General features: G+C 56.3%; 59 protein-coding genes and 2 tRNA genes. 26 read left to right on the forward strand and 35 right to left on the reverse strand.

Going from position 1 to position 57671, the window contains the following annotated elements:
• Positions 1–208 (forward strand): hypothetical protein (locus tag KP705_RS13055; RefSeq protein WP_215764610.1); only part of this gene is annotated, 208 nt, incomplete at its 5' end.
• A gap of 3 nt (positions 209–211) precedes the next feature.
• Here the strand turns inward: KP705_RS13055 and KP705_RS13060 are convergent.
• Genes KP705_RS13060 through KP705_RS13070 form a run of 3 tightly spaced genes read right to left on the reverse strand, consistent with a single transcriptional unit; the run spans position 212 to position 2330 of the window.
• Positions 212–1189, reverse strand: a complete 978-nt coding sequence (locus KP705_RS13060; RefSeq protein ID WP_215764611.1) for an NAD-dependent epimerase/dehydratase family protein — start codon at positions 1187–1189, stop codon at positions 212–214.
• A 3-nt stretch (positions 1190–1192) separates the two neighbouring features.
• On the reverse strand, positions 1193–1684 hold the full coding sequence (locus KP705_RS13065) for a DUF192 domain-containing protein (RefSeq protein ID WP_046900316.1): 492 nt from the start codon (positions 1682–1684) through the stop codon (positions 1193–1195).
• Positions 1685–1703: 19 nt separating this feature from the next.
• Positions 1704–2330, reverse strand: coding sequence for an MBL fold metallo-hydrolase (locus KP705_RS13070; RefSeq protein ID WP_046900940.1), 627 nt, complete (start codon positions 2328–2330; stop codon positions 1704–1706).
• A 177-nt stretch (positions 2331–2507) separates the two neighbouring features.
• Between KP705_RS13070 and KP705_RS13075 the strand changes: the two genes are divergently transcribed.
• Together KP705_RS13075 and KP705_RS13080 are read left to right on the forward strand one after the other, a co-directional pair.
• Complete coding sequence (locus KP705_RS13075; protein ID WP_046900317.1) at positions 2508–2858, forward strand: RidA family protein; 351 nt, start codon at positions 2508–2510, stop codon at positions 2856–2858.
• 171 nt (positions 2859–3029) lie between these two features.
• A complete protein-coding gene (locus KP705_RS13080; RefSeq protein ID WP_046900318.1) occupies positions 3030–3755 on the forward strand; it encodes a CHAP domain-containing protein in 726 nt (241 codons plus the stop codon).
• A gap of 69 nt (positions 3756–3824) precedes the next feature.
• Here the strand turns inward: KP705_RS13080 and KP705_RS13085 are convergent, their stop codons facing one another.
• The 7 genes from KP705_RS13085 to KP705_RS13115 form a co-directional block, all read right to left on the reverse strand.
• Entirely contained in the window at positions 3825–4283 is a 459-nt protein-coding gene (locus KP705_RS13085; RefSeq protein WP_046900319.1) for a 23S rRNA (pseudouridine(1915)-N(3))-methyltransferase RlmH, read from the reverse strand.
• The gene (rsfS, locus tag KP705_RS13090) at positions 4284–4736 is read right to left on the reverse strand and encodes a ribosome silencing factor (RefSeq protein WP_046900941.1); all 453 of its coding nucleotides are present in this window, start codon (positions 4734–4736) and stop codon (positions 4284–4286) included. It abuts the gene before it with no gap.
• Between the two features lie 95 nt (positions 4737–4831).
• The gene (locus KP705_RS13095; RefSeq protein ID WP_232309335.1) at positions 4832–5419 is read right to left on the reverse strand and encodes a nicotinate-nucleotide adenylyltransferase; all 588 of its coding nucleotides are present in this window, start codon (positions 5417–5419) and stop codon (positions 4832–4834) included.
• A gap of 32 nt (positions 5420–5451) precedes the next feature.
• Entirely contained in the window at positions 5452–6708 is a 1257-nt protein-coding gene (locus KP705_RS13100; protein ID WP_046900320.1) for a glutamate-5-semialdehyde dehydrogenase, read from the reverse strand.
• A complete protein-coding gene (gene ychF, locus KP705_RS13105) occupies positions 6701–7795 on the reverse strand; it encodes a redox-regulated ATPase YchF (protein ID WP_215764612.1) in 1095 nt (364 codons plus the stop codon). Before ychF ends, KP705_RS13100 begins: the two co-directional genes overlap by 8 nt.
• A 215-nt stretch (positions 7796–8010) precedes the next feature.
• Complete coding sequence (gene pth, locus KP705_RS13110) at positions 8011–8580, reverse strand: aminoacyl-tRNA hydrolase (RefSeq protein ID WP_046900322.1); 570 nt, start codon at positions 8578–8580, stop codon at positions 8011–8013.
• Between the two features lie 3 nt (positions 8581–8583).
• A complete protein-coding gene (locus KP705_RS13115; RefSeq protein WP_064275524.1) occupies positions 8584–9240 on the reverse strand; it encodes a 50S ribosomal protein L25/general stress protein Ctc in 657 nt (218 codons plus the stop codon).
• Between the two features lie 209 nt (positions 9241–9449).
• Here KP705_RS13115 and KP705_RS13120 point away from each other — a divergent pair, with 209 nt between their 5' ends.
• Positions 9450–10763, forward strand: coding sequence for an MFS transporter (locus tag KP705_RS13120; protein WP_215764613.1), 1314 nt, complete (start codon positions 9450–9452; stop codon positions 10761–10763).
• A gap of 33 nt (positions 10764–10796) precedes the next feature.
• Here the strand turns inward: KP705_RS13120 and KP705_RS13125 are convergent, their stop codons facing one another.
• On the reverse strand, positions 10797–11672 hold the full coding sequence (locus KP705_RS13125) for an SDR family oxidoreductase (RefSeq protein WP_064275522.1): 876 nt from the start codon (positions 11670–11672) through the stop codon (positions 10797–10799).
• Positions 11673–11899: 227 nt separating this feature from the next.
• Between KP705_RS13125 and KP705_RS13130 the strand changes: the two genes are divergently transcribed.
• The gene (locus tag KP705_RS13130) at positions 11900–14008 is read left to right on the forward strand and encodes a catalase (protein WP_046900326.1); all 2109 of its coding nucleotides are present in this window, start codon (positions 11900–11902) and stop codon (positions 14006–14008) included.
• A gap of 36 nt (positions 14009–14044) precedes the next feature.
• Here the strand turns inward: KP705_RS13130 and KP705_RS13135 are convergent, their stop codons facing one another.
• The 4 genes from KP705_RS13135 to rfaD are packed head-to-tail and all read right to left on the reverse strand — an operon-like array spanning position 14045 to position 18065.
• Positions 14045–15445 carry an amidohydrolase family protein gene (locus KP705_RS13135; protein WP_046900327.1) on the reverse strand — a complete coding sequence of 467 codons (1401 nt, stop codon included), beginning with the start codon at positions 15443–15445 and terminating at the stop codon, positions 14045–14047.
• A 55-nt stretch (positions 15446–15500) separates the two neighbouring features.
• On the reverse strand, positions 15501–16274 hold the full coding sequence (gene pgeF / locus KP705_RS13140; protein WP_046900328.1) for a peptidoglycan editing factor PgeF: 774 nt from the start codon (positions 16272–16274) through the stop codon (positions 15501–15503).
• On the reverse strand, positions 16267–17073 hold the full coding sequence (lgt, locus tag KP705_RS13145; RefSeq protein ID WP_046900329.1) for a prolipoprotein diacylglyceryl transferase: 807 nt from the start codon (positions 17071–17073) through the stop codon (positions 16267–16269). Before lgt ends, pgeF begins: the two co-directional genes overlap by 8 nt.
• A gap of 11 nt (positions 17074–17084) precedes the next feature.
• Entirely contained in the window at positions 17085–18065 is a 981-nt protein-coding gene (rfaD, locus tag KP705_RS13150; protein ID WP_046900330.1) for an ADP-glyceromanno-heptose 6-epimerase, read from the reverse strand.
• An 82-nt stretch (positions 18066–18147) separates the two neighbouring features.
• Between rfaD and KP705_RS13155 the strand changes: the two genes are divergently transcribed.
• The 5 genes from KP705_RS13155 (at position 18148) to KP705_RS13175 (ending at position 20884) form a co-directional block, all read left to right on the forward strand.
• Positions 18148–18438 (forward strand): accessory factor UbiK family protein, encoded by a 291-nt coding sequence (locus KP705_RS13155; protein WP_046900331.1) that lies wholly within the window; start codon positions 18148–18150, stop codon positions 18436–18438.
• 201 nt (positions 18439–18639) lie between these two features.
• The gene (locus KP705_RS13160) at positions 18640–19146 is read left to right on the forward strand and encodes a YbjN domain-containing protein (protein ID WP_064275533.1); all 507 of its coding nucleotides are present in this window, start codon (positions 18640–18642) and stop codon (positions 19144–19146) included.
• Positions 19147–19148: 2 nt separating this feature from the next.
• Entirely contained in the window at positions 19149–19970 is an 822-nt protein-coding gene (gene proC / locus KP705_RS13165; protein ID WP_046900942.1) for a pyrroline-5-carboxylate reductase, read from the forward strand.
• Positions 19971–20050: 80 nt separating this feature from the next.
• The gene (locus tag KP705_RS13170) at positions 20051–20740 is read left to right on the forward strand and encodes a hypothetical protein (RefSeq protein WP_046900333.1); all 690 of its coding nucleotides are present in this window, start codon (positions 20051–20053) and stop codon (positions 20738–20740) included.
• Between the two features lie 69 nt (positions 20741–20809).
• A tRNA-Gln gene (locus tag KP705_RS13175) sits at positions 20810–20884 on the forward strand.
• 5 nt (positions 20885–20889) lie between these two features.
• Here the strand turns inward: KP705_RS13175 and KP705_RS13180 are convergent.
• Complete coding sequence (locus KP705_RS13180) at positions 20890–21159, reverse strand: HU family DNA-binding protein (protein WP_046900345.1); 270 nt, start codon at positions 21157–21159, stop codon at positions 20890–20892.
• 162 nt (positions 21160–21321) lie between these two features.
• On the opposite strand from KP705_RS13180, the gene KP705_RS13185 reads away from it, so the two are divergent.
• Entirely contained in the window at positions 21322–22221 is a 900-nt protein-coding gene (locus KP705_RS13185) for a rhamnan synthesis F family protein (protein ID WP_215764614.1), read from the forward strand.
• On the opposite strand, the gene KP705_RS13190 is transcribed toward KP705_RS13185, so the two are convergent.
• Both KP705_RS13190 and KP705_RS13195 read right to left on the reverse strand, forming a co-directional pair.
• Positions 22207–24972 carry a glycosyltransferase gene (locus KP705_RS13190; RefSeq protein ID WP_046900944.1) on the reverse strand — a complete coding sequence of 922 codons (2766 nt, stop codon included), beginning with the start codon at positions 24970–24972 and terminating at the stop codon, positions 22207–22209. The two genes, KP705_RS13185 and KP705_RS13190, sit on opposite strands and share 15 nt — an antisense overlap.
• Positions 24973–25080: 108 nt before the next feature.
• Positions 25081–26436 (reverse strand): calcium-binding protein, encoded by a 1356-nt coding sequence (locus KP705_RS13195; protein ID WP_046900347.1) that lies wholly within the window; start codon positions 26434–26436, stop codon positions 25081–25083.
• A 401-nt stretch (positions 26437–26837) separates the two neighbouring features.
• On the opposite strand from KP705_RS13195, the gene KP705_RS13200 reads away from it, so the two are divergent.
• Positions 26838–29825 carry a glycosyltransferase gene (locus KP705_RS13200; RefSeq protein WP_235271738.1) on the forward strand — a complete coding sequence of 996 codons (2988 nt, stop codon included), beginning with the start codon at positions 26838–26840 and terminating at the stop codon, positions 29823–29825.
• Positions 29826–29925: 100 nt separating this feature from the next.
• Here the strand turns inward: KP705_RS13200 and KP705_RS13205 are convergent, their stop codons facing one another.
• Together KP705_RS13205 and KP705_RS13210 are read right to left on the reverse strand one after the other, a co-directional pair.
• Positions 29926–31317, reverse strand: coding sequence for an NAD-dependent succinate-semialdehyde dehydrogenase (locus KP705_RS13205; protein WP_046900348.1), 1392 nt, complete (start codon positions 31315–31317; stop codon positions 29926–29928).
• Between the two features lie 91 nt (positions 31318–31408).
• Entirely contained in the window at positions 31409–33427 is a 2019-nt protein-coding gene (locus KP705_RS13210; protein ID WP_215764615.1) for an NAD(+) synthase, read from the reverse strand.
• A 163-nt stretch (positions 33428–33590) separates the two neighbouring features.
• Here KP705_RS13210 and KP705_RS13215 point away from each other — a divergent pair, with 163 nt between their 5' ends.
• Complete coding sequence (locus KP705_RS13215) at positions 33591–33764, forward strand: DUF1328 domain-containing protein (protein ID WP_046900350.1); 174 nt, start codon at positions 33591–33593, stop codon at positions 33762–33764.
• Positions 33765–33770: 6 nt separating this feature from the next.
• On the opposite strand, the gene KP705_RS13220 is transcribed toward KP705_RS13215, so the two are convergent.
• The 6 genes from KP705_RS13220 to mlaD are packed head-to-tail and all read right to left on the reverse strand — an operon-like array spanning position 33771 to position 37806.
• The gene (locus KP705_RS13220) at positions 33771–34286 is read right to left on the reverse strand and encodes a disulfide bond formation protein B (RefSeq protein ID WP_046900351.1); all 516 of its coding nucleotides are present in this window, start codon (positions 34284–34286) and stop codon (positions 33771–33773) included.
• Positions 34283–35620 carry a trehalose-6-phosphate synthase gene (locus tag KP705_RS13225; RefSeq protein ID WP_064275514.1) on the reverse strand — a complete coding sequence of 446 codons (1338 nt, stop codon included), beginning with the start codon at positions 35618–35620 and terminating at the stop codon, positions 34283–34285. Before KP705_RS13225 ends, KP705_RS13220 begins: the two co-directional genes overlap by 4 nt.
• Complete coding sequence (otsB, locus tag KP705_RS13230; protein ID WP_046900353.1) at positions 35608–36330, reverse strand: trehalose-phosphatase; 723 nt, start codon at positions 36328–36330, stop codon at positions 35608–35610. The genes KP705_RS13225 and otsB overlap by 13 nt, the downstream gene beginning before the upstream one ends.
• A 50-nt stretch (positions 36331–36380) precedes the next feature.
• Positions 36381–37052 (reverse strand): DUF2155 domain-containing protein, encoded by a 672-nt coding sequence (locus tag KP705_RS13235; protein ID WP_046900354.1) that lies wholly within the window; start codon positions 37050–37052, stop codon positions 36381–36383.
• A gap of 2 nt (positions 37053–37054) precedes the next feature.
• On the reverse strand, positions 37055–37276 hold the full coding sequence (locus KP705_RS13240; protein WP_046900355.1) for a hypothetical protein: 222 nt from the start codon (positions 37274–37276) through the stop codon (positions 37055–37057).
• Positions 37273–37806 (reverse strand): outer membrane lipid asymmetry maintenance protein MlaD, encoded by a 534-nt coding sequence (gene mlaD / locus KP705_RS13245; protein WP_207204216.1) that lies wholly within the window; start codon positions 37804–37806, stop codon positions 37273–37275. The genes KP705_RS13240 and mlaD overlap by 4 nt, the downstream gene beginning before the upstream one ends.
• A 194-nt stretch (positions 37807–38000) precedes the next feature.
• Between mlaD and KP705_RS13250 the strand changes: the two genes are divergently transcribed.
• From KP705_RS13250 to KP705_RS13285, 8 genes are all read left to right on the forward strand, one after another.
• Positions 38001–39515, forward strand: a complete 1515-nt coding sequence (locus KP705_RS13250; protein ID WP_215764616.1) for a vitamin B12-dependent ribonucleotide reductase — start codon at positions 38001–38003, stop codon at positions 39513–39515.
• Between the two features lie 145 nt (positions 39516–39660).
• Positions 39661–40029 (forward strand): AtpZ/AtpI family protein, encoded by a 369-nt coding sequence (locus tag KP705_RS13255; protein WP_046900358.1) that lies wholly within the window; start codon positions 39661–39663, stop codon positions 40027–40029.
• Positions 40007–40756, forward strand: a complete 750-nt coding sequence (locus KP705_RS13260) for a F0F1 ATP synthase subunit A (protein WP_046900946.1) — start codon at positions 40007–40009, stop codon at positions 40754–40756. Before KP705_RS13255 ends, KP705_RS13260 begins: the two co-directional genes overlap by 23 nt.
• A 46-nt stretch (positions 40757–40802) precedes the next feature.
• Positions 40803–41027: an ATP synthase subunit C family protein gene (locus KP705_RS13265; protein ID WP_007284348.1), complete on the forward strand. Its 225-nt coding sequence runs from the start codon at positions 40803–40805 to the stop codon at positions 41025–41027.
• 8 nt (positions 41028–41035) lie between these two features.
• Positions 41036–41596: an ATP synthase F0 subunit B' gene (locus tag KP705_RS13270; RefSeq protein WP_046900359.1), complete on the forward strand. Its 561-nt coding sequence runs from the start codon at positions 41036–41038 to the stop codon at positions 41594–41596.
• 10 nt (positions 41597–41606) lie between these two features.
• Positions 41607–42107 carry an ATP synthase subunit B gene (locus KP705_RS13275; RefSeq protein ID WP_046900360.1) on the forward strand — a complete coding sequence of 167 codons (501 nt, stop codon included), beginning with the start codon at positions 41607–41609 and terminating at the stop codon, positions 42105–42107.
• A 4-nt stretch (positions 42108–42111) separates the two neighbouring features.
• Complete coding sequence (locus KP705_RS13280; RefSeq protein ID WP_046900361.1) at positions 42112–42864, forward strand: glycosyltransferase family 2 protein; 753 nt, start codon at positions 42112–42114, stop codon at positions 42862–42864.
• A 76-nt stretch (positions 42865–42940) separates the two neighbouring features.
• A complete protein-coding gene (locus KP705_RS13285) occupies positions 42941–44593 on the forward strand; it encodes a glycosyltransferase family 39 protein (RefSeq protein WP_046900362.1) in 1653 nt (550 codons plus the stop codon).
• Positions 44594–44610: 17 nt separating this feature from the next.
• Here KP705_RS13285 and KP705_RS13290 read toward each other — a convergent pair.
• A tRNA-Ala gene (locus tag KP705_RS13290) sits at positions 44611–44686 on the reverse strand.
• A gap of 143 nt (positions 44687–44829) precedes the next feature.
• On the opposite strand from KP705_RS13290, the gene KP705_RS13295 reads away from it, so the two are divergent.
• The gene (locus KP705_RS13295; RefSeq protein ID WP_046900947.1) at positions 44830–45135 is read left to right on the forward strand and encodes a YggT family protein; all 306 of its coding nucleotides are present in this window, start codon (positions 44830–44832) and stop codon (positions 45133–45135) included.
• A 3-nt stretch (positions 45136–45138) separates the two neighbouring features.
• Here KP705_RS13295 and KP705_RS13300 read toward each other — a convergent pair whose 3' ends face one another.
• The 3 genes from KP705_RS13300 to KP705_RS13310 all read right to left on the reverse strand — a co-directional run bounded on the left by KP705_RS13300 (position 45139) and on the right by KP705_RS13310 (position 48246).
• Positions 45139–45351, reverse strand: coding sequence for a hypothetical protein (locus tag KP705_RS13300; RefSeq protein WP_046900363.1), 213 nt, complete (start codon positions 45349–45351; stop codon positions 45139–45141).
• 191 nt (positions 45352–45542) lie between these two features.
• Positions 45543–47006, reverse strand: a complete 1464-nt coding sequence (tldD, locus tag KP705_RS13305) for a metalloprotease TldD (RefSeq protein ID WP_046900364.1) — start codon at positions 47004–47006, stop codon at positions 45543–45545.
• A gap of 76 nt (positions 47007–47082) precedes the next feature.
• On the reverse strand, positions 47083–48246 hold the full coding sequence (locus tag KP705_RS13310) for an aminotransferase (protein WP_046900365.1): 1164 nt from the start codon (positions 48244–48246) through the stop codon (positions 47083–47085).
• Between the two features lie 529 nt (positions 48247–48775).
• Here KP705_RS13310 and glnA point away from each other — a divergent pair.
• From glnA to KP705_RS13325, 3 genes are all read left to right on the forward strand, one after another.
• The gene (glnA, locus tag KP705_RS13315; protein WP_046900948.1) at positions 48776–50158 is read left to right on the forward strand and encodes a type I glutamate--ammonia ligase; all 1383 of its coding nucleotides are present in this window, start codon (positions 48776–48778) and stop codon (positions 50156–50158) included.
• An 84-nt stretch (positions 50159–50242) separates the two neighbouring features.
• Positions 50243–50872: a trimeric intracellular cation channel family protein gene (locus KP705_RS13320; RefSeq protein ID WP_064275503.1), complete on the forward strand. Its 630-nt coding sequence runs from the start codon at positions 50243–50245 to the stop codon at positions 50870–50872.
• A gap of 29 nt (positions 50873–50901) precedes the next feature.
• Positions 50902–51885 carry an MBL fold metallo-hydrolase gene (locus tag KP705_RS13325; protein WP_215764617.1) on the forward strand — a complete coding sequence of 328 codons (984 nt, stop codon included), beginning with the start codon at positions 50902–50904 and terminating at the stop codon, positions 51883–51885.
• A gap of 21 nt (positions 51886–51906) precedes the next feature.
• Here the strand turns inward: KP705_RS13325 and KP705_RS13330 are convergent, their stop codons facing one another.
• Complete coding sequence (locus KP705_RS13330) at positions 51907–52119, reverse strand: heavy-metal-associated domain-containing protein (RefSeq protein ID WP_046900368.1); 213 nt, start codon at positions 52117–52119, stop codon at positions 51907–51909.
• 84 nt (positions 52120–52203) lie between these two features.
• Positions 52204–52515: a putative quinol monooxygenase gene (locus KP705_RS13335; protein ID WP_235271740.1), complete on the reverse strand. Its 312-nt coding sequence runs from the start codon at positions 52513–52515 to the stop codon at positions 52204–52206.
• A 157-nt stretch (positions 52516–52672) separates the two neighbouring features.
• Between KP705_RS13335 and KP705_RS13340 the strand changes: the two genes are divergently transcribed.
• Positions 52673–53143: a YbaK/EbsC family protein gene (locus KP705_RS13340; RefSeq protein WP_215764618.1), complete on the forward strand. Its 471-nt coding sequence runs from the start codon at positions 52673–52675 to the stop codon at positions 53141–53143.
• A 63-nt stretch (positions 53144–53206) separates the two neighbouring features.
• On the opposite strand, the gene gcvP is transcribed toward KP705_RS13340, so the two are convergent.
• From gcvP to gcvT, 3 genes are all read right to left on the reverse strand, one after another.
• Positions 53207–56044, reverse strand: coding sequence for an aminomethyl-transferring glycine dehydrogenase (gene gcvP, locus KP705_RS13345; protein ID WP_215764619.1), 2838 nt, complete (start codon positions 56042–56044; stop codon positions 53207–53209).
• A 76-nt stretch (positions 56045–56120) separates the two neighbouring features.
• Positions 56121–56480, reverse strand: a complete 360-nt coding sequence (gene gcvH, locus KP705_RS13350; protein WP_064275498.1) for a glycine cleavage system protein GcvH — start codon at positions 56478–56480, stop codon at positions 56121–56123.
• Between the two features lie 17 nt (positions 56481–56497).
• Positions 56498–57631 (reverse strand): glycine cleavage system aminomethyltransferase GcvT, encoded by a 1134-nt coding sequence (gcvT, locus tag KP705_RS13355; protein ID WP_215764620.1) that lies wholly within the window; start codon positions 57629–57631, stop codon positions 56498–56500.
• Positions 57632–57671: the final 40 nt, after the last annotated feature.

The raw sequence follows: 57671 nt of genomic DNA on the forward strand, positions 1-57671 counted from the left end.
TAACACTTCGACACTCAGGTCTCAGGAAAATAATCCCAAAACCAGCAGCACCAAAACGCCGCCAACATATCCCTTCCAATTCCATATTCAATTTTCAAAGATCAGCATCTCAAACCGCCCCGGCCAGACCCTCGAAGAAGGCCCCGCCGCGTCGGTGAACGGGCTTATACGGCCACCCACACACACCGTCAATCAAAAAATCATATAAAAATCAAAAAACTGACTTTTTATGAAAATCCTTGAACCACTGGGCAAATTTCATAACCCCATCCTCAAGCGAGACGCTCGGAGTCCAGCCACATAATGCTTTCACATCCTCCAGGCTCGCCCAGGTTTTCTCCATATCCGCCACGGGGCGAGCTTGATGTTCTATGCATGCAGATCGCCCGAGATGTTTTTCCAGCAGAGCAATCAGTGTCGTCACTTTTTCCGGGCGATCTCCCCCCAGATTCAAGATGCGCGCCTCACCCACTTGAGGAGGAACGTCCATGATCGAAAGAACACCCGATGTGATGTCATCTATATAGGTGAAATCCCGAGACAGTCCTTTTCCCTCGTAAAGGGTGACCGGACGGCCCTCGCAAATAGCTTTCGCGAAACCGTAATAAGCCATGTCTGGCCTACCCCACGGCCCGTAGACGGTAAAGAACCGCAAGCCTGTCTGTGGAATACCGTGAAGATAAGCATATGCGGAGGCCGTCAGCTCACCTGCGCGCTTTGTAACCGCATAAAGTGAGCCCGGCTCATCCACGCGATCACTCTCTTTGAAAGGCAACGACTGGTTGCGACCATAGACTGAGGACGAAGACGCATAGACAAAATGCTTCAACCTTTTCAGGCTTCTGGATGCCTCCAGCAAAACAACCTGCCCCATGACATTCGCTTGTACATAGGAATAAGGGTCTACGAGTGAGTATCGAACTCCCGCCTGAGCTGCCAGATGAACGATGACTTCAATATCAGAATGGCCATCAACGACTGATCGCATAGCTTCGCGGTCAGAAACGTCCTTCTGCTCGAACACAAACCCTTTTTGACACTTCAGTCTGTTCAGGCGAGCCGTTTTCAAGAGCGGGTCATAATAATCGTTCAGCGTATCAACGCCGACTACCTCCATGCCTCGCGCCAGCAAGGCATGCGAGACGTGAAAACCGATAAATCCCGCCGCTCCGGTAACTAAAACCTTCACGTATCAGTGCTTCAGTGCCGGGCTACTTACGGTATCCCCTACGCGGATACCCAACTCTTCCGTAACCCCTCCAGCAAGCTCAAGCGTGTTGGCCACAACCCCGTCACTACTCAGGATTGCCTCACTCAGCGGAACCGCCTTCTCCGCAATGGCATGAACATGATTGGTGGAATCAATGAAAACGATATCGAGGGATACCAGTGTGTTTCTCATCCACATGTCCGAAACCTGCGGCTGCGGCCAAAGGAAAAGCATTCCCTTGTTTTTGGGCAGCTCCTTGCGGAACATTTCGCCAACTTCCTGTTCCCTGTAGGTTTTGGCCAACTCCACCGTAAACGAGTGCTTAACCCCGTCTTGCGTCGTGATTGTCAAAGGTGCTGTCGGAAGAACAGGCTGCGCCTGACGAATAGGTTCTTCTGCAGCATAGGCGGAAGCCGTCATACCGCTCGCGAGAACACCTATCGCACCTAATATGGAACAAGCCATCACACGCATGGGAAACCCTCTTTGAAATTTATCGTTCAGAAACAAGAAATGGATTGGACCGGCGTTCTTCCCCAATGGTCGTAGGCATTCCATGCCCACACAGCACCACAGTCTCATCCGGCAAACTCATGAGATGTTGGCGAATACCTGCAATCAGCGCAGGAGCATCCCCATAAGCAAAATCGGTTCGGCCTACCGTCCGGCGGAACAATGTATCGCCAACAATGGCACGACGACTGCCATGATCCACAAACACGATATGCCCTGGCGTATGTCCGGGAATATGACGCACCTCGATATCATGGCCCAGCAGTTGGAGTGTCTCACCACTTTCCAGAAAGCGGTCCGGAACAACACTCACCATCCCTGTCATACCAAAATGCGCAGCCTGTTTCTCAATACTACTCAGCAGGAACGCATCACGCCGATCTGGCCCGAGAACAGGCACAGGATCTGATTGAATCTTATTCAGGCGTTCCCGCAGTTCATCAGCGCCACCAGCATGATCAAGATGTCCATGTGTAAGAAGAATAGCCTCAACCGTCAGTCCACGGAGTTGGGAGAGCAGTTCATCCACATCGCCCCCTGGATCGACCACCACGGCATGGTTCCGTTCGTCCCAGAGGATCGTGCAATTCTGCCGGATCGGCGTCACAGGCACTCTTTTGACATTCAAAGGGACCACGGTTTTTTCTCCCGCACGGCCAGTTTAGCGATACCTCCCGGCGATACCGCGTCCCACCCCCTACGACAAGGGAGCCAAGAGGTGATTGACCGCTTCTTAAAGCCGCCTCACTCTGGGGCTTTCCAATCTCGGGATCAGGATACCCCCATGAGCCGCATCATTCGCACAGAACCCAACGCCATTCTTTCCAAGGCTGTGGAATATCATGGCTTTGTTTTTACCCAAGGCGTTGTCGCCTCAGACCTGTCACAAGATATCGATGGCCAGACCAAAGACGTCCTGGCTCAACTCGATGCCATTCTCGAAGAACACGGCACAGACAATACCCGCATTCTTCAGGCACAGATCTGGCTTAAAGACATCGCAGACCGCAATGCTCTCAACACGCACTGGTCCGCATGGCTCCCGGAGGGACTAGCTCCTGCACGCGCCTGCGTTCAGGCTGTCATGGCTGACCCGCGCATCCTCGTGGAAATCATGCTGACAACCACGAAATAAGCCACCCGACCAAATACGGCACAATTAAGGCAGAATGCGACACGAGAAAGATTTTCATTAGAAATGAAAATTTAACCCTCAGTGATGCATTCTGCCCTTGTCAGGGTTGCATGAAGATTGTTAGCTCCCTGTAACCCGAACGACACAAGCCTATTCAGGATCAAAAAGATCGTGACGCATAAAAGTTGCCGGAAAACATTTTTCTCTGCCCTGGCGCTCTCCGCTGTCATGTTCTTTGCGAGTCATGCACAGGCCAAACACCTCCGTAGTTCGCACGGTGGTCATGGTGTCTTCCGCTCCCATCGCGCATCTCATGCGTACCATCATCACACCTTTTCAACTGCGCACGTCATTCAGTGCGTAGCTTATGCAAAAGAAGCATCCGCTGTTGTGTTGCACGGCAATGCACGGGATTGGTGGTATAATGCTGCAGGCCGATACGCCCGTGGTAACGCTCCGGAAGCGGGGTCGGTTCTAAATTTCCGTGGCATCCGTCGTATGCCTCTAGGTCACGTCGCTGTGGTACGGGCTGTCGAGAACAACCGTACGATCTATATTGACCAGTCTCACTGGGCATCCAATGGCATTGCGCACAACGTGCGCGTCGTTGACGTGTCACCCAACAATGACTGGAGCGCCGTTCGCGTTGCCCTCAACGACCGTAGTGGCCGTCTTGGTAGCATCTACCCGACATACGGCTTCATCTATGGCCGCGCAGACGACGGACGCCAGGCTCCGCAGGTCATGGTCGCTCGCGAAAGCCATGCAACCACCTTCCGTCATCGTGCGATCTTTAGAGGATCGAATGCTCTGAGCCATCCGATGAGCAACACGGAAGTTGCAGAAGCCCCAGACGATGCATTCACATCTGACGCTCCGAACCGGTCTATCCGATAAGAAGACTTCAGATGCAAAAAGCGGGGCTAAAAGCCCCGCTTTTTTTATGCCCAATCGCTCAGAAACGGCTTAATCCGGCCGACTGTCTTTATGATAAGGATGGTTCGAATTGATAGCCTGAGCCCGAAAAACCTGCTCGGCAATCATCACACGCACAAGCATATGGGGCCAGGTCATCGCCCCCAGAGCAATAACGGCATCAGCTCTCTGGATCACTGATCCATCCAGCCCTTCTGCTCCACCAATCAAAAAGTGTAATGGACGGCCAGTTTCCTGCCACCGAGCAAACGTGGCTGCAAACTGCAGGCTGCTGAACGTCTTTCCCCCCTCATCAAGGGCAATGACAAAAGCATTCTCAGGACAGGCTCCCAAAAGCCCCGCAGCATCCTTGCGCTTCTGCTCCATAACGGAGCCTTTGGACGGCGCAATCTCTGTCACCGTCAGCACAGGACGAATCCGGGCAGCGTAACGGTCAAACAGTTCCCGTTCAGGCCCGGACTTCAATCGCCCAATCGCAACGAGCTTCATTCAGCCCTGCTCTTCGTCCTTACCGACAGTCACTTCGGATTCGCTCGAATCCAGATCAGAGCCCCACATTTTCTCAAGAGCATAGAGCTCACGGCTCTCTGGCTTGAAGAGATGAACAACAACATCCCCTGCATCCAGAAGGACCCAGTCGCTGCCATTCGCACCTTCAACCAGAACCCGGTTGAAGCCATCTTCGCCCAGCTTTTTCTCAATATGATGCGCCATGGCTGCAATCTGACGATCTGCCAGACCCGTTGCCACAACCATACGGTCTGCAAAGTTGGCACGGCCAACCAGATCCAAAACCACGATGTCTTCTGCCTTGTCTTCCTCAAGGCTGGCCGTGATGATGGACAGCATTTTTGTCAGAACATCGGGCTGTACAGGCTCGCGCTTGACGGTAGTCTTCTTGGGGCCAGCAGCAGCAGCCTTCTTGCGAGGCGTTCCAGGCACCTTGGCAGCCTCGGCCAGTGCCGCATCAGGGGTGCTGGTTTTCCGACGCGTGGTCTTGGCCTTCGGGTCGGTTGAGGTCGTCTTGGTGATGGCTTTTACTCCTGATCCGGTTCCAGACAGATTTGCCCGGACTCTCGCAACGCTGTAGCCGATATATCGTTCTGCGGCGCAGAAAGGAACGTCCATGCGCATCCTTTTCTTTGCGCCAGTATAGCAGCTTCCCTCGAAGGCCGTCGATTTCGCCGTAAAGCTGACGCCGCAGCCCCGTGCAAAGCAGGCGTTACACTTCCTGGCCGCGGCAGAATCGCTATAGGCACCATACGGGCCAGCATCCTCCAGTTTTTCCAGCGAGAGAATTGCGCCAGCCCATCTGCTCCCATCAACCAGACAAACTGAACATGAGGAAAGCGCTTTTGAAGCAATGCCACAGTCTTCACTGTAAAACGCTGTTTCAGCCTTGCTTCTATATCCGTAGCACAGATTCGACGGCCATCAGCGATCTTCCGGGCTGACGCAAGGCGCGCCCTGAACGCTCCCATGCCTTTTCGAGGCTTGAGAGGATTCCCAGGTGAGACCATCAGCCATACCTGATCCAATCGCAGAGAGCGCAACGCCTGCTGAGCCACCTTCAGATGACCATAATGCGCCGGATTGAAAGAACCACCCAGCAGGCCAATCCGCATACGTCGGCCATCGCCAAACGTCGGGATCGTATTCAGCCCCGCACCTGTCCGTTACCAAGCACTTCGTAGCGATAACACGTCAACTGTTCGAGCCCTACCGGGCCTCGCGCATGCATCCGTCCCGTGGCAATGCCGATTTCAGCCCCAAAGCCAAATTCACCACCATCACAGAACTGAGTGGATGCATTCCACAGCACAACCGCACTATCGGTCCCATTCATGAACACAGCAGCAATCTCAGGATCTTCCGCGATAATCGCTTCCGTATGAGCACTGCCATGGCGCGCTATATGGTCGAGAGCCTCCTCAACGCCATCAACAACAGCAATAGAGAGAATCGAATCCAGCCACTCTGTATCGAAATCGGCTGCACTGGCAGGAGACAAGGTCGAAACAATAGATCTGGCAGCCTCGTCCGCCCGGAATGTGCAGCCCTTGGCAGCCAGATCATCCACAATGTGCGGTAGCAGCGCCGGAGCAATCGCCCGATCAATCAGAAGCGTTTCTGTCGCCCCACAGATTCCTGTGCGGCGCATCTTGGCATCCAGAAGAACCCGACGCGCCATTTCAGGATCAGCACTGGCATGAACATAGGTATGGTTCAGCCCATCGGCATGGGCCAGAACAGGCACCCGAGCCTCACGCTGAACACGCTCCACCAAAGACTTTCCACCACGTGGAATGATGAGGTCCACGCCCTCAGCAGCCTGAAGGAGCGCGCCCACCAGAGCACGATCGGCAGACGGCAAAATCTGTACACAAGCCGGATCAAGGCCGGCAGCCGTTAGACCTTCAACCATCGCCGTATGAATTGCGCGCGCCGAATTCAGGCTTTCGCCTCCCCCACGTAAAATGACAACATTGCCAGACTTGATGCAAAGAGCCGCAGCATCAGCCCCAACATTCGGCCGGCTTTCGTAAATCATGCCGATGACACCGAGCGGCACAGCAACACGACGGAACAGCAACCCGTTAGGGCGCTCCCATTCTGCGAGAATGCGTCCAAGCGGATCAGGGAGCTTTGCAACGTCTTCCAGACCCTTTGCCATGGCCTCAACGCGCTCAGGCGTTAAAGTCAGACGGTCCCGGAATGCCGCGGTCCGATCATCAGAAAGCCCGGCCAGATCCTGTTCGTTTGCCGCAACGATTGCTGCGCTGTTGGCACGAAGTGCCTGAGCAGCAGCATTCAGTGCCAGATTACGCGTCGCCTCATCCGCTCGCGCCAATCCACGAGCAGCCTGACGGGCTTTATCCGTCAGGCCTTTCAGAATAGCTGCAGCGTCAGACATTGAATCGGAACAGGAGAATATCTCCGTCCTGTACAACATATTCCTTGCCTTCGATCCGCAACTTCCCAGCCTCCTTGGCGCCTGCTTCACCATTGCAGGCTACATAGTCATCAAAAGCAACCGTCTCGCAGGCAATAAAGCCACGTTCGAAGTCATTATGAATAACGGCAGCAGCCTGAGGCGCTTTCGTTCCAGCCGTAATGGTCCAGGCACGCGCTTCCTTCGGCCCTACCGTGAAATATGTCCGTAGACCCAGTAGGCGATAACCAGCTGCAATCACACGATCCAGGCCACTGTCACTCAGGCCAAGCCCTTCTAGGAACTCCGTGCGATCTTCCTGCGGCAACTGGCTGACCTCAGCCTCGATCGCAGCAGACACGATCACAACACCAGCGCCTTCTTCCTCAGCACGCTTGCGAACCGCCTCCGAGTGCGCGTTTCCGGTGGCAGCAGAAGCCTCCTCAACGTTGCAAACATACAGAACCGGCTTCGTCGTCAGGAGCTGAAGACGCGCAGCCTCCTCTTTCTGGCCTTTAGGCACAGCCGTGCGGGCAGGCTTGCCATCACGCAGTGCCACAATCAGCGGCTCCATAAGTTCAAGCTGCGCCTGTGCTTCACGATCATTTCCACGCGCACGCTTCTGAAGATTGATCTGGCGCTTCTCAAGGCTTTCCAGATCCGCAAGCATCAGTTCGGTCTCGATAATGTCTGCATCCCGAACCGGATCCACTCCACCTTCGACATGAGTGATGTCATCGTCCTCGAAGCAACGCAGAACATGGATGATCGCATCCGTCTCACGGATATTCGCTAGAAATTGGTTCCCCAGCCCCTCGCCCTTGGACGCACCACGGACCAGACCCGCAATGTCAACAAACTCAAGGCTGGTCGGAATTTCTTTCTGGGACTTGCCGATCTTCACCAGAATATCCAAGCGCGGGTCCGGCACAGCAACGCGGCCCGTATTCGGTTCAATGGTGCAGAATGGGTAGTTCGCTGCCTGCGCTGCGGCTGTTTCCGTCAGAGCATTGAACAACGTGGACTTGCCAACATTGGGCAGACCAACGATGCCGCAATTGAAACCCATTGTGCTCTCCATCTTTCAGGCCGCCATCTTGGCTAACCCAGTCTCAGAATTCAGTTGCCCTGTGTTCGCAGAATCCACGCCTACGGACAACACCTGCGCCCTGCAAAACAGGCAGCAGAATACGATTCCCACCCGAGAACTCTCTCCGGCAACGATACCCGCACATTATAACAGTGAAAAAAGCCGATCATAAGAGACCTGAAGTCTCGCGGCACTCAGGCCGTAAGCAGCGCCACTTTTGTCATGAACGCTTCATTCTCGCCCTTGGCCAGAATAGGCGCAGCATCCGCAACTGCCTCAAGCCACCGCTCAAGCTCCGGCTCTTCCGCTTTAGCGAAATTCCCGAGAACATGCCCGTGCACCCGATCTTTGTGTCCCGGATGGCCAATGCCCATCCGCACACGCCAGTAATCTGGTCCGGGAAGACAGCGATCCATTGAGCGAAGGCCATTATGCCCAGCCGCTCCCCCGCCACGCTTGATACGCAGCTTGCCGAAAGCAAGGTCGAGTTCATCATGGAAAACGGTGATGTCGGCCTGCGCGATCTTAAAGAACTGCGCGGCCTGCTGAACGCTGTCGCCCGACAGGTTCATGTAGGTCATCGGCTTGAGGAGCAGAATTTTCTGCCCCCCAAGAACGCCTTCGGAAGTCTCCCCCCGAAAGCGTTTGCGCCATGGGGAAAACCCATGGCGCTTGGCGATCTCATCAACCGCCATAAAGCCGATGTTATGTCGATGACGGCTCATCCCCGGCTCGGGGTTGCCGAGACCGGTCCAGAGCCTCATGACTTACTTCTTCTTTGCGCCCGGCTTTGCAGCGGCTTCAGCAGCAGCAGCAGCCTTGGCAGCAGCTTCAGCTTCCATCTCGGCATCGACGGTCGGCGGTGCGATAGAGGCAATCACGATATCCGTGTTCTGGCCACCCGTCAGAGCAACGCCTTCAGTGCCCTTTAGGTCAGCCCAGCGAACGCTGTCATGAATATCCAGAGCGCTCAGGTCAGCCGTGAAGTGCTCTGGAATGTTGGCCGGATCAGCAGCAACGTCAACATAGTGACGAACAACGTTCAGAACGCCACCGCGCTTGATGCCCGGAGCCTTTTCTTCGCCTGTGAAGACGATGGAGACTTCAACGTGAACCTTCGTGCCAGCGGAAACGCGCTGGAAGTCCACGTGGATCGGAGCATCGGAAACCGGGTGCAACTGCACGTCACGGATCAGGGCTGCAACCGGCTCTGCGCCTTCTGCTTCCAGGTTGTACACGCGGGAGGACCAGCCACCACGGTGCAGTTCCTTCATGATCACGCGCGGATCAAGAGCAATGATGGAAGGCTCCTGCTTGCCACCATAGATTACAGCCGGAACCAGCCCGGCACGTCTCGTTGCGCGCGCTGCCCCCTTACCAGCCTTCGCGCGCGTCGAGACAGCAAGTGTCGTCAATTTAGCCACTGTTACGCTCCTGCGTATTGAATTTCGTTAACCACGCAAACCTCCAGGGGTGCCTGCGCGAGCGGCGGAGTAGCGGAAAACTGCGCTCAATACAACCTTTTTCCCGAAATCTATCGTCCTCCTAACCCGCCTCACCATAGCTGGACCCTCCCCCAAACCGCCGGATAGTCTGTCGCAAGTCCCGTAGCTGCCTCCGTCACAGAGAATCCATGAGCATCGCCCAACGCCTCGAAGACCTGCCCTTCACCCCCTTCCATCGTCGGCTCCTGATCCTTGGAGGCTGCGGATACATGTTCGACGGCCTGGACTCCGCCATCGTTGCCTTCACACTCCCGGTTCTGAAAACGGAATGGCACCTGTCCGGCCCCTCCCTCGGTGTTCTGGGGAGCGCCACTTATCTGGGATACGGTCTCGGCTCCCTGCTGGCAGGTTGGTGGGCCGACAGGTCCGGCCGCCGTTCCGTCATGATGAGCGCCCTCGCGCTCTACGCGATCGGCTCTCTTCTTTCGGCAGTCTCCCACACATTCGGCAGTTTCTTCAGCGCCCGTCTTCTCGCAGGACTGGGCGCCGGCGCAGAAGCCACGATCATCGCCCCCTATCTGAGCGAGTTCGTCTCATCCCGTTATCGCGGCGCCTTCACGGCCAGCCTCACGGGCTTCTATTCTTTCGGTTACGTCGCCGCAGCCATTCTCGGATTCATGATTGTCCCCTCATCACCGGATGGCTGGCGATGGGCATTGGTTGTCACAGCCCTACCCGTCCTGATGCTCCTCTGGTGGAGGCGTACCCTTCCCGAGTCCCCAAGATGGCTCGATCAGCAGGGGCGAACGCACGAAGCCTGCCGAATTGTCGGAGCCATCGAACAAAGCGCCGGACTGGCCGCCGGTCTTTCGACAACCCCCGATACAGCCGGGCAAACAAACCGCCCCCTGAGCGACCTTTTCGCCCCCAGCCTCAGACGCTCCACATTCATGAGCTGGGCCATGTGGCTGAGCATCACCTTCTGCTTCTACGCGTTCTTCACCTGGATCCCGACCCTCATGATCGAGCGCGGCATGACCGTGACCCGCAGCTTCGCCTACGCCATCTCGATTTACGCCGCACAACTCCCCGGATACCTGGCCTCAGCCTTCTGCACGGAACGTCTCGGCCGACGCGCCACCGTCGCTACCTTCATGATCGGTGGCGGGATCAGTGCCATCGGCATGGCCGCAAGCCAGACACCCACACAGGTCCTACTTTTCGGAATCCTGCTGTCCATGTTCATGAACGGAACCTACGGCGGCATCTACGCCTACACGCCCGAACTCTTCCCAACATCCCTGCGCGGAAGAGGCATGGGACTAGCCTCCGCAATCGCCCGTCTGGGCGCTATCTCGTCGCCCGTCCTGATTGGCTGGATTTACCCGAAAGCCGGTTTCCCCGGCGTCTTCGGCCTCACAACCGGTATTCTCCTGACAGGAGCCTGCATCACTCTGCTCTTCGGTCCCCAAACAGAAAAACGCCCGCTCGATCAGGAGTAGGCGTTCCACTGAAATCCAAAATATCCGGCCCGATCAGAGCATCGGCATCCCGCCATTCACAGGCAACAAAGCGCCCGTCGTGTAACTGTTCTGCGGGTCCGCAAAATATACATAGGCCCCAGCCAGTTCAGCTGGCTGACCTGGACGACCCAGCGGAACGTCAGACCCAATGCTCTTCTGCGCTTCTTCCGGCATTCCCGTCGCAATGAACGGCGTCCAGATCGGGCCCGGCATAACCCCGTTCACCCGAATACCGCGGGACGCAAGCTGCTGCGCCATACTCACCGTAAAGTTCGCAATGGCTGCTTTCGTCATGGAATACGGCACAAGGATCTGAGGCGGCGTCTTCAGATTGACTGAAGACGTATTGATGATGGACGCCCCCGGCTTCAGATGAGGCAGAGCAGCTTTCGTCAGATAGAACAGCGCATGCGTGTTGGTATCAAAATGGCGCTTCCAGTCGTCGTCACTGATATCCTCCAGATGCTCCGCCCAGTTCTGAAACGCTGCATTGTTCACCAGAACATCGAGACGACCAAATTCTTCCAGAACCTTGCCAACAAGCAGTTTGCAATGCGTCGCCTCACGAATATCCCCTGGTAGCAGAAGGCAACGACGCCCCTCTGCCTCGATCTGCCCGGCAATATCCTTTGCATCCTGACTTTCGGTTTCGAGATAGGAAATCGCAACCTCCGCCCCCTCACGGGCAAAGGCCAGTGCCACAGCACGTCCGATCCCGGAATCCCCACCGGTAATCAGGGCCACCTGCCCCTTGAGTTTTCCAGAGCCCTGATAGGTCTTTTCGCCGTAATCAGGCTGCGGCGTCATTTTTGATGACAGCCCCGGAAAAGGCTGACTTTGCCCCTCAAAAGGAGGCTGAGGATAACGATTGCGAGGATCGACAGGCATTCAAGCCTCCTGAGCTGCATGAAAGATGCAATTAAGGAACCCTAACGGCTCACTCTTTCCTTCAGTTCAGAACATTTCACCAAATTATTTTCCGGAACATTTCCCCGGGACTCAGACTTCTAAAGTGAAGGATTTCCCAAACCGGAAATCGACTTACCGAATTCGAAACGACGTGCCCGGCATTATTCAGTCCGGACAGTCGCGACGACAGCAGATCGGACCGGACCATGAGCGACACGGCAGACAAACGCACCACCGTGACCATCGGTGACCAGACCTTCGAGCGCGGCCCTCAGGGCGCAACCCATCAGACCGCAAATGGCGACACACCGACCCTGACAACCCAGCAGGGCGTTCCCGTCGCCGATGACCAGAACTCCCTGAAGGCAGGCCCACGCGGCGGAACGCTTCTGGGAGATTTCCATTTCCGGGAAAAGATCTTCCACTTCGATCACGAACGCATCCCCGAACGCGTTGTTCATGCCCGGGGCTACGGCGCGCATGGCTTCTTCGAACTCACAGACTCATTGTCTGACTACACAACCGCAAGCGTCCTCGGAAAAACCGGCACCCGCGTCCCGGCATTCGTTCGCTTCTCAACCGTCGCAGGTGGCAAAGGATCATTCGATCTCGCCCGCGACGTCCGCGGTTTCGCCGTGAAGCTTTACACTGAGGAGGGCAACTGGGATCTCGTGGGCAACAACATGCCCGTATTCTTCATCCAGGACGCCATCAAGTTCCCGGACATGGTCCACGCCGTAAAGGAAGAGCCCGATCGCGGCTTTCCGCAGGCGCAGTCCGCCCATGACAACTTCTGGGACTTCGCATCACTCTCGCCCGAAACCGTCCACATGCTCCTCTGGATCATGTCAGACCGTGCCATCCCCCGCTCTTTCCGCTTCATGGAAGGCTTCGGCGTCCATACCTTCCGGCTCATAAACGCCGAAGGAAAATCCACATACGTGAAGTTCCACTGGAAGCCGAAGCAGGGCCTTCAGTCAGTTGTCTGGAACGAGGCCGTCAAGATCAATGGCGCCGACCCTGACTTCCACCGCCGTGACCTCTGGCAGGCCATCGAATCAGGGGACTATCCGGAATGGGAACTGGGCGTACAGCTCTTTGATGACGCCTTCGCCGACACATTCGACTTCGACATTCTGGATGCGACCAAACTCATCCCGGAAGAACTCGTCCCCGTGCGCCGAATTGGCCGCCTCGTGCTGGACCGCATGGTGGACAACTTCTTCGCCGAAACCGAACAGGTCGCCTTCTGCACCCAGAATGTCGTCCCCGGTATCGGCTTCACCAACGATCCACTCCTGCAAGGCCGGAACTTCTCGTATCTGGATACGCAGACAAAGCGTCTCGGTGGCCCGAACTTCACGCATATCCCCATTAACGCGCCCAAATGCCCGTTCCACAACTTCCAGCAGGACGGCCACGCCGCCATGCACAACCCGAAGGGTCGCGTAAACTACGAACCCAACTCCTGGGGTGCAGGCCCGCGTGAAAACCCCAAGACCGGCTACAGGCACTTTCCCGATGACAACGGTCGCACGACCCGCGAACGCGGTGAACTCTTCGCCGATCACTACAGCCAGGCACGCCAGTTCTACATCAGCCAGACAAAGCCCGAACAAACGCACATCAAGAACGCGTTTGTCTTCGAGCTCAGCAAGGTTGAAACACCAAACATCCGCTCCCGCGTCATCGCCCATCTTCTGAATGTGGATGAAACGCTGGCCAAGGGCGTGGCCGAAGGTCTGGGCCTGAAAGAGCTCCCCGCCCCAGCTCCGGCCGCCCGTACACCCATCACGGATCTGGCCGCCTCAACAGCGCTCAGCATCCTCAAGAACGGGCCCGCCTCCTTCGCAGGCCGTAAACTGGGTGTCGTGATTACAGAGGGTACGGATGCAGCCCTGCTGGACGCTCTCCAGAAAGCCGCAAAGGCGGAAGGCACACTGATTGAACTAGTCGCCCCCGTTGTCGGCGGCGTAACGCTGACAGATGGCAAGACCATCTCGGCTGGCCAGAAAATCGTCGGCGCCCCATCCGTGCTTTACGACGCGGTCGTGCTTCTCTCTTCTGCGGAAGGGACAAAGCTTCTGAGCAGGGAAGCAACAGCCCGTGACTTCGTGGCAGATGCGTTCGCCCACGCCAAATTCATCGCTTACGGCCCGGACGCTGCCCCCCTTCTGGCAAAAGGCGGCATCACGACCGACGAGATGGACGATGGTGTAATCGCCATCAAAAGCGAGGCAGATTTCGAACCCTTCATCAAAACCTGCCGGAAGCTCCGCTTCTGGGATCGTGAAGCCAAAACCCACAGCGTCTGACACAAAGAAAAGCCGGGGATCACACCCCGGCTTTTTTTAATGCTGAACAGAGGCCGCAACCCGTCGATCAGCTTCCTGTCGAACATGCGCAAAATCCTGCTTCAACGGCTTGCCATGCTCAACCATCAGCACGCCCCCCACATAGACCTCCGCCAAATTTTCCTGAGCCGCAGCAAAAACCAACGTGGCATACGGGTCAAACACATACCCAAGATTGGTCGGATCAATCACAAGAAAATCCGCAAATTTCCCAGCTTCCAGGCTTCCAAGCCGATCCCCGACTTCCAGAACATCCGCACTCCCCCGCGTGTGCAGTCGCACCACATCATACGGGCTCATGATTGCAGCACTCTGGTACTTGTCCCGGATGGCATAAAGCCCGGTCCGCATGTTCTCGAAAGGATCTGCCAGATCCGCACTGGCTTCCCCATCCTCTCCCATACCAACCCGCAAACCAGCTTTCAGATAGGCCGGAATATCCGCCGTCCCTGACGCCAGACGACCATTTGAAAGCGGATTCCAGACCATGGACGCCCCAGCTTTTACGGATCGGGCAATAATCTCAGGCGTCGTATGAATGAAATGACCGAAAATCAGATGCGGCCCGAGAATGCCTTCATCTTCAAACCAGTGGAAGCGGGCCTGCTGAGCTAAAACGTTCTCAGGTGGTTCCAGATAATGACTCTGGTTGGACAGATGATACTCCCGCATCAACGCGCCTTCGATCTTCGCAACGTCTCCGGTGTCGTGAAATCCCGTCCCACCATTGATCATCACGGACAGAAACGTAGACCCCACATGCTGCCCAGCGGACCACGCCAGAAAATCCCCAACATGCTGGCGAGCCTTTGCAAATGACACATCGGCTTTACCCGGCAATGGCTCAAGACCATGTACAAATCGAATGCCGGAAGCAGTTTCAGCCTGAAACTGCAAACGATCCGTTTGCACGACCATCTTCGGGCTCGCCCCGCCATAATTGAAATTATAGGCAGCCGTGACGCCATGAGCGAGATGATCCAGCGCGCCATCGAGAGTGAACCAATAAATATCCTCAGGTCGCGCCACACTCGCCTTTCCGGAATACAAAGCCGTAATCCATCCCATCAACGTCTGATCCGCCGCGAGGCCACGATACGCAGCCTGCCAGAGATGGCTATGAGCGGATATGAACCCTGGCATGACCCAATGTCCGTGCAGATCCATGTCCTGATCCGCTTGAAGATCTTTGGGAGGAGTTCCGGGGCCGATATGATCGATCACGCCATCTGAACGGACAGAAAAATACCCTTTAAAAGGCGCTTTCTGTCCATCGGCCATTGAAAAGATCAGGGCGTTACGAACCAGAAGATGAGACGGTTCGGCGTAGGCTACGCCCCCGGCACAGGCGGCCACCAGCATGGAACAGAGAATCTGAGCAGGACGAAGCATTTTCATGCCGGAACGATAACAGTCCCAGCGATCCGCACAAGCGCTGCGGCACTCTGCAATACTATGATGAAACGCGAGGCCGGATTGCTGAGATCTGGTGACCAATATGGCCACCGCCTGCGAGTGTCCGTCGGCGGTGACTGAAGAACCTCTGGTCCGTCAATGTATCCACACCCAGAACTTCAACCTGCTGAACACCAGCAGCTTTCAGCCGCGCCAAGCAGTATTCTGGCAAATCGAACATGAAATGCCCTGCCCGTTCCGCCACACAGAAAAACAGGCCTGCGTTCCCGTCCTTAGCCAGAACGGCATCCCGCATATCCGGGCCAACCTCATAACTCTCAGGCCCAATGCAAGGGCCGACTACTGCCCGAATATTCGTGGCGCCCAGAGCTTTCATTTGCGTCACAGCAGATTCGAGGACGCCGCCTACCGCTCCACGCCATCCTGCATGCGCGGCTCCCACAATCCGCCCATCCTCGGAAGCCAGAAGAACAGGCCCGCAGTCTGCCGTAATGACCCCAACACCCACGTCAGGGCGATCCGTCACCAGCGCATCGCCATCCTGCCCATGCCCCATAGCCCAGAGAACCGTCTCTCTGGTCACTGGAACCGTAATGTCACTATGCGTCTGCTTCAGACCCAGAAGCTTTTCTGGCTCAACCCCGATCTGCCGCGCAACGCGCGCACGGTTTTCGCTCACGTTCGCCAGATCATCAGGAGACGACAGAGAGCAGTTCAGGCTGTCATAAGGTTTCGGGGACACGCCGCCGAGGCGCGTAAAAAAGCCATGTGGCACGCCAAGACCATCACTTCTGAGAATAGCCTCAGACATGTGCGCTCTCCTGCGCCGGACGACGAAGGGCATACGTCATCAGGCCCAGCCCGGCGAGCGCCATCGGAATACACAGGATCTGGCCCATCGTGACCCCACCGGCCAGAAAGCCGATATTCGCATCCGGCTCCCGAAAAAACTCACAGAAGCTCCGCGCGCAGGCATATCCAAAGAGGAACAACCCTGACAGAAATCCGAAATGTGCCCGCAACTTAGGGCGCGTTGCCGCAAACAGCATGACGCACAACAGGAGAACACCTTCCGTCAACGCCTCATAAAGCTCGGAAGGATGCCGCGCCACAGGACCACCTGTGGGGAATACCATGGCCCACGGCAGGTCAGGCGATGCTGGACGCCCCCACAGTTCTCCGTTCACAAAGTTGGCGCAACGACCCAGCGCCAACCCAATCGGAACCACCGGCACGATCCGGTCCGCAAAAGCCAGAAAGCTTAGACGGTTCTTCCAAGAGAAGAACGCCAGAGCCAGAATGACGCCCAAGGCCCCACCATGAAACGACATTCCGCCGTCCCATGTCTTGATGATGTCCACTGGGTGCGCGAGATAATCCAGAGGTCGGTAGAACAACACGTACCCAAGACGACCACCCAGCAGAACACCCAAAATGGCGTAGAACAGGAAATCATCGACCTGCTCACTTGTCGCTACTTCCGGTGCCAGCCTGTTCAATCGTCTCGCAATCGGCAACGCGATGATGAACGAGACCATATACGCCAAGGCATACCAGCGCACCGGCAGCGGGCCGACATGAAACGCAACGGGGTCAAACCCAGGGAACATCAAGGGCTGGCTCAAAGGTTTGACTCCGCTCCGGAAAGATAATCACGCACATACTGCCGTATTCCGTCTTCAAGAGACGTAAACGGCGCATCATATCCTGCCTGACGCAAACGGCTCATGTCCGCACAGGTGAAGGACTGATACTGCCCACGAAGCTTCTCAGGCATCTCAACGAATTCCACGTCCCGCGCCCGATGCGCAGCGTCACAGACTGCATGAGCCAGATCCAGATAGCTCCGCGCCACACCGGTTCCGCAGTTGAAAAGACCACTGACATCCGGATGGTCGAAAAGCCATAGCATGACGTTCACAACATCCCCGACCCAGATGAAATCACGCTTCTGCTGGCCATCGGCCATTCCTGCAACGTCAGATTTGAACAATCGTGCCGCAGCCCCACGCTGAAGATCATCATACTTGACCTTCACGACGGAGATCATGGACCCTTTGTGATACTCATTCGGGCCATAAACATTGAAAAACTTCAGTCCAGCCCATTGCGGCGGGGCCGGATGCCCAGCTTTCAGCTCACGCTTTACCCACAGATCAAAAACCTGCTTTGACCATCCATAAAGGTTCAACGGTTTGAGATGATCAATCGCGTCCAGCCCGTCACGGAACATCTCAGGCTGGTCCGCAGTGCCATATGTCGCCGCAGATGAAGCGTAAATAATCCGGACATCGTTCTTCGCGCACCACCGCCAGAGAAACTGCGACAACGCCACATTAGTCGACCAGACGAGGTCTCCGTCTCGTGCCGTCGTTGCGCTGATCGCGCCCATATGAAAGACCGCTTCGATCTTTGGCGCTGTCTCTAGGAAACTCGGGAGCGCCTCAGGCGTGATGATCTGATCCGGCGCATGAGACGCGAGGTTGCGCCATTTTACACCCTCACGAAGCCGGTCCACAACAACCGTCCGCAGCCCGCGCTGACGCAGGGCGGCATGAAGGCACGATCCAATGAATCCGGCTCCGCCGGTGACGATAATCATCCTTCCTGTATAGTCTGCCCCCGAAAACGATCCAAGCGACGCGCCACACACGACACGCCGCCTCTCTGCAGGAGTTTCTCCCATGTCTGACAGACCCCGCTTCTTTGATGACCTCGCAGGTCTTGCCGGCAATGCTTTTTCGGCTGTTACCGGCGCACGCGAAGAACTTCACTCCATCATCCGCACCCGCGTTGACGAAGTCCTGAACTCGCTGGAACTGGTTCGTCGTGATGAGTTCGATGCCGTTCAGGAAATGGCGACGCGCGCGCGCATGGCACAGGACGAGGCAGAAACACGCCTTGCTGCCATCGAATCGCGCCTGACAGCACTCGAAGACCTCGCAACTGAAGAAAAGGGTGGCCCTCAGGGCTGAAACGGTCGCTTTCGTTGCGATCCTGATGCAACACATCTTCGTACGAACTGATTGAAGCTGTGCGTGATACTTGCACACTTCACCAAGGCCACATAACGTGATCAGCGTCAGGAGAGGTCATACCCCTCCTGGCCGCAGACATCTGGAGCGCCGTACCGGTGCATGACCGGTTCCGGCCTCCACGGCCTTGGGAGATCCGACATGCCTGCCCTGAGCACCTCACTCACCACAGAAACAGAATCCCATCCGCTTGACCTCATGGAACAGGTCATGGGCCTCTACGAATGGGAATTCGAACGCCTTGGCCAGTCCGAAATGGCGGCTCAGGCCCCAGGTCAATGGTGTGACTACTCTCTCTATTTCACCTGGTCAGACGAGCTTTCAGCCCTGCACCTGAACTGCACGCTGGATCTACGGTCCCCCACAGCACGTCGATCGGACGTGCATGAACTGGTCTCCCTCGCCAACAACAAGCTATGGGTTGGTCATTTCATTATTGATCCGGAAACCGGTGTTCCCTCCTTTCGCCATACGCTCCTGATGCGTGGTGTCTCCACACTTCCGGGTGAAAGCATGGAAGACCTGATCGATATCGCGATGTCAGAATGTGAGCGTTTTTACCCCGCCTTCCAGTTCACTCTCTGGGGGGGGAAATCTCCTCAGGATGCACTGGACGCAGCCATGCTCGATTGTGTCGGAGACGCGTGACCTTGCCATCAACACCTTCAATTCTACTGGTTGGTTGTGGAAAACTGGGAGGCGCGCTCCTCGATGGGTGGCTCGCCTCTCCCACACCTCCTCGCATCGTTGTCGTTGATCGTCATAGATCTGGTTCGGACGAAACCTGTTCAGTCGTTCGAGCCGCCTCGGAAATTCCATCGACATTTACGCCAGATATTATCGTCCTGGCCGTGAAGCCAGCGACAGCAGAAGACGCAATCAGCGCCTTGGGAGACTCGCTGGGCACCCGCATGAAGAAAGCAGCTCTGCTTTCCGTCATGGCTGGTCGAACCTGTTCTGCTCTGTCTGACGCAGCTTCCAAAAGCGGTGCCACTATCCCCATTCTCCGCGCTATGCCCAACACCCCGTCAGCAATTGGCGCAGGCATCAGCGGCTTCTATGCGTCTCCTCAGGCCTCAGAAGAGCAGACCAGTCTCTGCCACGAACTGCTGTTTGCTGTGGGCGATGTTGTCCGCGTAGACCGCGAGGAGGATCTCTCAGCAGTAACGGCCCTATCCGGCTCAGGTCCCGCATATGTGTTCCTTCTAGCCGAACTGCTTGAAAAGGCCGGAGAAGCGCACGGCCTGTCCCAAACGACAGCACGCCGTCTGGCACGGGGAACAATTTACGGCGCCGGGCGGATGTTGGATGACATGCCCGACGATGCTGCCGACCTGCGCAAAGCTGTCACCAGCCCAAACGGAACAACTGCTGCTGCCCTGAATGTTCTCATGGCACCAGACGCATGGCCGTCAAATATTTCAAAAGCCATTGACGCGGCCACAAAACGGGCCGACGAACTCGCCGGTTGATCGTTTCTCTCTGGTGGGAACTTGCTGACACTGGCAAACGCTCCCACCATTAAGAAACAAGATTTCTACAGGAGACCGGCATGGAAGAGCGGCAGGACCCATTTGATACCGATGAGCTGGCATCAGACAGCACACCGGAACTGGACAGGGAAGCCTTCGATATTGCTCTCCTCCAGTCTGCCCTGAGCCTCGCCGGTTCAGACGGCTGGCACCGGTTTTCTCTAGTCGATGCAGCGCGCGAGGCAGGCCTGCCTGTTGATGCTGTGCGCTCCCGCTATCCGGTCAAAGCACTGCTGCTGCTCCGTCTGGGGCGTCTGGCCGATGAGAGCGCGCTTCGTGACGAGGGAAATGGCGGCACACTTCGCGAATACCTTTTCGACCTAATGATGCGTCGATTCGATATTTTCGAAGAATATCGAACAGGCGTCAGAGCTGTCCTTCACGCCGTTCCCTATGACCCCGCCCTGGCAGCGCTTTTAGCCGGTGCGACTGTGGACTCCATGCGCTGGCTCGCTGACGCAGCAGGCATGGACTGCTCTGGTCTCGGCGGCCTCTGGCGCATTAATGCCCTGACCGCCGTCTGGGGACACGCGCTCCGGGCCTGGGAAAAAGACGAAAGCCAGGACCTCGGAAGCACAATGGCGGCCTTGGATCAGGCGCTCAACAAAGCTGAACGTCTCGGTATTCTGAAGGCCTCAGCCCGCCGCAAAATGGACGAAGCCATGCGCACTACAGGGCTGCCCGATCACGAACTGGAACTTGAATTCTGATATTGGGCTTTACGAGACGCATTGGTTCGGATTAAAAGCCGATCCATCGCGTTCGTAAACGCGACCTACTGGGGCGTAGCCAAGCGGTAAGGCAGCGGATTTTGATTCCGCCATGCGGAGGTTCGAATCCTCCCGCCCCAGCCAAATCTTTACAAATTCTGCTTCAGTCCAGGGCTTGCCTTGAACCGGACTGTCCGGCCAGGGGGAACTTCCACCGGTTCTCCTGTCCGCGGGTTGATCGCTTGGCGCGCTTTTGTTTCGCACACGGTAAACGTACCAAAGGAGGAGATAGTAAACCCTCCTTCACGTCTCAGTTCATCAATAATAGCATCTACAAGATCGTTAGCTGCTCGCTGTGCAGCAACGCCTGTACAGTCTATGGAGTCCTGAAGAACAGCTGCGAGAAATGCCTTACTCATAGATGCATTTTTCTCCTCTTGTGCATCCCTGTCTCAGGATGCAGCTCCAACACCTGAACATTCACCATCTTTTACAGCATTCCTAAGTATTTCTTACAATACCATCAGGCAACGATGATATAATCGCTTCAGCAGCCCAAGCGTTCCATCGTCAGGAATTTCATGTCGCGTTCCATCTGCCTTTTTGCCTATCACGCGCCTGCACCAACACTGGCCCCACACACCCGCCATCTCCTCAATCAAATTGCGGGATGCGGGTTTGAACTGCATGTCGCCGTCTCCGGCTTGGACCCAAACGATGCGGAAGGATTAACAGTCCTTCAGAGTAGTTTTACTTCTGGCCCGACACCAATCGCAGCGACCCTCTATCCCAGAGAAAATTCCGGTCTTGATTTTGGTGCCTGGCAGGATCTGCTCAACAGGAACTGCGATGCGGGAGCGACTGAAATTCTCTTTGCGAATGACAGCATTTTTGGGCCTATGACGCCCTTGCAGCCAATTATGGACAACATGCGAGCCCATCATTCCCCTGTCTGGGGCATGGTTCGGTCAGAAGCTATTACCGCCCATCTCCAGTCATGGTTTCTTGTCATGACACGGGAAACCCTTGATCATCCCGCGATAAGGCGCGTGTTCCAGCAACCATTCAACAACATGAGCAAGCCGGAAATTGTCTTGCATGGTGAGTTAGGCCTCGGCTTGGCTATACAGGCGGCCAAACTGGAGATGACAGCCTCCTGGAGCAGCAAACGGGGGCTGGCACGCCTTCTTTCGTTAAACCCAATGCATACAGACTGGCGCACCGTGCTCCACTCAGGGCAAGCACCGTTCATCAAGACAGAGCTTCTCCGCGACAACCCAAGTGGAGTAGCGTCAGTCCATCTCTGGCGAAGCGAAATTCTTGACAAAACCTTTTTCGACCCCGACTGGATCGCACTCTACCTGGCCAACAACCCGCCGCGCGTTCAGCACAAAAAGGCCGGTTTCCGAGCGCGACTGGTTCAGGCCTTGGCCAGTGAAGACAGACTACGTGCTTTACCAGCACTTTTAATGGGTCACTAAATTGACTTTACGCTTCGCCACGCGCTCCAGAAAGCCAAGAAGCTCTTCTGTTTGCGCTTCGTACGTGGCCAGACTGCTCTTGAATGGATTGACGTATCCATCGAATTTTTCGGCCTGACCCAGCAAGGATTCGACGGCTGCAGCCAGTGTCTCAGGACGTCCATCAAGCGGGAGATGCGTTCCATTCACCCCGTCCACAACGTCCTCTGATTGTCCGCCGGGAGCAGTCGTCACAACCCAGACGTCACGCACCAAAGCTTCACGAACTGTCAGGCCGTAACTCTCTTTCCACTGGGACGGAAACAGCAAGACATCAATCTGGTCATAGAAGTCATCGAGCCCAGTCTGCGTGAAGGCAGGAACAATTTTCAGCTCCCCCCTCACTGACCAGTCTTCAGCATGAATGGACCTGAAACCAAGATTGATCTTGTTATCGACCAGAACCAGTTCCCAATCAGATCGCTCAAGAGACTCCATACATTTTTTGAGTTGTGGATATCCCTTTACGGCCTCCGTCCCACCGACAAATCCAAAACGGATTCGAGAACCAGGCTTTCTCTGACGACGAGATCGTTCAGGCCACCGAAAGCCATTCCGGTTCACAACAATCCGCTCAGGCTCAACACCATTGGCAAGATAAAGCTGACGATGTGCCTCAGACGGGCTTATCAACAAAGCCGCTTCAGCCAGAGCCTGATGCATGATCGTCACACGATCTCGCAAGTGTCGGGCATGAGGTTGGCACATCTGGCAAACCTGCTGGTCAATACGGGTCTGGAAGCAGTAACGCCCATCCTCCCGAACCATGAACTGCCTGTCGCATAGCCACCACGCATCATGCAGTGTCAGAACATAGGGAACTCCCCGTTCCTGACAAACCCGCAGCATGGCAGTACCAAGCCCCTGAGCGGCATGCACATGCACCACATCAGGCTGGTAAGCATCGAGCCAACCAGCAAACACCTCGGCCATCTGCGGGTTGTCCAGAGCACCAATAAGGTCCGTTCCCTCCGGGATAACCGCAGACAACACGTCCGTACCGTTGATGACGTAGCGAATACTTCCTGACAAATTCTCGTCCAGACGTGGGCGGGATGTCATGATTCCCACTTCAATACCGCGCTGCGTGAGCCGGGTTGCCAGCTCCTCTGCGACGATCGTCGCTCCCCCGAATGAGCGGGGAGCGTAATAGACATTCGCCATCAGCACTCGCAGAGCTTTCCGCGCCGGTATCACAGGCCTACCAAAAACAGCTTGCCCCTGCGTGACAGCCATTGCTTCAGGCGCGTATCGCTCCATCACATCCTGACGAGCCTGAATCGCTAAACGCTGACGCAATGGCACATCTCGTGCCAAGGTCAGAAAACTCCGCTTCCAGTCATCATCGGTAACGGCCAGCAAGCCATTTTCGCCATGTCGCATGACTGAAAGAAAAGCATTCCGAGGGGAACAGATGGCGGCAACCTGAACGACTGCAGCCTCCAGAAATTTGATATTGCTCTTGCAGTCATTGAAAAGCGTGGGCTCAAGAGGCGCAATCGCAATATCCGTTCGGGAGAGTGCCGCGAGATAGTCGCGATATGACAGTTCTGTCAGGCGTTCCACACGGTCTCCGAACCTGTGAAAGTCATCTGAAAGTTTAAGCTGACCAATGACCCGCAGACACAACCGCGGCTCATCTTCCATCGCAGCAATCAGCCCGGCCTGAGCCTGCCGAAAATCCTCATCATGTGTGTTGGTTCCTGATCCATACGAAACCCACACACGCTCCTCTTCCATCCCTTTATGGTTTGGAAGAGACGCAGCAATCTCAAGCGTCTCATGATCAAGAGCATTTTCCAGCACTGAAACGTCAGTCAGGCCTGCATCCAACATGGCCTGCGCCAATGCCTGTGTCGAAGCGATACCTCGGCCACAGGCCAGCATGCAGCGCCGGAATAAGGTAACACCCGACATGAGCAGATCCTGCTCTGCCTGCGGCAAACTGCTGATGTTCCCATTCTGAAGGTACTCTTCAGCATCGAAAATAAGGTCATCCACTTCCCACCATGGCTCAAGACGCAAGCGGTGGGCCTCGGCAACCAGCTTCATGACAGTCTCGAAGCCAGGAACCCTGTAGAAAATCACCCGCGTACAAAGCTGTAACCCGGACATGGCAACACCAATGTCCCGCCAGTCAACAACCTGAACAGACCATCCAAGGCGTTCCAGCAGATCCCGCTTTTGCCACACACGATACTTCGCGCACTGCCGCAGGGAGACTTCTGCGATGATCAGAATTTTTGGTGCAAGGGATGCTGCGCCCTCATCAAGCATATCACTGTAAACGGAGGGGCCAGCCACAGCTCCGTCAGACGTAACTTGCTGGGTAGCCTTTGAAAGAACGGAGTTTCTCTTCTTGCCAGAGCGAGGGAGAGCTTGGCGTGCCAGTGCCCCCCCTACTGCCCGAAGACCGCCTTTGCTCCAAAGCTCAGTAACGCGCTCAGGAAGTTCTCTAAGGGGCCGGCCCGAGGGAAGCCGTCCAAGAGACAAGCCTCTTACCAGCCGCAGTGGAGCCGTGACCCGCCACGACAGAGAACTCTGAACAAGAGCCATCTGATCCCGCAGATGCGTGTTTTCAATTTGTAGCCCATCGGCTCTCATTCCGTTCAGACGTGCTGAGCTGCGATAACTCTCAAGCAAAACCTTCTGCGAATCTTCTTCAGCTGTACCTGGAAGGAGGGTCACGTTGGAGCCGGGCTGCACTGTCATCAGAGAAAAGGCCAAAGTCTGTGAAGGGGTGGGCACAAACAAAAAAAGCTGGGTTCTTTCGAACCCAGCTTTCTTCATGAATGCTGGCAAGCCAGCAAACAGGGTAGATTAGCTCAGATTGAAGCTGGAAGCCTTCAGATCTGTAACGCCGAGGAACGTGATCTTGGAACCGTCAGACAGTGCAATGGTCGTGTTGCCACCGGCAACAGTTGCATTGGACAGAACGTTCTCAAGCCCACCGTTGTTCTGAAGGCCGTACTGGTACAGAGCCATCAGGTTACCAGCTGCGCTGCCAAAGTCACTGATGGTGTAGTTGCCACCAGCAGCACCCTTGTTCAGAGCAAACAGGTTAGCAGAGCCGGAACCACCCTCAAGGGTAGCATCGCCCGTTCCACCAACCAGCGTATCGGCACCGGTTCCGCCAATGACGGTCGTGTTGCCGGTACCTGCGAAAGCCTGCAGGACACCATGGGAAGACGCAGCAGAAATTGCTTCGTCGCCATCGTTACCTACGAACAGGCTGTAACCGGACGTACCATCGAACTGAGCGTTCAGGCCGGATGCACCGAACATGGTAGCATTGCCAGCCGTGATGGTGGTGTTGCCCGTACCATTCAGGAAGGACAGGGAACCATCGACACTGATGCTGTTGCCCGTACCACGGATCTGCTGGAAGTCACCTGCAGCAGAAATGGTATCGTTCAGACCACCAGCGACCGTAGCAGTCGTTCCAGTCGCGAAATACGTGCTGGAGCTACCACCCGTGATGAAGCCGTTGCTACCAACCGATACGCTGTTTGCGTACGTCGTGTCATAAACCGTGGCGTTGGCGCCAAGAGTTACGACCGAGCTGCCACCCAGCAGGGTAACAGTGTCGGTGCCAGCGGAACCATCGATCGTGTCCTGGCCCTCGGAACGAACGACGTTCGTACCTGAACCTAGGGTGATCAGGTTGTTGCCTGTTCCGCCATCGATGGTGTTGTTGCCATCGGTGCCAGAAATCGTGTCGTTACCGGAACCGGTAGCGATGTTCCAGTTACCAGTCTTGCCCGTGCCAGCGAAGGTGTTGTTGCCAATGCCCCCGATGAAAACGCCGTTCTGGTTTCCAGCCTGAACCGAAACGCCGACCCAGCTGCCTGTCAGCAGCTCGATGTTGGAAGCGGTATCATTTGAAAGGTCAATTGAAACAGCGCCATTAAGCGTATCGGTCGGTGCGTACGAACCTGCAGCAACATAAGCTACATCACCGGTGATGCTGTAGCTGCCGCCTTGGGTGATAACGCCCTGAGAAACGCTTGCGTTACTTGGGCTACTGTTTCCGCCTGGTACCAGATCATAGCTCGTCAGACCGCTGACACCAGCGATAGCAGACGAATATTGACTGGCCAGAGCGTGGGCCTGTGCACCGTCGACCGTGACCGCAAGGATCTGGCCGGAGGCGCCAACCACGGTAGTGATTGCCATTACCATGCACTCCTAAAAAGGTTGCCTCGCACTGGCGGCCCTCAGACCACCCAAATGATCGAGTGACGAGTCTTGCATATATCAAAGCCTCATCACCAAAAGCAATAAGGATCTGACGCACCTACACAAGAACCACCCCAACATCGGAGCAATATAAAGGTCCACTCACAGTGCAATACCCAACTGTGCTTAAAAAGACACAGAAAGGCAGGGGCAGGAATGCCCCATCACAGAAGGGAGCATTTTACGAAGAGTTGCAATGACAGGTTAAACTTTACAGCAGGCAATCAATAAAAAATTAAAATACTTCACAAAAAACAAACAGAAAGAGGGATTGTGTCTCTACAATGCCTTAAGATGCTTTCTACACCATATCCTATACGAATCTGTAAATTGCACCTGTGACAAACATATTCCCCACCTCCCTCTCCCCCGCCCTGCAGGATCAGTATCTGGCTGATCTAGCCATTGTGCTGACCAAACGAGCCTCAGGCGAGAAACTCCTCTGCCAGCAGGAAGATTGGGATGACCACGCTGTCAGAACAATTACATGGTTGGTGAGAAGTTTGCAGGATAAATCTCAGCACACGGCCACTATCCTGCTGTCCCCAACTCTTGACGATGAGCTTGGCTCCCAGCTCAAGACCTACCTAGAGCTTGAAGGCAATCTTCCGGAAGCAAGATTCACCAGCATCTTCCAGAACCCTGACGCAGGGCTGATCCTCTGTCGGCAGGTACATGAAAAACAGAATACTGTCTCCAGCATTCCAGTTGTTGTAGTCGGAAGAAACTCCCAGCCGCATTCAGAAGAAATACACCTTTCGGATTATATTTCGCTCTGCCCAGCAGGTACTCACCCCCTTATAGAACTCCTTAAGGGTCAGTCAGACAATTCTCGCAATTTTCGTCACGGGGTTCGCCAACTACTTGCCTATGACCTGACCATGCGTCGGGCTAACACAGAGCTTCAGCGATATAGAAAGGCCGCCGAACAAGCCGAGCGCACGGCCTACACTCTTCGGATTGAGAGTCGTTCCCTTTCGAAAGACCTTCGCAGCCGAAATGAAGATATTACCGCCCTAACGCACATTCTTGACCCTATTCGTCAAGAACGTGACATGTTCCGCACAAAAATGATGGAAGAGAGCCATAAGCGGACAGAGCTTGAACGTCACTACACGGAAAACCGCGCCGGCCTGGAGTCTCTGGAAGCTTTTCTCTCGCAACCTGCACCTCTGTGGCGCCGAATTCTACGGTCATTTCGAAAACCATTCATTCCCTATATTCCAACGCTTCCAGACCTGCAGCTTCAGTCAGAAGAAGAGAATATTTCATCCAGCACACCTCCCGCCCCAAGGAAGGCCACCGACACTGACGGGTCTTCCCCTGAGGGCATACAGCACGTTCTTTTCGTCGCCGGAGAACCCAGGACTCCGGGTGTGGCTTATCGATGCACCCGAAACGCCGAGGCTGTCCGACATGCAGGATATGAAGCGCGCATCCAGCCGTGCGCCACAGTAGGCTATGAGGATATCTGCTGGGCCGACGTCATGATTTTCTGGCGCGTAGAATACAGCGGTCATGTCAGCACCATCCTTGATCTAGCCCAGCAGGAAGGCGTCAAAACCATTTTTGATGCTGATGATATTGTCTTCGTTCCACATTACGCCCGCATCGACTTCATCGATGGAATTCGCTCTGTTGGGGCGACAGAAGAACGCATTGAGCGCTGCTTTGCAGACATGCGCCGCACTCTTTTGCGCTGTGATCAGGGATCGACTACGACGCGCGAGCTAGCGCTTGCGATGCATGAATTACGACCCGTCGTTCACCTTCTCCCGAATGTCTATGATCACGAGACACTGCGTCGATCGCGTCTCGGCTGTCGTCTTCGCGGTGAGCCTGGCCGTGCGACGTCCGAAGACGGATTGATCCGCATTGGATACGCCACAGGCTCGCGGACCCACCAGCGTGATTTCGCAATCGCCTATCCCGCTTTGACACATGTGCTGAAGACCCACCCCAATGCACGGCTGGTTCTATTCAGAGAGAAGGACAATCATCGACCCGTTCTCCTGATGGAAGAGTTTCCAGCACTTAAAGCCGTAGAAAACCAGATCGAATGGCGAGACATGGTCCCGCTGTCCGAACTTGGAGAAGAGTTCGCCAGATTTGATATTTCCATCGCTCCGCTGGAAGTTGGAAACGTCTTCTGCGAAGCCAAAAGCGAAATCAAATTCCTTGAAGCTTCTCTGGCCGGGAATGCCTCGATTGTTTCCCCAACAGGCCCCTTCCGACGCATTGTAAGAGATAACGAAACCGGCCTGCTCGCTGAAACGCCCGAAGACTGGACCCGCGCCCTTCTGAAACTGGTCAACAACCCCGATCTACGCCGCACCCTGGCGCGCAACGCCTACCATGACGTTCTCTGGCCCTTCAGCCCGGAAGCTCAGGCCCGGCGCATGTCACTCGCACTATCTTCTCTCAATGGTGATGTGGAAGCTGCTCAAGCCGCAGAGACCCTTCTCGCCCGGAGCCGTCTGAAGTCCCAGGCGCTCCCGGTCATTCCGGAGAGTGAGACCCTCTTCCACCATGATATTCTGGGGGAAGCGGAGGTCACTGTCATTGTGACATCCTACAATTATGCCAATCACGTTCTGGATGCTCTGGACTCCGTCGCAACCCAGTCACTTCCCATTCTGGACCTTATCGTGGTGGACGATGGGTCAACGGATGAATCGCTTGACCTCATCAGGATCTGGATGGAACGGCACACCAGTCGCTTCAACCGCCTGATCTTCAGGCGGTCCATCCGCAATGCGGGGCTGGGTGGCGCACGAAACATCGGCATGGACGCAGCAGAAACTCCCCACACCCTACAACTGGACGCCGACAACATCCTGCGTTCGGATGCTTGTGAAACCTTGCTGGCTGCCATGACATTTGGTATCGCCTACGCCTATCCGCTGATCCAGTGCTTCGACGAAAACGGGCCAATCGTCACGAAGAAGACCCCTGATCTAACGACACCGCCCGGCGCACCCGTTCTGCTGGGAGATCTGTCCTCTAACCCCCTGACACTGGTTTCAGGCAATCGCATTGATGCCATGGCAATGGTCGCCAAATGGGCGTGGGCAGCAGCCGGCGGCTACTATGTTTCACGTGAAGCAATGGGGTGGGAAGATTATGACCTCTGGTGCACTTTCGCTGAACTGGGTTTACCCGGGCGACAGGTTCCAGCCATTCTGGCGGACTACAGGCAGCACAGTAGCTCCATGACCAACGCATCGACAGAGCGGGCCACCCACAAAGCACGCGTCGTCGCATATGTGCAGGCCAGACATCCCTGGATTAATCTGACCGCAGAGAAGGCCCATCAGAGAACCTGACTTTCCCCGATCAGTCTTTCAGGCACAAAAAAACCCGGACAGTTTCCTGTTCGGGTTTTTTCATGAACAGGCCGGATCGCAAGATCCAGCCAAGTCATAATCAGAACGGTGCGTCGATATCCACGACATCAATCAGCTTGTGATTCACAAACTCCTTGATGCCCAGACCAATCAGTTCACGGCCATAGCCAGAACGAGCTACACCACCAAACGGCAGATCAGCCTTCACCATCGTCGGATGGTTCACATAAACCATGCCCGTGTGGATCTTCTCGGCAACCTTCACGCCACGCGCCGTATCCTTGGTAAAGACGGAACCGCCCAGACCAAACGGCGAGTCATTGGCAACGCGAATTGCCTCAGCCTCGTCCTTCACACGATAAAGCTGCGTGACAGGGCCAAAGAACTCCCAGTGACGGGCTTCGTTGTCGCCATGCAGGTTCGTCATCAGCAGCGGCTGGAAGAACGCGCCCTTCTCCGGAACCGGTGCACCGATCACTTCAACAACAGCACCGTGCTTTTTGGCTTCTTCAACCTGAGCCTTCAGATCATCAGCAGCCTTCTGTGAAGAAAGCGGCGCAAGCGTCGTAGCCGGATCCATCGGATCACCAGCCTTGAACTTGAGAACCTCAGCCTTATAGATCTCAAGGAACTTGTCGTAGATGGCGTCTACAACGATCAGGCGCTTGGAAGACACGCAGACCTGGCCTGCATTCCAATGACGCCCGAAAGCAGCCCACTTGGCGGCCTTTTCAACATCAGCATCTTCAAGCACGACGAATGCATCGGCACCGCCGAGTTCCATCGTCGCCTTCTTGAGCGCCTGACCAGCCGTGCTGGCCACAATGGCGCCCGCACCTTCAGAGCCGGTCAGCGCCACACCACAGACGCGCGGATCATTCAGGATCACGGCCGTATGATGACGGGCAGCATAAAGATTGTGGAATGCGCCCTTTGGCAGGCCGGCCTCGATCATCAGATCATCGAAGATAGCAGCACACTGCGGCACATTGGATGCATGCTTCAGCAGAACCGTATTACCGGCAGAGAGCTGCGGCGCGATGATACGAGCGATCTGGTAGTACGGGAAATTCCAAGGCTCAATCGCAAAGACAATACCTTGCGGCTGATGGATCAGGATGGCTTCGCCTTCCTTCGGATCAGCAACCGGAAGCTTTTCCGGCTTCAGAAGCTCTTCTGCGTTCTTGGCGTAATATTCAAAGATCTCAGCGGAGAGAATGGTCTCCAGCTTTGCTTCTTCATAAAGCTTGCCCATCTCAAGGGTGAGAAGCTTCGCATATTTATCGATGTCACGGCGAAGGATTGCGCCTGCAGCAGCCATAACCTTGGCGCGGTCTGCAAAGGAAACGTCGCGCCAGCTCTTAAATGCCTCATACGCGTCGGTGATCGCCTGCTGAACTTCCTGGTCAGTTGCTTCCGGGAAGGTTTTAAGCGTTTCACCCGTATATGGATTGGTCGTAGCGTAAGCCATGACGGAAAATCTCCGTTGAATAAAATGGTACCCTGCATATTGGCATGAAAGCCATGGTACGGAACCCCCAACCCCTCAAAAGTTTGAAAGTTCACATAGCCGTGTTCTGTTTGAGCTCTTCCAGCCATGCTCGTGCGTTACCATCGGACGGTGCCCTCCAGTCTCCGCGCGGAGAAAGGGAGCCGCCAGCAACGATTTTTGGCCCATTTGGCATGGCAGAGCGCTTGAACTGACTGGTGGCAAAAAACCTGTGGAGAAAAATTCTTAACCAGTGACAGATTTCTTCCAGATCATAAGATTTTCGCCGGTCTTCAGGGAAATGCATCGGCCAGGAACCGGTTGTAACACTTCCCCATGCCTTTTCAGCCAAAAAGGCGATACGTGAGGGACGAAATCCATACCTGAGCACATAGAAAAGCGTGAAATCCTGCAAGGCATACGGGCCAATCATCTGTTCCGTACTCTGAATTCCCTGCCCTACATCCGGAACGAGCTCAGGGGAGATTTCAGCATTGACGATCTTCTCCAGAACGTCTGGTGCACCACCTTCCAGCCCCCCTTCCCGGATCAACCAGCGAATGACATGCTGGATCAGCGTCTTCGGCATTCCAGCGTTCACATTGTAGTGAGACATCTGATCCCCGACGCCATAGGTGCACCACCCCAGCGCCAACTCGGAAAGGTCACCTGTCCCGATGACAATGCCGTTTCGATGATTGGCCAGACGGAAGAGAAAGTCTGTTCTCAGTCCTGCCTGCACATTCTCGAAGGTAATGTCATGAACCGGCCTGCCCTCTGCATAAGGATGACCAATGCCCGCCAGCATAGTCTCGGCCGCAGGCCGAATATCGAGCTCATTGGTTTCTACACCCAGTGCAGACATGAGCGCATGAGCAAGCCCACGACTTTCGCTGCCAGTGGCAAATCCGGGCATCGTGTAGGCAAGGACATGCGTCCGGGGCCAGCCAAGTTCATCCGCAGCTCTGACAGCAACGAGCAACGCCAACGTACTATCAAGGCCGCCGGAAACCCCAATGACAGCACGCTGGGCACCACTCGCCTGCAACCGCTGACGCAGCGCGCTCACCTGAATGGTCCAGGCTTCATAGCAATCCCGAGCCAGTGTTTTCGGATCAGAAGGAACAAACGGGAATCTTGCAACGTCACGCTTTAACCCAAGGTCTTCCAGTGGGGCAGACAAAGCGAACCCAATGGTTCTGAAACGGTCACGCCCGACACCAAACTGGCCCGTCCGCATGCGCTCCTGCCGGAGAAGATCAAGATCCACATCCGCCACCACCAGCCGCTCTCCCTGAGGAAAGCGATCTGACTGCGCGAGAAGACGGCCATTCTCGTGAATGGAAACCTGACCATCCCATGCCAGATCAGTGGTGGATTCCCCTTCCCCAGCCGCTGCATAAGCATAAGCGGTCAAAGCCCGCATGGATTGAGCCTGGCACAGCAGAGAACGGTCATCTGTACGGCCGATGGTGACTGGCGACGCAGAAGGGTTGAGAACAACACTCGCCCCCGCCTGAGCCAGCATTCCGCTGGGAGGGTTGGCCACCCACAAATCCTCACAGATCTCGACGCCCAGCGTCAGACCCGGCAGATCATGCGCTTCAAACAGAAGGTCCGCGCCAAACGGAACCTCAGCGCTTCCAATCCGCACCAGTCCAGACGTTCCCAAGCCAGATGTGAACTGTCTGGGCTCATAAAATTCCCGGTATCGTGGAAGATAGGATTTGGGAACCACACCCAGAATACGCCCGCGATGAATGACTGCTGCACAATTATAGAGCAGCTCCCCCCGACAAAGCGGCAGCCCGACCACAGCAACACTCATCAGGTCAGCCGTCTGCCTGGCGAGCCACTCAAGAGCAGTTCGGGCACCATCCAGCACCACATCCTGGAACCGCAGATCATCAAGTGTGTAGCCAGTCAGTCCCAGTTCCGGAAAAACAACCGTAGCAACACGCTGGCGGTCGCATTCCTTCAGGACCTCGAGAACCCTTTCCGCATTGGCGTGCGGTTCAGCCAGCGAAACGGGAAGCGTACAAGCTGCAATCCGGGCAAAACCCTGATGATAAAGCGAGCGGAATCTGGTCATTGCGTCCCTCTCAGACCCAGGTGCCCCGGAAAGCGGGCGTCACGTTTTAATGTGTTCAGCAATACAGCCATTACGAAATTGAACCGGAGCAGTTCTGTACCGTTCTGCCTTGCTCACCCCGTTTCTCCAACTGGAGGAACATCATGACCCAGGAGACTTACCAATGGATCTGCTTCGCTGGACGGTTGTCTTCCTCATCCTGGCCCTATGCGCAGCTGTGCTTGGGTTCGGGGGAATTTCTGCAGATTTCGCCTATATCGGCAAGATCCTGTTCTTCATCTTCCTCGTACTACTGATCATCAGCCTGATCTTCGGTCGCGGTCGCCCAAGACTCTGACGGGTTTCAGCCTCGGGAGCGCAGCATGCGCACGCTTCCGAGGCTGGCCACCACAAAAACGACTACAGCATACAAACCGCCCGTTTCCGTCATGGAAATCGGAAAGCCGAATAGATAATCGGGCGAATCACAGGGCTTATTCGGCCGAGCAGGCATCGCTGCCATCCAGTCCTTGAAGCTACCGCCGTGAAAAACCGGCGCGCGACATTCGGGAGCCGGACTTGGCCAGAACTTGTGTTCGACGCCAGCGTGCAGAACGGCCAACCCGATACTCACAGCCAGGCACAGCAGCCCCGCGAAGACGGGATATCGTGCGTAACGTCGCGGCAAAAGCAACGTCAGAGCGCCAATCCCGATTAGAACGCGCCAAGGCCTTCTCTCCCACAAGCACAATTCACACGGCGCCAGCAGAAGCCGGTGCTCCGCAAACCATGCCGTCCCAAGCGCCAAAACCCCCGCCAGAACGAACAGCCCTCCCAGTATCTTAGTCATATCGGGCTGCTTCGTTCCGATCAGAGTCATGTGCGAGAGGCCTCCAGGCTATCTAGAAACTGCTTGGCCCAGCTTCCCGCTGTATTGCGGGAGACTTCGCCGTAAAGTGCGGACCATGCCTCATGACGGGTCTGCACGTCCATGGTGAGTGCCGCATGAAGTGCATCTGCCATCCCTTCAGCGTCCAGCGGATTGACCTGAAGCGCTTCTGGCATCTCAGGTGCTGCACCAGCGAACCGTGATAGAACCAACACGCCCGGGTCCTTGGAGTCCTGAGCCGCGATAAACTCTTTGGCCACCAAATTCATGCCATCGCGCAATGGGGTGATGTAACCGACATCAGATACCCGATAGAGCCCCGCCAGAACGTTCCGGGAAATCGGCCAGGTCGTATAACGGATTGGCACCCAGTCCGGCGTGCCATATGCCCCGTTGATCGTTCCCACCAAGCCATCAAGCTCTTCCTTCAGAAGACGATAGCTTTCCACACCTGTTCTGGAGACAGGCGTGATCTGTAAGAACGTCACCTTGCCGCGATATTCCGGATAGTTTTTCAGGAGCATTTCATACCCCCGCATCCGCTCAGGCAAACCTTTGGAATAATCCAGCCGATCCACACCGATAATCAGGCGCTTTCCAACCAGACTGTCCACAATCTGCTCCACGTCTTCCGTGGATGCACTTTCAATAGCCTGCTGCCTGAAGCGGATCGGATCAATCCCGATCGGAACTGCCTCTACTTCTGCCTTGAGTCCATACTCCGCGAAACATCCCCGAAGGTTCTGGGCATCTTCCGGTGTCTGCACGCCAATTCGGTCACAACCTGCAAGCCCCTTCAAAAGGCGCTGCAATTGCGGCAGGAGACGCGCCACACTCCAGGGTGGAAAAGGAATATGCAGGAAAAAGCCAATCCGGCCCTTGACCCCTCTGTCCCGCAGCATCTCAGCCAGCGGGAACAGATGATAATCATGAATCCAGATCGTATCGTCCTCTTTCAGAAGAGGAACCAGACGATCGGCAAAGACGGCATTGGCTTCGTAGTAAGCCTCGCAATCTTCACGCGTGTAACGGATCAGCTGCGTTCTGTAGTGGCATAACGGCCAGAGAACGCCATTGGAAAAGTTCAGATAAAATCTGTCATATTGCCGGGGCGTCATATCAAATGTGGCATACGTCACATTCCCAGCACGGTCTTCCATGACAGGCCGGTCCAGTGCATCTTCGCACTGTTCCCCGGACCAGCCGAACCAGAGGCTGTCCCGTGTCTGAACAGCATCATACAACCCAACAGTCAGACCACCCGCAGGCTGCGTCCGTTCTCCGGGCGCTGGTGTACGATTGGAAACAACTATCAGGCGCCCCATCCATGCCCCTCCGATAAATCGTGCAGCCACCGGCGGAACGTGACTGCATCAGGAAAATCATCCGGAATGAGCCAGCCAGCACCGCCCATCTGGCGCGCAGCCCTCACTCCGTCCATGTCTGTAACGTCATCCCCGACAAAGAGTGGCAAGCGACCGCGAAAAGGATTTTCAGACATCAACTCCCGCACGGCTCCTCCCTTGTCCACGCCCAACGGACGAAGCTCGATAGCCATGTGAGCGTCCTGCAAACGGAAACCACCAGCTTCCGGTGACCATTGCTCCGTCAACGCCCGAAACGCCGTTTCAGCCTCCGGCGCCTGACGATAGTGCAGGACCATTCCAGCCTTTTTGCGTTCCACGCTCGCACCGGGATGCAAAGAGACAATATCTTCCGCCTTCTGCAGCCAGTCAGCTGGCACAGAGGGGAGAGCAGGATGGGTGATGTCTTTTTCAGGTGAGGTCCGCACGGCCACTCCATGCTCCCCCGCTACGGCATGAGGAATGCCAGGCAAAAAATGGTCGATCTGGGCGATCGGTCGGCCAGTCACGATAGCCAGCGCTCCGCCGAGCATATCTTTCAGGCGGAGGAGATCGTCTGCCAGTCCCGGGGGGACAACCACACTTTCAGGAGTAGGAGCGATATCGACCAGTGTTCCGTCGAAATCCAGCAGGATTGCAGCTTTTGAAGGCGGAAAAGGAATCTGGATCATGAGTAGGCTTCTCTTTCCAGTTTCAGGGGTACCCCCGCTCCGCCCACTCCTTATTCCAGGCCGGGGTCGGCTGCGGGAGGAGGCAAGGACGGTCCGGCTGATGCCGGTGGGGCGGGAGGCACAAGAGACTGTGCACCACCAGAAGGTGGCGCGAGAGGAATCGGTGCGTGGCTGTCTGGCGCCAGCGGAACCGCTCCTCCTTCAGATGATGAAGAACCAGACTGGTCGGTCCCCCCTTCATCTTCCGTTGCTGTCGTACCGGCCAGTTGAGGCGCTTTTATGACGGGCAGCGGTCCAGCGTCCGGCGCAACACGATCTCCCGTGCACGCCACAACACGCACATCATAAAGCGAACTGCCATAAGTCCCGAGAGATGGCTCATTCTGCAACATCCACCCGTCGAAGGGTGGTCGAGCCGAATCTCCCGAATCACGCAGGTGCAGCAACGCACCAGAGTCAGCGGGCAATGTTTCCGGGCGACTGACACACGCCTCGACAGCGACCGAAAGCGTTCGGTAGGAGGCATTTGCACCCACTGGAATCGTCAACGTTTCAATATGGGCATCCAGCCGATCCAGAACACGAATGACAGCCTGTGTCCGTCCCTGCCAGGTATTAGCCGGGTACATCGCCGGCGGGGCAACCCCTACAGCGGCAAGCGCCGATGACGTTACAGACAGAGCCAGAAGAGCCGCACCGGCAAGCAGAAACCGATTGGTCATGATCAGGCGTTTCCTTGGGATTTCGGGTCCACGAGATCGGCAAGCATGGCGATGAAGGACTGGCGCATGGCATCTGGGGAAACACCCATCAGAATACCGTCCTCAAACGCATCCTGCAGGGTCTGACGCAATTCGGCATCATTTTCTCTCAGCACGCGTACTTTCTCGACGCAGGCAACTGGCTGCCCATCACGATCCAGCCAGGGAAAGTCCTCGGAACTCACGGCTCGTCTGACAGGCCACCAGCAGGCTTCTGGGGCTTTTGAGCCTTCTGAAGCGTATCCGTGACCGAAAAGATAAATTTGCTCAGAAGCTGCTCAAGACTGATAGACCCCTGCGTCTCCGTCAGCGCCCCACCAGCCTTGATAAGAGCGTCAGCGCCACCCGGTGACAGCGCAATGTATTTTCCGCCCAACAGACTGTCAGACGTCACAATCGCGGCAGAATCCGTTGGTAGCTTCACGTCCGGCGACAGTGTGAATGTCACCTGGGCCTGAAAAGTCTTCGGATCCACGACCTCAGACATCACATGGCCGACGGTAATTCCAGCCAGACGCACATCTGATCCGACATTCAGACCATCAATCTGGCTGAAAGACGCATGAACCTGGTAGCCACCATCATCATGACGATGATGACCCAGCATCGCCAGAACCAGCATCCCGACCAGAAAGACCAGCACCAGAAACCCAGCCAGAAGCTCAAGCCGATCGTGGCGAGCTGCGGCAGGCGCTGTTCCCGTGGCTGCGCTCATGACATCACCTTCGAAAAAATCATTTTCCTGCACTAGCGGACTCCATCGCCGCAGTCCAACCCTCCCTTTGGAAACAGAGATTATCAGCCTGGGAAAATGTTATCCCCCATATCCCCATGTTCCCACCCATTAACCCGGCCAAAAGGCGCGTTTTCCCGCTTCCGGGGCACCGGAACGCAGCGTAGATTCGCAGCATGACAGCCCGTCTTCATTGGACCGGCGTTCGCATGAGAACGCTTCGGGTCACCACCGATCCGGACGACAGCGCCACGCGCTCCGTCACCCTTCCGGCCGCCTGGGAGGATGATGCCGCGCAGGCGCTGGCCCAGATCACGCAAAATGGTGGCCCCATCCGCCTTTCGACGGAAGCGGCACGTTGGGTTGACACAATTGATGCGTGTCCGCCCCTCCCCGGAACGCCAGCCAATGCCCCCTCTCCTGCCCGGAGCCTGTCTTATCTTCTGCTGATGCGTCAGCTCGCCCCCAACATTGCCCTGTGGGAACGTCATCCTGACGAAATTCCAGGCTTTGTTGTGCGCCTGTCTGGCTTTGTTCAGGAGGACGGTTTCGCACCAGAGCATTTCGTAGCCTGCCTGAAGCTGGCCTGCGATTCCCTGCGTCGACTTCACGCAGCAACACGCGTGGAGCGAACAGGTGAGCTACCGCTCTTTGATCTGCCCGCTGATCCGTCAGAAGAACCTGCAGGCATTATCCTGCTAACGGACCTGGACGCATGCCTCGCATCCATGGGGCTCGACTACGACAGTGATGCAGGACGAGAGGCCGCCAGAGCCATTGCCGCGCTGGCCACAAGCATCGCGCATGCAGGCACAAATCTCTCGCTCCCGACCATTCCAGCCTGCACATCTCTACCGGGGCTACGCGCGCTCGCGGCAGAGGCCTGCGCGGCCATGGAAGGCCAGCACCTTTCCCCTGTAGAAACGGGATTTTCCGGACCCGGGCCTGTCGACGCACTTCTAGGTGTTGAATCCTGTGGGTTGGCGCCGGTCTTTTCGCCTCTACGAAGCGACGGACATCTCCGCGCCTCGACCCTTGCCCGATTGGCTTATAGAGGCCTGACGCCCGAATCCGCCCTTGCGATGGCTCTTGCTGGTGAAGCTCCCCTTCCTCCGACAAGGCCGGAAGCCCATGCCGCCATGCATAAGGCCATGGAACGCTCCGTCGATTTTCTTCCGGAGTTGCCAGAACCCGAACTGGCGAATCTGCGCGCCAAACTGGAACGCGGTGCTCGGCGTCAGCTTCCAATGCGTCAAACCGGCTTCACTCAGCGCACTGCTGTCGGCGGTCACAGTCTCTTCATGCGCACGAGCGAGTTTGAAGACGGCACCCTGGGTGAAGTCAGCATCATCCCGACCCGAGAAACGCCAATGGCCCGGGGTTTAATGGATTGTCTCGGGCAGGCTGTCAGCATCGGTCTTCAGTTTGGTGCCCCGCTGGACGCTTTTGTCGAACGATTCGCTTATACCCGCTTCGGGCCTGCGGGCACGGTCGAAGGGGATCCGGGCGCTGCCTACGCATCGTCGATGCTCGATTACGCCTTCCGGACACTTTCGGAGGCTTATCTCGGGCAGCACATGCCAGACGCACCACAGATCGAACCTAACTCAGAAGATACATCCCCTATGTTACCGTTCGATCATTCGTCGGGCGATACACCCCGCGGTCGACGCCTCAGACTGGTGAGTTGATGAAAATATGGCGTCTTCCGACGTCTGCGCTGCTGGAATACATTGACAGCCTGCGGACACGTCGGTAGCTAGCGCCTGCGCTGAGAAGGAATCCGGTCATTGTGCCCGGTGGACAGGATGCGCACAGGGTAAGGGATCAGACAGCGTGGGACACGCCCCTTCCGACGAGGATGACAGCTTTGATGTGCGCCTGAAGCGCGCAAGCAAAAAGCTTGATCCCCACGCGGAAGAGTTTTCCACAACGTCCTCCGATGGAGATGCGGGTTCTATCGCATCTTTCGGGGTTGCGATCCGGGTCGGAACGGAGCTGGTAGCCGGTCTGGCGGTTGGTGTGGCATTAGGCTACGCTCTTGACCGCTGGCTGGGTTACAGGGTTCTTTTCCTTCTGATTTTTGCCCTGCTAGGTTTTGGTGCCGGCATGATGAATGTCTGGCGGGTTTTGAATGGGCCGGGCATGGTGCCCGAGCTGAAAGATGACGGGAGAAGCCAGCGTGGCAGCCGGATCGACGATTGACGCGCTCGGACAGTTCGAGCTCCATCCGGTTCTCGGATCTCTGGGCGAAGCTCTGCGGTTCTCACAGTCTCCACTGTTCATGCTGATCGCCGTTGTGCTGGTGCTCGCATTCCTCTTTATCGGAATGCGCCCAGCCTCCGTCGTTCCTGGCCGTCTTCAGGCCGCAGCCGAAATTGGTTACGACTTCATTCATGACCTTGCCATCGGCACGATGGGTGAAGAAGGCGCTGCTTTCTTCCCGTTCGTGTTCGCTCTGTTCTTCTTCATTCTCGCTGGCAACTACCTCGGCCTGCTTCCCTTCTCCTTCACCTACACAAGCCATATCGCAGTGACACTTGCGCTGGCCGTAACGGTGTTCGTGATCTCGATCCTGGCTTCCCTGCGCTTTCAGGGTCTGGGTTTCTTCAAGCACTTCATGCCAGCTGGCGCCCCTGTGTGGCTGTCGCCACTGCTCGTGCCGATCGAGATCCTTTCTTTTCTTTCTCGCCCCGTCAGCCTGTCGATCCGTCTGTTCGCCAATATGGTGGCCGGTCACGTTCTGCTCGAGGTGTTTGCCGGCTTCACAATCATGCTCGCCGGTCTGGGCTTCTTCGGTCATATCCTGGCCGTTGCCCCGATCGCGATCAACATTGCGCTGACGGCTCTGGAATTGCTGGTGGGTGTGCTTCAGGCATACGTTTTCGCCATTCTCACCTGCATCTATCTGCGCGAGGCCGTCGCTCACTGAGCGCGGTTTTGCACAACCCCTGTATCGACCCTAAAGGAACCTGACCATGGACGTTCAAGCCGCTCGTGACATCGGCGCCGGTATTGCAGTAATCGCCCTCGCAGGCGTCGGCATCGGCCTCGGCAACATCTTCTCGACGCTCGTGAGCTCCATCGCTCGCAACCCGGCTTCCCGCCCGCACGTTTTCGGCCTCGGCATGCTCGGCTTCGCGCTGACGGAAGCCGTTGCTCTGTTCGCGCTGCTGATCGCCTTCCTGATCCTGTTCGCCTGAGGTCGAACATGCACCGCACGCCACGTCTTTTCCTGTTCGCCGCTCCGCTGGCGGCTGTGCCGGGCCGAGCTGTGGCTGCGGGCATGCCGCAGCTGAACGTCCATGATCCGCTGCTGATCGGACAGGTCGCCTGGGGAGCCGTCATTTTTGCCGGCTTCTATGTCGTCCTTAGCCGTTCCGCTCTGCCGCGGATCGAGCGCGTGCTGTCGAACCGACGCACCCGCATCCAGAACGACCTCGATATTGCCCGCCGTGCGAAAGCCGAGTCCGACCGCGCAAGCGCCGAACTCCTGAGCACCCGCCATGAAGCGGCCGCACAGGCCCGGGCCAATGTAGAGCGCATCCAGAATGAGGCACGCCTCAGCGCTGAAACGCATGCACGGGAAACCGCAAAGCGTCTCGAAGCTGAAGTCGCAAACGCCGAAGCCCGGATTGCCCAGTCCCGCGAGCAGGCTCTTTCCAGCCTCCCCGCGATTGCTACTGGCACCGCTCAGAACCTGGTCTCCCGTCTGATCGGGGAACAGGATGAACAGACTGTCGCCAGCGCCGTGAAACGCGTCAGCGCCTAAGGAGACGACGATGTTCCAAGAACCCCGTTTCTGGACTGCCCTGGCATTTGTCCTCTTCTTCGTGATCTTTGGTCGCAAGCTCTGGGCCGTCATCACGAGCCATCTTGATGCCCGTGCAGAAGGCGTTCGCCGCGATCTGGACGAGGCAGCCCGTCTCCGCCGTGAGGCAGAGCAGATGCTCGAAGATGCGACCCGCGAGCGTGAGAAGACGCTGGCAGAAACCCAGGCCATGATTGCCCGCTCAGAGACGGAAGCTGCTGCTCTGGCAGAACGCGCCCGTCACGAAGCAGAAGCAGCCGCTGGCCGTTACGAGAAGATGGCGCACGACCGGATTGAAGCCGCAGAGCGCGCTGCAATCCGTGAAGTTCAAGAGCGCGCAACAGCCATTGCCATCTCGGCAGCTCGCGATGTTGTGGCCTCCCGTCTTTCCGAGAGCCCGGACGTTGCTGCTAAGCTGATTGAGCAGAGCATTCAGAACCTTCCTGAAGCGCTGCGCCGTTCTGCGGCCTGAGTTTATGACATCCGTCCGCCCAACCCAGACTCCTGTGACGCTTTCCATTGTCATGGCAGTCCTGAATGAGGCGGACAATATTCTACCTGTCTGTCAGGAACTCGCTGGAGTTCTTGATGGCTTCCCGGAGAATACTGAAATTCTTGCCATCGACGATGGCAGTACAGATGCCACCGTCGAGAGGCTTCTTGAAGCACGACGTCAGTATCTTCCAAATCTCAGAATTCTTAGCCACCCACGGCGCCTTGGCAAATCTGCTGCTCTGAGAACCGGAGCGACAGCTGCTCATGGCGAATGGATGGCGACCATTGATGGCGATGGTCAAGACGATCCTTCTTCCATCATCCGCATGCTTGAGCTGGCACGTTCAGCCAATTCCAAGCCGCCGCTGGTGGTTGGTGTCCGTCGAAAAAGGAATGACCGTCTCTCCCGGCGCATTGCGACAAAGCTGGCCAACGGCTTGCGCCGTCGCCTCCTGAATGACGGTTGCCCAGACACCGGAGCCCCCCTCAAGCTTTTCTCTCGTGAGATGTTCCTGCGTATTCCGCAGTTTGAGGGTGTACACCGCTTTCTGCCGGCCCTCCTTGGGCACTATGGTGCTCCGCTGATCTGCCACGAAGTTCAGCACCGTGCCCGTCTGCACGGCTCATCAAAATACACCAACTTCAATCGGGCTCTTGTTGGCATCCGTGATCTTCTGGGTGTCATGTGGCTGCAAAACCGAACCCACCTGCCCGATCGTCTGACCGAACACTGATCCATCCTTTAACGAGGATGGCCTTTCAGACACTTTCCGGCCACCATTCTCTGATGGACCGGAACGGAGCCTCTGCATGAAACTGACATTCCGGCATTATGCCCTCCTCGGGCTAGTGACCTTTCTGCTTGCCTTGCCGGGACGCATGACATTGCCCCCGCTGGATCGTGACGAACCACGTTATATGGAAGCGTCAGAGCAGATGCTCACGTCCGGAAATTTCGTAGACGTCCGCTTTCAGGACAAGCCACGCTATTTGCAGCCGGCTGGCATCTACTGGCTTGAAGCCTCTTCTGCAAAAATTGCGGAAGAACTCTTTGGCTCAGACGTTCTGCGCAAAACCTGGCCCTATCGCATTCCAAGCCTCATAGCCGCCGCCCTTATCATCCCCCTGACAGCTTGGATGGGAAGCGCACTTTTCGGAGCCGTTACCGGTCTGATGGCTGCGGGTCTCCTGATGGTTTCGACGCTCTTTGTCGCCGAAAGTCATATGGCGACAATCGATACAGTCCTACTCCTGGATGTTCTGTGCTTTGAAGCAATGCTTCTGAAGGCATTTCTCGATCGTCAGAAGAACAGTCCGACATCCGTCTGGGTTGCCTGCGGTTACTGGCTGGCATTGGGCGTCGGCCTAATGCTTAAGGGCCCTGTTGTTCTCATTCCAGGCTTTTGTACCCCACTGGCCCTATGGGCTGTCGAACGTGATCGAGAGTGGTGGTCCAGACTGCATCCGCGCTGGGGTTGGCTGCTCATGCTTGCCGTAGTCGTTCCCTGGTGTGTCGCGATTGACGTTGTCAGTCATGGGGACTTCTTTTCACGCGCCATTGGCCGTAACTTTCTGGGGAAAGTGGCACATGGCCAGGAAGCTCACGGCCTACCACCAGGATTCCATCTTATTGTCTTTGCGCTGGCATTCTGGCCTGGATCTTTTTTTGCTGCTTTGGCAATTCCGTCAGTCTGGAAAAATCGCAAACTGCCTCAAGTCCGGTTTTTGCTGAGCTGGATTATCCCGCACTGGCTGGTCTTTGAATTGATCGCCACGAAGCTTCCGCATTACGTGCTCCCCACATATCCGGCCATTGCAATCCTGACTGCCGCGGCTCTAACGATTTGGGGTCGTCCAGCTCTTTCCAAATGGAGCAAAATTGCTCTCGGATTCTACGGCGTTATATGGGCCGCAGTTGGCTTGGCCTTCTGTTTCGCTGGCACGGTCGTGCTGTATAAAATGCAGCACATGCTTTCGATCCGCGAATGCCTTGCGCTCTGCGGAGCACTCCCTCTCATGGGAGGAGCAATTCTTCTTTTAATCCGCAATCATCGGCAGCAAGCAGCGTTTTGCGCGATGGGGGCCGCTGTCATTGCACAAGCTGGCCTCTTCCTGGCTGTAATCCCTAACCTGCAAACCATTCGCCTGGCTCCCCGAGTGGCTGCACTTTTTGAAGACGTGAAGCCATGCGCTCAAACTGTGCTTGTCTCGACATCTTATTCCGAGCCAAGCCTGGTCTTCCTAGTGGGCGAACACACGCAGTTGATTGGCCCAGAAGCCGCGGCAGTTTACCTCCAGCAGAATCCTCGTTGCACCCTCGCTCTGGTAGACCGAAAGGATGAAAAGACCTTTCGGGATGCATTGAACCGAACCAACCTTAGCATCGTAGAATATGGCCGTATCCAAGGCCTGAACTACTCAAACGGTCATCATCTTGACCTGGGCATGTTCGCCCCAGACTAAATTTCTGGAAATTGCCATGGTGGAGCTGAGGGGAATCGAACCCCTGACCTCCTCATTGCGAACGAGGCGCTCTCCCAACTGAGCTACAGCCCCATGGCATTTTTGATAGTTCCCATCAGCCCGGTTTCTGTCAAGCAATCCGGATGAGGTTGTCCTGTCTCGCCGAGGCAGATACAAAACCTGTTCCTGGCTGGCCGCTTACCCGGTCTTCCGCGTTTTCCGACGAGGTTTTCAGCATGCTTGCCCTGCACGCCATTATCCTGATGATCATTCAGGCATTCGTATGGGCTCTTCTGGCTTACTGTATTCTGTCCATGCTGCTGGGCTTTGGCGTGCTGGATATTCGTAACCGGTTTTTCTACTCGCTCTTCAACACCCTCGCGCGCGTCGTCGAACCGATTCTGGCCCCTATTCGGAATATCCTTCCCAGCACAGGCGGCATGGACTTCGCGCCGATGGTCCTGCTGCTGGCAATCCAGTTTCTGGTCTATCCCTTGGTCAACCGTGTGTTCGCCATGCTGATTTACCACCCGGCCTTCTAAGACTTATCGGACTGCGCGCCACACTTCCTCCAGCGCATCAGCCAGATCATTGTGCGGCTCACTCCACTGGCCTGAGTGCGTCGGCGGTTGCATCCAGGCGCGCCACCCTTTTCCGGGCTCACGTTCAATGCGAACAGACCAGTCTTCAGGCAAGCGGCTTAGCACACGCTCCATCCGGACCTGACTGGTCAGTGGCTTGGCGTAATTATGCCCCATGGTGGAGCTCCTTTCACAACGTGAACTCCTGAGCTGCAATGACCGTGGCAAAAACAAAAAACCGGACATCGCAGCTCAAAACATCTTATGCCTTTTAAATAGGCACGATGCTGCCTGCTGCAATATCCGGAAATGAGTTACGGCTCTTCGGCGCTACTTTAGAAGCCGGAAAGCCCGAGAGTTTTACCCTTTCAGGCTGTGCCACCTACCGTCAGGCCAGACAACTTCAGCGTCGGCTGCCCCACTCCGACAGGAACGCCCTGACCGGCTTTACCGCATGTCCCAATTCCCGGATCAAGCGCCACATCTGACCCGATCATCGAAATCTGGTTCATGGCATCTGCACCATTTCCAATGAGCGTCGCTCCCTTCACCGGGCGCGTCACTTTTCCATCTTCAATCAGATAAGCTTCCGACGCCGCGAAAACGAACTTCCCAGACGTAATATCAACCTGACCACCGCCAAAGTTGACGGCATACAGTCCACGCTTTGTAGAGCGGATCATCTCATCGATCGTCGCTGTCCCTTCAAGCATCACCGTATTCGTCATACGTGGCATAGGAGCATGAGCGTAAGATTCGCGACGCCCATTTCCCGTGGAAGACACACCCATCAGACGGGCATTCAGGCGATCCTGCAAATAACCCGTCAGAATACCGTCTTCGATCAAAACAGTCCGTCCCGTTGGCGTCCCTTCATCGTCGATGCTCAAAGAGCCCCGACGCTCAGGTAGTGTCCCATCGTCAATAACCGTCACCCCAGGAGCAGCCACCCGCTTCCCGACCATACCGGTGAAGGAGGATGTTCCCTTCCGGTTGAAGTCCCCTTCCAGCCCATGGCCAACAGCTTCATGGAGCAGAATACCTGGCCATCCTGGCCCAAGCACCACATCCATTTCTCCTGCAGGTGCCGGCGCTGCATCGAGGTTCAGCAGAGCCTGCCTCAGAGCTTCATCAACTGCTGCTTTCCATGTTGCGCCATCCAGAAGACGATCCAGTTCATACCGTCCCCCCTGTCCATGACTACCACTCTCGCGACGACCGTCCTTTTCAACCACGACCGATACATTAAGACGGACCAGCGGACGAAGATCCGCAACGCGATCTCCAGCATCCGAACGCCGCATGATCTGCACGGCCTGCCACTCGGAACTCAGACTGGCACTGACCTGAACAACGCGGGTATCTACACCACGGGCATAGGCGTCAATTTCGCCCAGAACTGCCGCACGCGCTGCAAAGTCCGTTCCCTCCAGCGGTCGGGAATCAGAATAGAGACGCTGATTGGTTGATCGCGGGCCAGGCGCCATCACGCCACTTCGTCCCTGTCGCACGGCACCGACTGTGCTAACCGCACGTGCCAAAGCGTCTTCGCTCATTTCATCAGAATGGGCGAAAGCCGTTTCCGTTCCCAGGACTGCGCGCAGACCAAAACCTGAAGAGGTTGTGAAACTCGCTGATCGGATTGTCCCGTCATCCAGTGAGATCCCCTCATTTTCGCGGTATTCGAGAAACAGTTCTCCATCATCTACCCCTGCCAATCCCTGTGCAACCAGTGCTTCGGCACCCTCCCGCGTCAGTCGGGAACCGGGGCGGTCAAAAAACAGGGCATCAGTTGTGGCAAGGGCTCCCAGCGCATCTGCGGCAATGGACATCGGGGTAATCTCCTGGCTGAGAGGATGGTGAAGAACTAGAAATGGGTCATAGCACGCGAATTGAAAGAGGCCGCCTTCAGGTGAGTGCTTTTTCTAGGCGACGCAGGGCTTCCTGAAGAATTTCCGGCTTCTTGCAGAATGCAAAGCGGATCATGTTGCGTGGCGGTTCAGCGCCCTCCGGGTCATAAAAGGCAGAGACCGGGATTGTTGCCACGCCTGCATGCTCAACCAGCCATTCGGCAAACTCCACATCCGTTCGCCCCTGAGCATGACGTGACGTATCCGCCACGACAAAATAGCTTCCATCTGCGGGAAGTGTCTCAAAACCGAGGCGATGCAATCCTTTCACAAGAATGTCTCGGCGCAATTCCAGGTCAGCGGACAAACTTTTGTAGTAGCTGTCGTCCTTATTCAGGCCATGCGCCACAGCGCGCTGAAGATTAGGAGCCGTGGCAAACACCAGAACCTGATGGGCCTTGGCAACCACAGACGCCAGAGCCGAAGGAGCCGTGACATACCCGACTTTCCACCCCGTCAGAGAGAAGCTCTTGCCTGCGCTCCCAATGCGCATGCAGCGCTCCCGCATATCAGGAAGCGTCATGAGGGGAATGTGTTTCACGTGAAACGTCAGGTGTTCGTAAACTTCGTCACAGATCACATATGCATCATGTTCCTTCACCAATCCTGCAATCAGCTCAAGTTCAGTCTGTGAAAAGACCTTCCCCGCAGGGTTCATCGGAGAGTTCAGGATCATGGCCTTTGTTTTGGGGCCAAAGGCTGCACGAAGCTCTTCTTCGGGAAGCTTCCAGTGTGGCGGCTGAAGACGGACACACTTGGGAACTGCGCCTATCATCTTGAGCATGGGAAGATAGGTGTCATAGAGGGGTTCGATCAGAACCACTTCATCACCAGCTTCCACAACAGCCATCAGGCAGGCTGCCAAAGCCTCCGTTGCTCCAGACGTCACAACGACTTCTGTCGCCGGATCAATCTCAAGCCCATAAAAACGCCGGTTCGATTCAGCGACAGCCTGCCGCAACTCCGGCAACCCCGTTAGCGGCGCGTACTGGTTTCTATTATCCTTCAGCGCCTCGGCCGCGACTTTGATAATATCCGCCGGGCCTTCAGTGTCCGGAAAGCCCTGTCCCAGATTGATTGCATCATACCTGGCAGCAAGCTGAGACATAATCGTGAAAACGGTCGTGGGCAGCGAGGACAGATAGGTATTGGGCGTTTTCATGGACCAGCGCTTTTAAGACATGGAACGGAAGAGAGACTTCACCATTGCAGGACCCGCACGTCCTGAAAAGCCATTCCCTGCGCTTTGGTCCTCACCTCACGTTCTCAGTTGAACAAACGTCTTTTTGGAATCAATACCCGCACAGTAACTATGGAATTCCCGATCAATAAAATTTTCCCGATCGGACAACACCCCGGCAAGTCAGAGCTTCCCCTTCCCTGATCGGCCAGAAAAACGCGTCCAATCAGGCCAAGTGCCATTTTGAGACACTTTCTTTCTTCAATTGATGATGAAATGAAGGTGTATGTCGTACTCGACAGATGGGAAATTGTCCCGTAATCGTTTTGAAGCCGTTCACACGATGCAAGGCGACAGATCGATGGCCAGAAAAGCCCCTACTTCCTCCACCGCCAAACCGAAAGCTGCAGCTCCACGCCGCGCTTCCGCCAAGGCTGCTTCCCCCAAGACAACCGCCGCAGCTGGCAAGCCACCAGCACCGAAGCCCGAGGCCGTTGCCCGCGTTTTCGAGATGATCCAGGAACATGCGGCTGAGTTCGTCGATCTGCGTTTCACCGATCCCAAGGGCAAGTGGCACCACACGACCCAGACGGTCTCCACCATTGAAGACGACACGTTCGTTGAAGGCTTCATGTTCGATGGCTCGTCCATCCAGGGCTGGAAAGCGATCAACGAGTCCGACATGGTTCTGCTGCCAGATCCGGAAACGGCCGTCATGGACCCGTTCTCCGCAAAGCCGCAGCTGATCCTGTTCTGTGACATTATTGATCCCAAGACAGGCAACTTCTACAATCGCGATCCCCGCTCGACGGCCAAGCTTGCAGAAGCCTATCTGAAGGAAGCCGGCTTCGGCGATACCGCTTTCTTCGGCCCGGAAGCTGAATTCTTCATCTTCGACAACGTCCAGTTCGGCACTGGTCCGAACTTCGGCACGTACCAGCTCGACAGCATCGAAGGCCCAGGCGCATCTCTGAAGGCCTACCCGGAAGGCAACATGGGCCATCGCCCTGTCGTCAAGGGTGGTTACTTCCCGGTCCCGCCAGTGGACAGCGAGCATGACCTCCGCGCCGAAATGCTCTCCACAATGGGCGAAATGGGTCTTCCGATCGAGAAGCACCATCACGAAGTTGCACAGTCCCAGCACGAGCTTGGCACGAAGTTCGACACACTCGTGAAGTCTGCTGACTTCATGCAGATCTACAAGTACTGCGTGCACAACGTCGCCCACTCCTACGGCAAAACAGCCACGTTCATGCCGAAGCCGATCTCGGGCGACAACGGTTCCGGCATGCACGTTCACCAGTCCATCTGGAAAGACGGCAAGCCAACCTTCGCTGGCGACAAGTATGCGGACCTGTCCGAAGACGCACTGTTCTACATTGGCGGCATCATCAAGCACGCCAAAGCTCTGAACGCGTTCACGAACCCGTCCACCAACTCCTACAAGCGCCTGATCCCGGGCTTTGAAGCGCCCGTGCTGCTGGCTTACTCCGCTGCCAACCGTTCAGCTTCGTGTCGTATCCCGCACGCCACGAACCCGAAGGCAAAACGCGTTGAAGTCCGCTTCCCGGACCCGATGGCAAACCCATATCTCGCGTTTGCAGCCATGCTGATGGCCGGCCTTGATGGCATCCGCAACAAGATCCACCCTGGCGACGCCATGGACAAGGATCTATACGAGCTGCCGAAGGAAGAACTGGCTCAGATCCCGACGGTCTGCGGTTCGCTCCGTGAAGCCCTCGAAGCTCTCCAGGAAGATCACGCATTCCTTCTCGAAGGCGGCGTTTTCACCAAGGACCAGATCGAGAGCTACATCGACATCAAGTGGCCTGAAGTCTACAAGTTCGAACACACACCCCACCCGGTCGAGTTCGAGATGTACTACTCGGTCTAATCCGAGCAGACTTCTGCAAAACGGAGAAGCCCGGCCTTTGCGCCGGGCTTTTTCGTACCCGCGTTCCCTGTTACGGCACCCGTCATGATGCATCCCGCTTTCGAGGCTTTCTCAACTTCTGTCTTGCCCATTCTGGATATTGCCGGAACGGCCGTCTTTGCCGTTTCAGGAGCCCTCGCCGCCGCACGGGAACGCCTGACAATCCTGACCTTCATGTTCTTTGCCGCCATTACAGGTGTCGGCGGTGGAACCGTGCGCGATCTGCTGATTGGTGCACCTGTCTCATGGATGCATAACTCCACTGGCATCACTGTCTGCATGGTCTGCGCTTTGCTCGTCTGGTTCACGCCAGGTAGGCTTTGGTCCGAGCGCGCCGTAGACTGGTTCGACGGAATGGGGATTGCGGCTTATGGCGTGTATGGCGCAGCCAAAGCCATTGCCTATGGCATCCCACCTGTTCCAGCCGCTCTGATGGGAATTGTCAGTGCCTGCATGGGAGGCATTTTTCGCGATGTGCTAGCTGGCGTCCCATCCATCATCATTCGTCCAGAGCTGTATGTTACGGCTGTTGCCCTCTCATCATGCAGCTATGTCCTCCTGACAAAAGCAGGGTGTGACACCACACTGGCGGCTGCCATCGCCATTTTCGCAGGGTTTGCCCTTCGCGCACTTGCCCTTCTCAAGGGACTGTCGCTGCCGCATTATCGAAAATAGCCCCTCCTCACGGAAAAGAACGCCCGCTCATGCGCATCGCCCCCGTCCTGAAGGGATTTCTCCCTCTGCTTCTTTGTGGCTCCATAGCGCAGGCCTCAGACTTTGATATCGTCGTACTGGGAGCCGCCGGGGGCCTGGATGACGGAACGTTAAGCGCCTACCTGATCCGGCCTCAAGGTTCTGACAAAGGCGTTCTCTGCGATGCGGGAACAGTTCTACATGGCCTGAAAGACGCCGTAAAAGCGGGTGCGTTCAAAACCCTTTCCCTCAATTCTGCAACACTGACACCGGAAGGGGAAATTCTTCACACGACCATTGCGGCCTATCTGATCAGCCATGCTCATCTGGATCATATTGCCGGTCTGGTCGCCATCTCCCCGGATGACACACCCAAACCGATCATGGCTCTCGCATCCGTCAATGCCATTCTCGCAGACCATATCTTCAACTGGCAGATTTGGCCCAACATGGGCGACCAAGGCGTCAAACCCCGGCTCAGCACATACCGCTATGACGATCTAACACCCGAGAAGCCAACACTTATTAGCGGAACATCTTTGCAGGTTCAGGCCTATCCATTGAACCACGGCGGTGTGGAATCAACAGCATTTCTGCTCACAAACGGCCAAGACGCCCTGCTCTATCTCGGAGATACCGGGCCAGACGCCCCACAACGCTCAGATCACCTGCATCGTCTCTGGCAGGCTGTCGCGCCCCTTGTGCGTCAGAAACATCTCCATGCCATCATGATAGAGTGCTCTTATGACAACTCCATTTCCGATAGCCACCTGTACGGGCATCTGACGCCGCACTGGGTAGAGACAGAACTGGAAGACCTTCAGCAGATCGCAGGCGTTTCGCTCAAAAATCTGCCCGTCGTAATCACGCACGTCAAACCGACACTCAGACGCCAGCAGGATCCCGTTCTGCGCATTCATGAAGAACTGGAAGCGGGCAATACAACAGGCGTCCACTTCATTATGGCAACTCAGAGCCTGCACCTCAGGCTCTGACCGCCAAAGGCAATCTCTCAGTCAACCAACGACGTCAAAGCCAACGTCTTCCACTGTCTCTTTCAGCGCTGCCGTAGAAACCTTGGCATCGTCATACTGAATGACAGCCTGTGCTGGCTCCAGGGTCACATCCGCAGCAGAAACGCCAGGAACAGCTTCAAGGGCTTTCTGGAGCTTGCCTGAACACCCTGTGCAGGACATGCCTTCGACCTGAAATGTTACGGTTGCTGTCATGGGTGTCTCTCCTTCGTGCATGGTTTGCCGCCCCAACAGCGACACACCAGAAGAGACATATTCCCGCTGGAATTGAAACAGCTTTCAGATCGCGTCACTGATTTCATCAAGCGGCGTCACCTTCATCAACTGCACCGAAGCATCCAAACGATCCAGCAACGCGGCAAGAGAACGGAAATGCGGCGTCTCCAGATGCTGTTCGAAAGCCTCAGTCGAAGCCCAGCGCTCCTCGGCCGTGAAGCGTCCTGCATGGTCCTGATCGCGGCTGATTACGTAACGCTGACAGCCTTCTTCCGCACGGGATGCAACAATGCAGCGTACCAGTTCCAGCTCCAGTTCTCGTGCCTGGTCAGACGATACAGTCAGAATGGCGACAACACAGGCAGCATGACTCACGGTTTTTTCCTCACAAAAAAGATACAGGAGCTGGTTCCCATCGGTAAACTGATGGCCCTCGCCCCTGTGCGCTGCCATTTCTACAAGATACGTTTTCTGAAATCTCCCCCATGTTTCACATGAAACATCTTCCTGAAGTTTCCGGAGGCACCTATTCATGAGTCTTGAAAGCGTAAGGACTGATCTCGCCCAGCGCGCGCCTGATCTCTCCATCATCGTGACGGAGCGTTCCACGGCTACCGTTGAAGAGGCTGCTGCCACACACAATGTCGAACCCGACCAGATTGCCAAAACACTCGGGGTGAAGGTCGGGTCAGGTCCACAGGCTAAAACTGTTCTGATCGTTATGGCAGGAACCAAACGTCTGGATAATCGTCTGACAAAAGACGCTCTGGGAGGTCGTCCCCGCTTCCTTAACGGAGACGAGGTGCTGGCACTTACAAGCCATCCGCCCGGCGGCGTTTGCCCCTTTGGACTATCAAAGCCACTTCCCGTTTATTGCGATGAGTCTCTTCGCGCATTTAACATCGTGATCCCTGCGGCAGGTGCCACCAATGCCTCCGTCATGCTCACCCCGGCGCGTCTGGCAGAACTGACGTCTGCACAGTGGGTCACCGTCACATCCTGATAGACAATAAAAAAAGGCGCCCCTTTTGAGGGCGCCCTTTTCTACTCACAAAACAGATTAATATTACGCGTCTGCGTAAGTCGAAATATCCGGGCAGGAACACACCAGATTCCGGTCGCCCCACGCGTTATCCAGCCGTCCGACAGGCGACCAGTACTTGGACGTGTTAACCCCACCCGGGAAACAGCCCTTCTCCCGCGCATAGGGGCGACCCCACTCACCGGCCAAGTCAGCCGTCGTATGAGGCGCAAACCGTAGCGGGCTATCCTCTACGGCAACTGTCCCCGCTTCCACGTCCGCGATTTCTGCCCGAATGGCGATCATCGCATCGCAGAACCGATCCAGCTCGACCTTCCCCTCGGACTCTGTCGGCTCGATCATGAACGTCCCCGCCACGGGGAAACTGACCGTCGGCGCATGGAACCCGTGGTCAATCAGACGCTTGGCAATATCGTCCACCGTCACACCAACTGCATCCTTGATTGGCCGCAGATCAACAATGCACTCATGCGCCGTAAAGCCATTGCTGCCCCGATACAGCACCGGGTAATGTGCTTCAAGACGCGCTGCGATGTAGTTCGCATTCAGAATGGCCACTTCCGTCGCCCGGCGCAGTCCCTCATCCCCCATCATCATGATGTACGCTGCAGAGATCGGCAGAATGGACGCTGACCCATACGGCGCAGCAGAAACGGCAATCCCGTTCTGACCCGGCAGATACGGCGCCAAATGGCTCCCCACGCCAATTGGTCCCATGCCCGGTCCACCACCGCCATGCGGAATGCAAAACGTCTTGTGCAGATTGAAATGCGAAACATCAGCCCCGTACAGGCCCGGTCGTGCCAGACCAACCTGCGCATTCAGGTTCGCGCCGTCCAGATAAACCTGCCCACCAGCCGCATGAACAAGATCACAGATCTCGACAATCCGTTCCTCAAACACCCCATGCGTGGACGGATAGGTAATCATGATGGCCGCCACACGCCCGTCATGCTGCGCGATCTTCGCCTTCAGATCGTCAACATCAACGTTGCCATTGCTGTCACAGGCCACAACAACAACCCGCATCCCGACCATGTGGGCAGACGCCGGATTTGTCCCATGCGCGGACGCCGGGATCAGGCACACATCCCGATCCATATCTCCGCGCGCCTGATGATACCCACGGATCGCCAGAAGGCCCGCAAACTCACCCTGCGCACCAGAATTCGGCTGAAGCGATACAGCATCATACCCCGAAATCGCACACAGCGTCCGCTCCAGATACGCAAACAGTTCCGCATATCCAGCCTGCTGATCTTTCGGAGCAAACGGATGAATCCGCCCGAACTCAGGCCAGGTGATGGGAATCATTTCCGCCGTCGCATTAAGCTTCATCGTGCAGGAGCCCAGCGGAATCATCGTCCGATCCAGCGCCAGATCCTTATCAGACAGAGACCGCATATACCGCAGCAGATCCGTCTCCGAACGATGAACATGGAACACCGGATGCGTCAGCAAAGCCGCCTGACGGGACAGCGCCTGAGGCAGACCTTCTTCAACAGAAAGCTCGCGCTCCAGAACCGCAACACGCGCCTCATCCGCCCCAAAACACTGCCACAGCGCCCGGATGGTCTCAGGCGTCGTCGTCTCATCACAGGACAGACCAATCCGTCCTTCGCCCGCATCACGCAGATTGATCCCGGCGTCCAGAGCCTTGGCAAGAATATCCGGCGCATCGGAACCAGCCTGAACTGTCAGCGTGTCGAAGAACGTTTCCGTCTCAACCGTCACACCCAGAGCCTTCAGACCCGCCGCCAGAATAGCCGCCAGACGATGCGTACGACCCGCAATCGCCTTCAACCCTTCCGGCCCATGATACACCGCATACATGGACGCAATGACGGCCAGCAGAACCTGCGCCGTACAGATGTTGGACGTCGCCTTCTCACGGCGGATATGCTGCTCACGGGTCTGCAACGCCAGTCGATACGCCGGGCGCCCGGCGCTATCACGCGAAACACCGACCAAACGACCCGGCATGTGCCGCTTGTAAGCATCCTTCGTCGCCATGAACCCGGCATGCGGGCCACCACCGCCCATCGGCACGCCATAACGCTGCATGGACCCGATGGCGATGTCCGCGCCCAGAGCCCCCGGGCTTTCCAGCATCACAAGAGCCAGCGGATCACAGGTCACGGCAACAATACCGCCCTGCGCATGAACAGCCTCAATCACACCCCGCGGATCACGCACAGCCCCGGACGACCCCGGATAGGACAACAGCGCACCAAACACGGACGCCGCATCCAGATCCGTCGCAGGATCACCCACCACAATCTCCCAGCCCAGCGGCTCGGCCCGCGTCTTCAGAACAGCCAGCGTCTGCGGATGCGTGTCAGCATCCACAAAGAACCGGTCGGACTTGGACTTGCAGACACGCTTGGCCAGCGCCATCGCCTCCGCACAGGCCGTGCCCTCATCCAGCAGGGAAGCATTGGCAATATCGAGCCCCGTCAGATCCGCCACAAGCGTCTGGAAGTTCAGAAGCGCCTCAAGGCGGCCCTGACTGATTTCCGGCTGATACGGCGTGTAAGCCGTGTACCAGGCCGGGTTTTCCAGAATATTGCGCTGAATGACCGGCGGCAGAACCGTGTCGTAATATCCCTGCCCGATCATGGACGTCAGAACGCGGTTCCGGGACGCAATCTCCCGCAGACGCGCCAGAGCCTGCTGTTCAGTCAGCGCCTCACCAATCCCATGATCGCCACGATCAAGAATGGCTTTCGGAACCGTCCGGTCAATCAGATCGTCAAGGCTGGACGCCCCAATCGTCTGCAACATCTCCGTAATTTCAGAGGAGCGTGGGCCAATATGGCGGGAGCTGAAGTCTTCGGTCTGTTCAGGCCACAGGATCGTCACGGTATCGTTCTCTGGAAGTCTTGATGGGCAGGGAAAGAAAAATGGGCCCGGCAAAAGCCAGACCCATCACAGAACGTCAGAGACTCTTGTACTGCTCTGCCGTCAGAAGGGACGTCACGTCTTCAGGGTTGGAAACCTTCATCTTGAAGATCCAGCCCTCACCTTCTGGGTCATTACCAACCAGCGTCGGCTCATCGGACAGCTTCGTGTTGAAGCCCGACAGCACACCGGCAACCGGAGCATAAATGTCAGACGCCGCCTTGACGGATTCCACAACCGCAGCAGCATCGCCAGCCGCCACGTCTGTACCCTCGTCCTTGGCTTCCACAAACACCAGTTCGCCCAGCTCTTCAGAAGCATGAGCCGTGATGCCCACAGTTGCTTCCTCACCGTCCAGACGAATCCATTCATGCGATTTGGTATAATAAGTCGTCATCGCTGCTTTTCCTTGGCTTAACGCTTGAAACCGGGCGCCACGAACGGCATCGCCCGCACATGAACCGGAACGAATTTCCCACGCAGTTCGGCAAACAGTGCCGTGTCATTCCCTGCGTAATCTGTTGCGACGTATCCCATCGCCACCGGTGCCTGAACCGTCGGGCCAAACGCCCCTGACGTCACAAGACCGATCTCTTTCTGGCCGTCCGCATCCGCAAAAAGCTTTGCACCCGCACGAACAGGCGCACGCCCCTCTGCCATCAGGCCAACACGCTTGCGGCTGACACCTTCACGAGCCTGACGCAGAACGATTTCAGCGCCCGGATACCCGCCTTCCCGGGAGCCACCCTCGCGCCGGGCCTTCTGAATGGCCCAGGCCAAAGAGGCTTCAATTGGCGTGGTCGTCGTGTCGATGTCATTGCCATACAGGCACAGCCCCGCTTCCAGACGAAGCGAATCCCGGGCTCCAAGCCCAATGGGCAGAACCTGCGGCTGAGCCAGCAACGCCCGCGCAACGGTCTCCGCATCTGCGGCTGCACAGCCAATTTCGTAACCATCTTCACCAGTGTAACCCGAGCGCGACAGCGTGACCGGAACACCAGCAAGCTCCGTCTCGATCACATCCATGAACCGCATATCGACCGCTGCCGGACAAAGAGGTGCGATAGCCTCCTGAGCCTGAGGCCCCTGCAACGCCATCAGCGCGCGATCAAACTGCCGCGTCACAACACAACGGTCAGAAAGAGCCGCTTCAATCAGCGCCGCATCCTGCTCCTTGCAGGACGCATTCACCACAACGAACAGATCATCACCCATATTGGCGACCATCAGATCATCGAGAATGCCTGCGGTATCACTGGTCAGAAATCCGTAGCGCTGCCGCCCCTTCGCAAGCCCCGCATAATCGGCCGGGATCAGGCTTTCGAGCGCCAGAGCCGCATCACGTACATCGCCACTGCGGGCAGAAATCCGGATCTGTCCCATATGGGAGACGTCAAAAAGCCCAGCCTTGCTACGCGTGTGCAAATGCTCGGCCATCAGCCCAGCCGGATACTGAAGCGGCATCTCATAACCCGCAAACGGCACCATTTTGGCGCCAAGTTCCAGATTGAGAGCATGGAGAGGGGTACGCTGGAGAGAGTCGGTCATGGGGTAGGTCCGGCCCGGTCAGAACGTGAAGGTGCAGACG

It is taken from the genome of Gluconobacter sp. P1D12_c, assembly GCF_018812105.1.
GTDB lineage: Bacteria > Pseudomonadota > Alphaproteobacteria > Acetobacterales > Acetobacteraceae > Gluconobacter > Gluconobacter oxydans_A.

Coding starts and splice junctions, on each gene's coding strand:
- KP705_RS13195 (WP_046900347.1), bottom strand. CDS start 26,436: ATGGCAATCACTACCGTGGTTGGCGCCTCCGGCCAGATCCTTGCGGTC.
- KP705_RS13075 (WP_046900317.1), top strand. CDS start 2,508: ATGAGCCGCATCATTCGCACAGAACCCAACGCCATTCTTTCCAAGGCT.
- KP705_RS13325 (WP_215764617.1), top strand. CDS start 50,902: ATGCGCATCGCCCCCGTCCTGAAGGGATTTCTCCCTCTGCTTCTTTGT.
- ychF (WP_215764612.1), bottom strand. CDS start 7,795: ATGGGTTTCAATTGCGGCATCGTTGGTCTGCCCAATGTTGGCAAGTCC.
- KP705_RS13160 (WP_064275533.1), top strand. CDS start 18,640: ATGCCTGCCCTGAGCACCTCACTCACCACAGAAACAGAATCCCATCCG.
- glnA (WP_046900948.1), top strand. CDS start 48,776: ATGATCCAGGAACATGCGGCTGAGTTCGTCGATCTGCGTTTCACCGAT.
- KP705_RS13170 (WP_046900333.1), top strand. CDS start 20,051: ATGGAAGAGCGGCAGGACCCATTTGATACCGATGAGCTGGCATCAGAC.
- tldD (WP_046900364.1), bottom strand. CDS start 47,006: ATGTCCATTGCCGCAGATGCGCTGGGAGCCCTTGCCACAACTGATGCC.
- KP705_RS13280 (WP_046900361.1), top strand. CDS start 42,112: ATGACATCCGTCCGCCCAACCCAGACTCCTGTGACGCTTTCCATTGTC.
- KP705_RS13275 (WP_046900360.1), top strand. CDS start 41,607: ATGTTCCAAGAACCCCGTTTCTGGACTGCCCTGGCATTTGTCCTCTTC.
- KP705_RS13185 (WP_215764614.1), top strand. CDS start 21,322: ATGTCGCGTTCCATCTGCCTTTTTGCCTATCACGCGCCTGCACCAACA.
- KP705_RS13225 (WP_064275514.1), bottom strand. CDS start 35,620: ATGGGGCGCCTGATAGTTGTTTCCAATCGTACACCAGCGCCCGGAGAA.
- KP705_RS13330 (WP_046900368.1), bottom strand. CDS start 52,119: ATGACAGCAACCGTAACATTTCAGGTCGAAGGCATGTCCTGCACAGGG.
- mlaD (WP_207204216.1), bottom strand. CDS start 37,806: ATGAGCGCAGCCACGGGAACAGCGCCTGCCGCAGCTCGCCACGATCGG.
- KP705_RS13215 (WP_046900350.1), top strand. CDS start 33,591: ATGGATCTGCTTCGCTGGACGGTTGTCTTCCTCATCCTGGCCCTATGC.
- KP705_RS13125 (WP_064275522.1), bottom strand. CDS start 11,672: ATGCCTGTCGATCCTCGCAATCGTTATCCTCAGCCTCCTTTTGAGGGG.
- pgeF (WP_046900328.1), bottom strand. CDS start 16,274: ATGTCTGAGGCTATTCTCAGAAGTGATGGTCTTGGCGTGCCACATGGC.
- KP705_RS13155 (WP_046900331.1), top strand. CDS start 18,148: ATGTCTGACAGACCCCGCTTCTTTGATGACCTCGCAGGTCTTGCCGGC.
- KP705_RS13340 (WP_215764618.1), top strand. CDS start 52,673: ATGAGTCTTGAAAGCGTAAGGACTGATCTCGCCCAGCGCGCGCCTGAT.
- KP705_RS13205 (WP_046900348.1), bottom strand. CDS start 31,317: ATGGCTTACGCTACGACCAATCCATATACGGGTGAAACGCTTAAAACC.
- KP705_RS13250 (WP_215764616.1), top strand. CDS start 38,001: ATGACAGCCCGTCTTCATTGGACCGGCGTTCGCATGAGAACGCTTCGG.
- KP705_RS13270 (WP_046900359.1), top strand. CDS start 41,036: ATGCACCGCACGCCACGTCTTTTCCTGTTCGCCGCTCCGCTGGCGGCT.
- KP705_RS13130 (WP_046900326.1), top strand. CDS start 11,900: ATGAGCGACACGGCAGACAAACGCACCACCGTGACCATCGGTGACCAG.
- KP705_RS13120 (WP_215764613.1), top strand. CDS start 9,450: ATGAGCATCGCCCAACGCCTCGAAGACCTGCCCTTCACCCCCTTCCAT.
- KP705_RS13180 (WP_046900345.1), bottom strand. CDS start 21,159: ATGAGTAAGGCATTTCTCGCAGCTGTTCTTCAGGACTCCATAGACTGT.
- otsB (WP_046900353.1), bottom strand. CDS start 36,330: ATGATCCAGATTCCTTTTCCGCCTTCAAAAGCTGCAATCCTGCTGGAT.
- gcvT (WP_215764620.1), bottom strand. CDS start 57,631: ATGACCGACTCTCTCCAGCGTACCCCTCTCCATGCTCTCAATCTGGAA.
- rfaD (WP_046900330.1), bottom strand. CDS start 18,065: ATGATTATCGTCACCGGCGGAGCCGGATTCATTGGATCGTGCCTTCAT.
- KP705_RS13210 (WP_215764615.1), bottom strand. CDS start 33,427: ATGACCAGATTCCGCTCGCTTTATCATCAGGGTTTTGCCCGGATTGCA.
- pth (WP_046900322.1), bottom strand. CDS start 8,580: ATGAGGCTCTGGACCGGTCTCGGCAACCCCGAGCCGGGGATGAGCCGT.
- lgt (WP_046900329.1), bottom strand. CDS start 17,073: ATGTTCCCTGGGTTTGACCCCGTTGCGTTTCATGTCGGCCCGCTGCCG.
- KP705_RS13265 (WP_007284348.1), top strand. CDS start 40,803: ATGGACGTTCAAGCCGCTCGTGACATCGGCGCCGGTATTGCAGTAATC.
- KP705_RS13295 (WP_046900947.1), top strand. CDS start 44,830: ATGCTTGCCCTGCACGCCATTATCCTGATGATCATTCAGGCATTCGTA.
- KP705_RS13310 (WP_046900365.1), bottom strand. CDS start 48,246: ATGAAAACGCCCAATACCTATCTGTCCTCGCTGCCCACGACCGTTTTC.
- KP705_RS13135 (WP_046900327.1), bottom strand. CDS start 15,445: ATGAAAATGCTTCGTCCTGCTCAGATTCTCTGTTCCATGCTGGTGGCC.
- KP705_RS13235 (WP_046900354.1), bottom strand. CDS start 37,052: ATGACCAATCGGTTTCTGCTTGCCGGTGCGGCTCTTCTGGCTCTGTCT.
- KP705_RS13300 (WP_046900363.1), bottom strand. CDS start 45,351: ATGGGGCATAATTACGCCAAGCCACTGACCAGTCAGGTCCGGATGGAG.
- KP705_RS13190 (WP_046900944.1), bottom strand. CDS start 24,972: ATGACAGTGCAGCCCGGCTCCAACGTGACCCTCCTTCCAGGTACAGCT.
- KP705_RS13095 (WP_232309335.1), bottom strand. CDS start 5,419: ATGCGGATTGGCCTGCTGGGTGGTTCTTTCAATCCGGCGCATTATGGT.
- KP705_RS13320 (WP_064275503.1), top strand. CDS start 50,243: ATGATGCATCCCGCTTTCGAGGCTTTCTCAACTTCTGTCTTGCCCATT.
- KP705_RS13220 (WP_046900351.1), bottom strand. CDS start 34,286: ATGACTCTGATCGGAACGAAGCAGCCCGATATGACTAAGATACTGGGA.
- KP705_RS13065 (WP_046900316.1), bottom strand. CDS start 1,684: ATGCGTGTGATGGCTTGTTCCATATTAGGTGCGATAGGTGTTCTCGCG.
- KP705_RS13085 (WP_046900319.1), bottom strand. CDS start 4,283: ATGAAGCTCGTTGCGATTGGGCGATTGAAGTCCGGGCCTGAACGGGAA.
- gcvH (WP_064275498.1), bottom strand. CDS start 56,480: ATGACGACTTATTATACCAAATCGCATGAATGGATTCGTCTGGACGGT.
- KP705_RS13100 (WP_046900320.1), bottom strand. CDS start 6,708: ATGTCTGACGCTGCAGCTATTCTGAAAGGCCTGACGGATAAAGCCCGT.
- KP705_RS13285 (WP_046900362.1), top strand. CDS start 42,941: ATGAAACTGACATTCCGGCATTATGCCCTCCTCGGGCTAGTGACCTTT.